Here is a 57055-nt window from a genome sequence, read left to right as displayed (position 1 = left end):
CCGGCGGACTGCAGGTGGGTGTGCAGGCGGATGAGGGTGTCGCGCAGCCGGGTCTTGACGGTGCCGAGCGGGATCGACAGCTCCTCCGCGATCTCGGAGTGGCTGTACCCGCGGACGTAGGCGAGGTAGAGGACGTCGTGGTGGATGGCGGCGAGCTGCCGGATCGCGCCGGCCGCGGGCGCCAGGGCGAGCCGGACGTCCGAGCGCTCCCACTCGTGATCGCGCGGCCGGTCGAGGACCGTGTACTGCAGCTCCCGGCGCCGCGCCGACCGGTCCGCACGGGCGCGGTCCACGGCCCGGCGGTGCGCGACCTGGGCCAGGAAGGCGAGGACGGGACGTCCCGGGTCGAGCGAGCGCGCGGTGCGCCAGAGCTCGAGGTAGACCTCCTGCGCGACCTCCTCGGCGGCGGCGCGGTCGTCGAGCACGGCGTCCGCGACGGAGACGACCCTGCCCGCGGTGAGCGAGTAGAGCTGCCGGAAGGCGGTCCGGTCGCCCGCGCAGACCCGCATCAGCAGGGCCGCTGACCGCGCAGGGCTGTCCCCGGGCTCACGCCGCTTGCCCGTCATCGTCGACACAGGGCTCAGCCTGGCACCGCGGACGCGCTCCTCCCGGGGTCGCCCCCTGTGAGGTGGCCCCCGTTAGAGGCTCACTTTCACAGGAGTCCGCCGATGCGCGCCGCACGCCCGCCGATGCGCGGCCCCGGTCGCGCGCGGGGCCCGTGCGGCGGCGTCGACGGACTGGGCCGCCCGTCAGGCGGCGACGCGCGCGTTCGACTGCGCGAGGAGCGCGACCGAGCGCAGGCGCGCCTCCGTCTGCAGCGACGCGTGGGCGACGATGACCTCGTCGGCGTCGGCGGAGCGGGCGAAGTCGGCGGTGTAGTCGGCCACCTGGTCGCCGGTGCCGACACCGGTGTAGGTGGTCATGCTCGCGACGTGGGCGCCGATCGGGGCGCTGAGCAGGGCGTCGAGCTCCTCGTCGTCGAAGGTCTGGCCGACGGGGATCTGCCCGCTCTGGCGCAGCAGCATCATCAGGCGGGCGCGCTTCATCTGCGCGAACTGCTCCTGTGCGTCCTCCTCGGTGTCGGCGGCGATGGCGTTCATCCCGGCGATCACGTAGGGCGCGTCGAGCTGCTCGGAGGGGCGGAAGCCGCGGCGGTACTCCGCGACAGCCTGGTGCAGCGCGTCCGGAGCGAAGTGCGAGGCGAACGCGTACGGCAGGCCCAGCGCGGCCGCGAGCTGCGCGCCGAAGAGCGAGGAGCCGAGGATGTAGAGGGGGACGCGGGTGCCGGCACCGGGCGTCGCGCTCACTCCGGGGATGCGGGACTCGCCGGCGAGGAACGCCTGCAGCTCCAGCACGTCCTGCGGGAAGCGCTCGGAGGAGTCGGGGTCGCGGCGGAGCGCGCGGAAGGTCGCCTGGTCGCTGCCGGGGGCGCGGCCGAGTCCGAGGTCGATCCGGCCCGGGTGCAGCGTCTCGAGGGTGCCGAACTGCTCGGCGATGGTGAGCGGGGAGTGGTTCGGCAGCATGACGCCGCCGGAGCCGAGGCGGATCGTGGAGGTCTGCGAGGCGACGTGCGCGATGAGCACCGAGGTCGCGCTGGAGGCGATGCTCGCCATGTTGTGGTGCTCGGCGTACCAGACGCGGCGGTAGCCGTTCCGCTCGGCCTCCTGGGCCAGGGCGACGGAGGCGGCGAAGCTGTCGCGAGCGGTCTCACCGGGGGCGATGGGGGCGAGGTCGAGGATGGAGAGGGGAACGCTCATGGTGAAGGCAACGCCCGCGACGGCTCCGGTGTTCCCGTCGCGGGCGCCGTCCTCACGCCTCGGGGATGTCGCGGCCGTACGCCTCCAGCGTCACGGCCTCGGGCTCCGGTCCGCCGCGCACGCCGGCCTCGAGGGCGTCGATCCGGGCGAGCTCCGAGCCGGAGAGCGCGAAGTCGAACACGTCGATGTTCTCGGCGATGCGCTCGGGGCGGGTCGACTTGGGGATGACCTGGCGGCCCTCCTGCAGGTGCCAGCGCAGCATCACCTGCGCGGCCGTCTTCCCGTACTTGGCGCCGAGCTCGAGGAGCACCGGGTCGTCGAAGCTGCGGCGCGGGGAGTCGCGGTAGGCGGTGATGCCGCCGATCGGCGACCAGGCCTGGGTGAGGATGTCGTTCTCGCAGCCGAAGCGCTCGACCCGCCGCTGCTGGAAGTACGGGTGAACCTCGAGCTGGTTCACCGCGGGGACGACGTCGGTCTCGGCGAGCAGGCGGGTGAGGTGCTCGACCATGAAGTTGCTCACGCCGATCGCCCGCACCCTCCCGTCGGCGAGCAGCCGCTCGAGCGCCCGGTAGGCGTCGAGGGTGCGGTCGAAGGCCTCGGGCAGGGCCTGGTGCAGGATCAGCAGGTCGATCCGCTCGACGCCGAGCTTGCCCGCGCTCTTGTCGAAGGCGTGCAGCGTCTCGTCGTAGCCGTAGTCGCTGATCCACACCTTCGTCTCGAGGAAGACGTCGTCGCGGCCGGCGATCGCCTCGCTCACCTCGCGCTCGTTGCCGTAGGCCGCCGCCGTGTCGATGTGCCGGTACCCCGCGTCGAGCGCGGCGGCGACGGCGGCGCGGGTCTCGTCGGGCGGAGTCTGGAAGACGCCGAGTCCGAGGGCGGGGATCTCGACACCGTTGTGGAGAGTGAACGTGTTCATGAGCCCACGCTACGTCCGCAGACGCCGAGTCGCCCGAGAAGCCGCGCGCGACTCCTCAGGCGACCCCGTCGCTCCGGCCCTGCTCAGCCGTCGATCGGCAGCAGGATCCCCTTCACCGTCTCGTCCGTGGCGAGGAACTCCTGCACGGCCGGGTCCTGGAAGGCCTGGACGAGCTTCCTCACGTTCTCGGTGTCGCGGTACTTCGAGCCGATGGTGAGCTGCCCGGCGAAGTCGTCGGGGGCCTGCGGGGCGAAGATCTGCTGCTCGATCGGGATGCCGGCGGCGAGGTAGTACTCGGTGTAGCCGACGGCCGCGTCGAGGTCCGGCAGCGCGCGCGACTGGGCGGCGAAGTCGAGCAGCGTGAACTGCAGGTTCTTCGGGTTCTCGGCGATGTCGTCCTGGGTCGCGGTGCCCGGCTCCGTGCCCGGCTTCAGCGTGATCAGGCCGGCGTTCTGCAGCAGCCAGAGGCCCTGCGCCTCGTTGGCGGGGTCGGAGTAGAGCGAGACCGTGCCGCCGTCGGGGATCTGGGAGACGTCGGAGTACTTGTCGCTCCAGAGCCCGAAGCCCCAGCGGAAGACGGGGGTGGCCGCCTCCTCCTCGAAGTCGGGGTTGGCCTCGAGCACCTGTCCCAGCCAGAGCTTGTGCTGGTACACCGTGGCCGCGACCTCGCCCTCGCTCACCGCGCGGTTGATGGTGTTGCTGTCCGAGAGCCCCTTGAAGGCGACGGTGATGCCGTAGCGCGGCGCCACCTCCTTCGCGACGAAGTCGACCAGGGCCTGCTCGGAGGCATTGCCCTCGGCGGTCGCGACGTAGAGCGTCGCTCCCTCCTGCTCGTTGGCCGAGACGGCGGGGGAGAGGAGCGGGACGGCGATCGCGGAGGCGACGCCGACCACGACGACGGCCGCTCCGGCGATCCAGGGCCAGCGGCGCTTCTTCTTGAGATTGAATCCGAGGTCGTCGGGAGTGGACATGGCGGTGCCTTTCGAAGAGGGGGTGCGCGGGCGCGCGGGAGGGGCGCCCGAGGGCGCAGGAGGAGGAGTGGTGGTTCTAGACGGCGGCCGCGACCCGGGGCGCTCGCCGCGAGCGGGAGGCGCCGGGCGTGGTCGCGCGGACGAGTGCGTCGCCGGTGAGCTGCACGGTCGCGACGGTGGCGACCAGGATCACGATGGTGGCGAGCATGACGGTGGTGTCGAAGCGCTGGTAGCCGTAGGTCACCGCGACGTAGCCGATGCCCCCGGCGCCGATCGTGCCGGCGATCGCCGAGTACTCGATCATCGCGATCGTGTTGATCGTCAGGCCGCCGATGATCTGCGGAACCGCCTCGCTCAGCTGGGCGGTCCGCACCACCTGCAGCCGCGACGCTCCGGAGGCGCGGGCGACGCGGGTGAGCGAGAGCGGCACGCTGCGCAGCGCGTTCTCGACGATCCGGGTGAAGAAGGCGATCCCCGCGATCGACATCGGCACGACGGCGGCCGCGATCCCGATGTTGGTGCCGGTGATCAGGCGCGTGAACGGCATGATCGACGCCATCAGGATGAGGAACGGCAGCGAGCGGCCGACGCTGATGACGGCGCTGAGCACCTGGTGGGCGGCCCGGTTCTCGGCCAGCCCGCCCGGAGCGAGGTTGTGCACGAGAGCGCCCAGCGGCACGCCGACCAGCACCACGATCGCCATGACGATGCCGACCATGATCAGCGTCTCGCCGAGCGCCGGCAGCACCAGCGCGGGGATCTGCTCGAGCGGGACCTTGTTGTCGAGGTGGAGGATCATGCCGCCACCTCCTCGGCGAGGACGCGCACGCCGGCGGGCCGGACCGACAGGCCGAGCTCGGCCGCCGCCCGGGTGAGCCGCGCCTCGTCGACCGGGCCGAGCCCGATCGTCGCGTGGCCGACCGCCTGCCCGTCCACCGTCTCGATCGCCGCGCCGAGCAGCGAGACGGGGCCGACCGCCTCCGCGAGCCGGGTGACCCAGTCGGTCGGCACTCCGGAGCGGGAGTAGCCCACCACCCATTCGCCCAGACCCGGGCCGGGCGCGACGAAGGGGCGCACCGGGTTGAGGGCGAGGCCGAGCGGGGACGCGGGGTCGCGCAGCAGGTCGACGAGGCGCCCCGACTCCACGATGCGGCCGTGGTCGAGGCGGGCGACGGAGTCGGCCACCTGGCGCACCGTCTCCATCTCGTGGGTGATGAAGAGGATCGAGAGGCCCAGGTCGTCGCGCAGCTCCTTCAGGAGCGTGGTGATCGCGGTGGTCGAGGCGGGGTCGAGGCCCGAGGTGGCCTCGTCCGAGAGCAGCACCGAGGGGCGGAGGGCGAGAGCGCGGGCGATGCCGACGCGCTGGCGCTGACCGCCGGAGAGCTGGTGCGGGTAGTAGCGGGCGCGGTCCGAGAGGCCGACGCGCTCGAGCAGCTCCGCGACGCGCCGCTTCGTCTCGGCGGCGGTGACGCCGAGGTACTCCAGCGGCAGGGCCACGTTCTGCTCGGCCGTGCGGCGGCTGAAGAGTCCGTCGGACTGGAAGACGGTGCCGATGCGGCGGCGGGCGACGCGCAGCCGCTCCTCCGAGAGCTGCGAGAGCGCCTCCCCGTTGACGACGACCGTGCCCGAGGTGGGCCGCTCCAGGAGGTTCACGCAGGCGGCGAGCGTGCTCTTGCCCGCGCCGCTCGGGCCGACGACGGCGAAGATCTCGCCGGTCGCGACCGAGAAGTCGAGGCGGTCGAGCACGGTCGCCGGACCGTACGACTTGCTGAGCTGCTCGAGCCGGATCATCGCGTTCCTTCGGACGGGTCGGGCGGCCGCGGCCTCTCCGCGTCGTCCCGGACACGATGATGGAGCACCGCGGGCCCGCCCGTCCCGGCCCGCGTCGCCCGGCGTAACCCTTCGTCGCCGGGCGTAACAGTGCGCGGGGCGGAGGGGGTCGCTCACGCCGGTCCCGCCGCTGCCGGGCGCGGCAGGGCGCTCCCGCTCAGCTCGCGGCGGCCGCCGCGCGGGGGCTCTCGGCGCTCGCCTCGCGGTCGAAGCGCTCGCGGCTGAAGACCTGATCGGCTGTCGTCAGAGCGAGGCCGATCACGCCCGCCAGCTCGCCCAGGTCCGACGTGTGGATGGTCAGGTGCCGCGTGGCGAGCGGGTGGGTGCGCAGGTAGACGCGCTCGCGCAGGCCCGACATCAGCACCTCGCCGCAGTCGCCGAGCTGGCCCGAGATCACGATGGTCCGCGGGTTGAGGATGTTGACGAGGTCGGCGACCGCCTCGCCGAGGACGCGGCCGGCCTGGCGCACGGCCTGGGTGGCGCGCATGTCGCCGCGGAGCACGCGGGCCGTGACGTCGGCGACGTGCTTGATCGAGGGGTCGTCGGCCGAGAGGTCGCGGACGAGGGCCCAGCCGCTCGCGTACGCCTCCACGCAGCCGGCGTTGCCGCAGCGGCAGGGCAGCGGATCCGCGTCGACCGTGCCCGTGACCGCGCGGGTGTGGCCGATGTCGCCGGCCGCGCCGACGGCTCCGCGGATCGTCGCTCCGTTGAAGACGAGGCCCGAGCCGATGCCGGTGCCGAGCTTCAGGCTGATCAGGTTGTCGGAGCCGTGGTGACGCGACTCGGCGAGGGCGCGGGCGTTCGCGTCGTTCTCGATGACGACCTGCACGCCCTCGTACGGCTCGGCGAAGTAGCCGGCGATGTCGAAGTCGTCCCAGCCGGTCATGATCGGCGGGTTGCGCACGCGCCCGGCGGCGAACTCGACCGGCCCCGGGACTCCGACGCCGATGCCGGCGACCGCGTCGCCCTGCTGCAGCCGCTCGAACGCGGCGAGCACCAGCGAGAGCACGGCGTCCGGCCCCTCCCAGACGTCGACGACGCCGCTCTCGTGCCGGAGGGGGGTGCCGCGGAGGTCGCAGGCGGCGGCGACGAATCCGCTCGCCCCGATGTCGGCGGTGAGGAACACCGTGCCGACCAGGTTCATCGCGAACATGCTCGAGGGGCGCCCGCCGGTCGACTCGCCGCCGGTGGTGGGGGCGATCAGGCCGAGCTCCACGAGGGTCGCGAGGCGCTGGTTGACGGTGGAGCGGGAGAGCCCCGTCTGCTCCATCACCGCGTTGCGCGAGACCTCGCCCTGCTCGCGGAACAGCGCGAGGACGTCGGCCACGTGCGAACCGGCCTCGCCGGTGGAGTACCCCGTCATCGCTCCCCCTCTTGTCACGGTCAGCGTACATGCCTGCCGACGGGAAACCTGAAGTTCCCCGACTTTCGTATTGCGGTAACGCGAAAGCCCCGATAGTTTTTACACACCGGCACGCAGTGGTGCCACTGATCCTCAAGGATGACGATGAACCGCACAGCACGCCGCCTCCTCCCGGTTCTCGCACCGGTCGGCGCCCTCGCACTCCTCCTCACCGGCTGCGCCTCGGGTGGCGACACGGCCGCCGGCGGCTCCGGATCGACCAAGGTCGCCGCGGTCATCAAGGGCCTCGACAACCCCTTCTTCCAGGCGATGGAGAACGGCATCGAGGACACCGCGAAGGACGACTCCGTGGACGTCTCGGTGCAGGCCGCCGCCGACATCGGCGACACCACCGGCCAGGCCGACAAGCTCACCACGGTCGCCGGCCAGGACTTTGGCTGCCTGATCGTCAACCCGATCAGCGGCACGAACCTGGTGCAGGCCCTCGCCTCCGCCACCGGCAAGACGATCGTCAACATCGACAGCCCGCTCGACCCCGACGCGGTCGAGGCCGCGAACCTCGACGTCACCACCTACATCGGCACCGACAACGAGGCCGCGGGCGGCAAGGCCGGCGACTTCCTCCTGCAGCAGCTGCCCGCCGGCTCCGAGGTCGCCGTCATCGGCGGAGTCTCGGGAGACGTCACCAGCGCCGCCCGCGTCGACGGCTTCACCGCCGCGATCGGCTCCGACCTCACCGTCGTCCAGGAGGCCGCGGCCGACTGGAAGCGCGAGGTCGCGCTGACCAAGGCGACCGACATCCTCGCCGCGAACCCCGACGTGAAGGCGTTCTTCGCCGCGAACGACGACATGGGCCTCGGCATCGTCAAGGCCGTCGAGAACGCGGGCCTCACCGGCTCCGTCCAGGTGGTCAGCGTCGACGGCAACGAGGACGCGCTGCAGTCGGTGAAGGACGGCGGCCTCACCGCCACCGTCGCCCAGTACCCCTACGCGATCGGCCAGCTCGGCGTGCAGGCGTGCGAGGCCGTCGGCGCCGGCGAGGAGATCCCCGCCGAGATCGAGTCGCCCACCGCACTCGTGACCTCCGAGACCGCGGAGCAGGCCCTCGGCGCCTTCCCCCAGCCGTTCGAGGAGTTCGACAACCCGCTCGCCGCGCTCGTCCCCAGCAAGTAGGACCTCCCGCCCATGGCAACCCAGGAAGCGACCATGACCTCAGTCACCGCCCGACCCCCGGCCAGCGCCTCCCCGCTGCTGGCGAACCTCCGTCAGCTCAGCTTCTGGGCCGAGAACGCCGCACCGATCGGGCTCGTCGCCCTGGTGATCGTGTTCTCGATCGCGACGCCGACGTTCCTCAGCCTCGGCAACATCAAGGCGATGCTCGTCGCCGCCGCGATCCTGGTCATCCTCTCGATCGGCCAGTCCTTCGTCATCACCACCGGCGGCATCGACCTCTCGATCTCGGCGACGATGACCGTCGGAGCGGTCGGCTTCGGCATCGGCTGGAGCGCCGGCTGGGGCTTCTGGCTCTCGGCGCTCGCGGCCCTGCTCTTCGCGGGGCTGATCGGAGTGATCAACGGCTTCCTGATCGCGAAGGGCAAGGTCACCGACTTCATCGCGACACTGGGCACGCTCTCGGTGGCGACCGGCCTCGCGCTGATCGTCTCCGACGGCAAGCCGATCACGGTCGGCAGCCCCGAGCTGCTCCGCCTCACCACCGGCTCGATCGGGATCATCGGCTACCCGATCATCCTGGCCGCGGTCATCGGAGTCGTCGCCTGGGTCGTCATGTTCCGAACCCGCTTCGGCCTGCACGTGCAGGCGGTCGGCGGCAACGAGGAGAGCGCGGTCGCCAACGGCATCAAGGCCGGACGCGTGCGCATCGCGGTGTACATCATCGCCGCCGTCCTCGCCGGAGTCGGCTCGCTCCTCCTCGTCGCCCGCGTCGGCGCCGCGGAGCCGGCCATCAACACGCAGTACCTGCTCAACTCCATCGCGGCCGTCGTGCTCGGCGGAGTGAGCCTCACCGGCGGCAAGGCCAAGATCGTCGGCCCGATCATCGGAGCGTTCCTCCTGACCGCGCTGACCAACGGCCTGACCCTGCTCGGCGTCTCGCAGTTCTACCAGCCCCTCGCCGTCGGCCTGGTGGTCGTGCTCGCCGCCCTCATCACCCGCTACCAGAAGAAGTGAGCCCAGCCATGACCAGCGACATCCTGCTCGAAGCGCGGGACATCAAGAAGTCCTTCGGCGGCGTCCACGCTCTCAAGGGAGCGTCGATGTCGATGCGCCGCGGCGAGATCACCGCCCTGATCGGCGACAACGGCGCGGGCAAGTCCACCCTCGTCCGCTGCCTCTCCGGGGTGCACCCCGCCGACTCCGGCACCATCACCCTCGACGGCGACGTGGTGCACTTCACCACTCCGCTCGGCGCCCGGGACGGCGGCATCGAGACGGTGCACCAGACCCTCGCCCTGGTCGAGGACCTGACCGTGTGGCAGAACTTCTTCCTCGGCCGGGAGCTCACCAAGGGCGTGCCCGGGGTGCGGTTCCTCGACCGGACGCAGATGAAGAAGACGGCCCAGGAGCTTCTCGGCGACCTCGCCGTGAACGTCCCGCCGGTCACCAGCAAGGTCCGCCGCCTCTCGGGCGGCCAGCGCCAGGCGGTCGCGATCGCCCGGGCCGCGGGCTGGGGCAGCAAGATCGTGATCATGGACGAGCCGACCGCGGCGCTCGGCGTCCAGGAGACGGCGCGCGTCGAGAAGATCATCCTCAAGCTGCGCGACGCCGGAGTGGCCGTGCTGCTGATCAGCCACAACTTCGACCAGGTGATGCGCCTGAGCGACCAGGTGTGGGTGATGCGCGCGGGCCTCGCCGTCGCCGGCCGTCGCACCGCCGAGACCAGCGGCGACGAGCTCGTCTCGCTGATCACGGGCGCGAAGGCCGCCTGATGCACCCCGAGTTCCTGCACCGCGGGAGCACGGAGCGCTCGTCGCCGATCGGGGTCCACGCGGGCCTGCTCGTCGGCGACTGGACGCCGGAGTCGGGGCGCCGCGCGATCGGCACCGCCGCCTCGATCGGCTTCGACCTGATCGAGATCCCGGCTCCCGCCGACCCCGACGCCTCCGCGTGGACCGCCGACCTGCTCGACGAGCACGGGATCGACGCGGTCGTCTCGCTCGCGCTGGACGCCGACTCCGACATCACCGACCAGGCCACGGCCGGCCGCGGCGAGGAGCGGCTGCTGGCGGCCGTGCGGTTCGCCGAGGCGATCGGCGCGCGGTACGTCGGCGGAGTCACCTACTCGGCCATGCGCAAGTACGAGCACGCGGCCGACGCGGCTGCCCGCTCGCGCTCGCTCGACGTGCTGCGGAGGGTCGCCGCGGCCGCCGCTCCCGCCGGCGTCGTCGTCGGAGCGGAGTACGTGAACCGCTACGAGAGCAACCTGCTGAACACGGCCGCCCAGACCGCCGCGTTCCTCCGCGAGCTCGACGCGCCGAACGTGCTCCTGCACCTCGACACGTTCCACGCCCACCTCGAGGAGATCGACCTCGCGAGCGCCGTCCGCGACGCCGGCGACCTGCTCGGCTACCTCCACGCCTCCGAGAACCACCGCGGAGAGCTGGGCACAGGGAGCACCGACTGGACCGGGCTCGCGGCGGCGCTCGCCGACTCCGGCTACCGCGGCCCGCTCACCCTCGAGAGCTTCTCGCCCGCCGTCCAGCCCCCGGCCTCGGCCGAGGGCATGGGCCTCTGGCGCGAGCTCTGGCACGACCCCGTCGCCCTCGCGACCTCCGGCCACGCGTTCCTCGCGGACCTGCTCGACACCGACCCCGCGGCCCGACGCCGCCCCTGAACCTCTCGAACCAAGGAGCACCACCATGACCACGAACCCTCTCGGAGTGCACGCCCTCGTCTTCGCCGGCGGCACCACCCCCGACGAAGTGACCGCGACGATCGAGCAGACCAAGGCGGCCGGATTCGACCTGCTGGAGCTCTCGCTGCACGACGTGCAGAACCTCGACACCGCCTCCGCCCGCACCGCCCTCGAGGCGAACGACCTCGGCATCGTCTGCTCGCGCGGCCTCGCCTTCTCGGCCGACGTCTCCAGCGACGACCCGGAGGTGGTGGCCCGCGGCGCGAAGCTGCTCGCCGACTCCCTCGAGACCACCCACGCGCTCGGCGGCACCCACTTCACCGGCGCCCTCTACAGCGCGCTCGGCAAGTACAGCGCGCCCCTCTCGGCCGCGGGCCGCGCGAACGTCGTCTCGGTGCTGACCGACCTCGCCGCCGAGGCCTCGACGAAGGGCATGAACCTCGGCCTCGAGATCTGCAACCGCTACGAGACCAACGTCATCAACACCGCCGCGGACGCCCTGCGCCTCGCCGACGACATCGGCGCCGACAACGTCCTGATCCACCTGGACACGTACCACATGAACATCGAGGAGGACGACTTCTTCCGCCCGGTGCTGCTCGTCGGGGATCGTCTCGGGTATGTCCACATCGGCGAGAACCACCGCGGCTACCTCGGCAGCGGCCACCTCGACTTCACGACGTTCTTCCACGCCCTCGCCGCGATCGACTACCGCGGACCCATCACCTTCGAGTCGTTCTCGTCGGCCGTCGTCTCGCCGACCCTCTCGAACGACCTCGCCGTGTGGCGGAACCTCTGGAACGACGGCCCCGCGCTCGCCCGCCACGCCCACGGCTTCCTGGTGAACGCGCTGGAGAGCAGCCGTGGCGAGGCCTGAGACCGAGGTCGCGCCCGACGCGGTGCGGCCCGGCCTCGACGAGCTGGCCGGGCGCGCGCTCGCGCTGACCTCGCCGGGCCGCCGCGCGATCGTCGCGATCGCCGGCAGCCCCGGGGCCGGCAAGACCACGCTCGCCCGGGCGGTGGTCGCCCGCGCGAACGAGCTCGCGGGGGAGGGGACCGCCGCCTTCGTGCCGATGGACGGCTTCCACCTCGCCAACGCCACGCTCGACGAGCTCGGCCGCCACGACCGCAAGGGCGCCCTCGACACGTTCGACGGCTGGGGCTTCCTCGCCCTGGTGCGGAGGCTGCGCGCCGAGACCGACCACGTCGTCTACGCGCCCACCTTCGAGCGCACCGTCGACGAGGGAGTGGCCGGCGCGCTGGCCGTGCACCCCTCCGCGTCGCTCGTCGTGCTGGAGGGCAACTACCTCCTCGTCGACGAGGGCCCGTGGGCGCTGCTGCGCGCCGAGTTCGACGAGGCCTGGTTCTGCGCGACTCCCGAGACCGAGCGCTTCGAGCGCCTGGTCGACCGCCACGTCTCCTTCGGCCGCGCCCCCGAGGCGGCCTCCGCCTGGGCCTCCGAGGTCGACGGGCGGAACGCGCTGCTGATCGAGGCCACTCGCGACCGCGCCGACCTGATCGTGTCGGGGACGGCGGCGGGGGTGGTCTGACGCCCGATGTGGCGGAGGAGCGGTCCGCTTCGGGGCGCGACGTGGGCTCTCGGGCGTGTCCGGCCGGTCGATCGGTGGGACGACGGAGGACCCGTCGCCCGGCGGATGCGGTCTCGACGGGTCGGGTGCCAGGCTCGAGGGATGGACGACTCGACACGGAACTCCACGGAACAGCCCTCTCCCACCACCCCGCCGGCCGTTGCGCCCCCCGGAGCCGGGCAGCCGCCCCTCCCCGTCGCTCTCCTCCTCCTGCTGCGGCGGAGCGACGGGCGGCCCGCGGCTTCGTCGGGCGCTCTCGACACCGTCCTGGCCGCCTCCGTCCTCGCGGAGCTCTCCCTCCAGCGGCGCGTCGAGGTGGACGCCGGAGCCGTCGCCCTCGGGCTGGAGCGGTCCGCGCTCGGGGACGCCGTGCTCGACGGGGCACTCGGGTGGATCGCAGCGGAGCGAGCACCGCGCAGCGTCTCCTGGTGGATCGCCCGCCTCACGCGGAGGGAGCTGCATGCCGCCCTCCTCGAGCGGGTCGCCGCCGTGGAGCCGGCGGAGGACGAGCGGCTGCGGATCCGGGTCGCCGAGGTCCTCGCGGCTCGGAGGGCGCCCCTTCCGTCGGACGCGGCGCTCATCGGCCTGCTCGACGCGGCCGGAGCGCTCTCGCCGAGGCCCGGCATCCCGGACCGGCAGGCGATCCGGTCGCTCGCGGCGCAGCACTGGGCAGGGCCGGCGGCCGCCGCCGTCCTCGCGGGAACCGCCGCGAGCGTCACGGGAGCCGCGGTGATCGCCGCGACGACGACGGTCACGATCACCGGCATGTGATCCGACGCGTGCGGCTCGCTGAAGCCGCGCGCCCCTATTCCGCCGGGTAGTCGGGCGCGACGAAGACGCAGAACGGGTGGCCGGCCGGATCGGCGAGGACGTGGAGCGCCTCCTCCGAGTCCTCGCTCCTGTCCTCGATCAGCTCGGCGCCGAGAGCGAGCGCCCGGGTCTTCTGCCGGTCGAGCTCGTCGGCGTCCGCGACCATGAAGTCGAGGTGCAGCTGCTGCGGGACGGGCCCCTCCGGCCAGGTCGCGCGCGGCAGGGCGGCCACCCGCTGGAACGTGAGCTTCGCGCCGTCGGCGGTGACGATCGCGACCCACTCCGCCTCGTCGTCCGAGCCGTCCGCGGGCGGCTCGTCGCCGGGGCGGTACTCGCCGCCGAGCAGGGCGAGGTAGAAGGCGGAGAGGGCGCGGGCGTCCTCCGTGTCGAGGACGACCTGGCGCAGGCGCATGCGGGCAGGGTACCGCCGGACGGCACCGGAGAGGGATGACGTGCTGTGCGGGACGGCTGCGGCGGGCCGGGCGTCGTGGGTCGCGGCCCGACGTCGGCTGAGAAGGGGGGTCCCTGCCCCGACACGGCAGGCCGCGTCTCAGCGGAGGTTGTCCAGCTCTCTCGCTCCCGACCGCGCCGCCCTGCCACTCCGCGCCCGCTTCCTCAACCCCTCCCGGCTCCCGGCCTCGCGCCAGGGCCCGGCGCGTACTGTGGCCGCTGACTCACGACGGCTACGAGGGAGACACCATGACGGAGCAGATCGGAATCCCCGAGGCCGCGGCACTGGGGAGCGAGCGGCGGAGCATCGCGATCCTCGGAGCGGGCGGCGACCTCACCGAGCGGCTGCTGCTGCCGGGCCTGGGCCGGGTGGCCGAGCTCGCGCGCGACCTCGAGCTCACGCTGATCGGCGCGGCGCGCACGCCCCAGACCGACGAGGAGTGGCAGGGCCTCGTCCGCCGCAGCCTCGAGGCGGCCGGAGTCGCCGCGCACACGGTCGAGGCCCTCGCGTCGCGCGCGCGCTTCGTCGCCACCGACGCCTCCGACCCGGAGCAGCTGAAGGCCCTCCTCGACGCCTGCCCGTCGACTCCGGTGCTCTACGTCGCGCTGCCGCCGGCGATGGGGCACAAGGTCGCCGCCTCGCTCGCCGAGCTCGACCTCCCCGAGGAGCTGGTCGTCGCCATCGAGAAGCCGTTCGGCGAGGACCTCGACGACGCGATCGCCCTCAATGCGGCGTTCGCGAAGGTCCTCCCCGAGAGCCGCCTCTGGCGCATCGACCACTTCCTCGGCAACGCGACCGTGCTCGGGATGCTGGGCCTGCGCTTCGGCAACAGCATGCTCGAGGCGAGCTGGAGCGCCGAGTGGATCGAGAAGGTCGAGATCGTCTACGACGAGACGCTCGGCATCGAGGGCCGCGCCGCCTTCTACGAGAAGACCGGCGCGCTGCGCGACATGCTGCAGAGCCACCTCCTGATGGTGCTCGCGCTGACCACGATGGAGCGCCCCGACGAGGTCGCGCCCGACGAGGTCCACGCGCGCATGGCCGAGGTGCTCGGCGCCGTGCGGCTCTGGCGCGACGACCCCTCCTCCGCCCGCCGCGCCCGCTACACCGAGGGCCGCGTCGACGGCCGCTTCTTCCCCTCCTACGTCGACGAGCCCGACGTCGACCCCGAGACCGGCACCGAGACCCTCGCGCAGCTGCTGCTCCAGGTCGACACCCCGCGCTGGGCGGGCGTCCCCTTCGTCCTCCGCTCCGGCAAGGCGATCGGCGACCCGCGCCGAGAGGTGGCGATCCACTTCCGCGCCGCCACGCCCCCGCGCGGCCTGCAGGCGGCCGAGGGCGACGCCGGGACGGTCCTCCGGATCGGCCTCAAGGGCGGCGACGTCAGCCTCGACCTGGTCGTGAACAGCGCCGACGAGCTGACCGACCTCGAGCGCACCACCCTGACGGCGCAGCCCGGCGCGGCCACGCTCGACCCCTACGCGCAGGTCCTCGCCGGGATCCTGCAGGGCGACACCCTGCTCTCGGTCCCGGGCGACGTGGCCGAGCAGTGCTGGCGCATCATCACTCCGGTGCTCTCCGCCTGGGCCGCGGGCGACGCTCCACTGGACGAGTACGAGGCGGGGAGCGCGGGGCCCGAGGGCTGGTGAGCGCGCGGTGAGGCGGGCGGGCTGAAGCGCGAGAGCTGAAGCGTCGGCGTGAGGCCGTGTCGGCTCCGCCGGCGCCGGACACGTTGCCGCCCGCCCGGCTCCGGTCGCTCCGCTGCTGCCCGCTCCGCTGCTGTCCGTCCCGCGTCGGCACCCCCGCCCGTTGACCCTCCCGCCTGTTGACCCTCCCGCCTGTTGACCCTCCCGCCGGGGGAGACGGGATGCTGGAGGCATGGTGGGCATCGGGGAGTACGCAGGCATCACGGGTCTGAGCGTGAAGGCGCTCCGGCACTACGACGAGAAGGGCGTGCTGGTCCCGGCGGAGGTCGACGAGCGGTCGTCGTACCGCCGGTACGCCGACGCCCAGGTCCGGGCCGGAGTCGTGATCAGCGCCCTCCGGAGCGCGGGGGTCCCGCTGCCCGAGGTCGCGGCGGCGACTCGAGCCAACACCGCGGCGGAGGCGCTGCAGGCGCATCGGGAGCGCGTGCTCGCGGAGCGGGAGCAGGAGGACCGGGCGTTCGAGGCCGCCGAGGTGGCGCTGCGGGCGCTCGCCGTGCCGGTAGAGGTCGCCGAGCGGACGATGCCGGCGCAGCCGTACGTCGGCCAGGTCCTCACGATCGCGCTGGACGAGGCCGACGGGCCGGGCGACGACGAGGCGAACGAGATCCTCGGCGCGCTCGCCATTCGAGTGCACGCGGCAGGGCTCGGGCCGACGGGACTTTTCTGGACGGCGCTCCGGGCGGGCGAGCGGGGTTCGGCGGAGCTCGTCTGCTGCTGGCCGACGTCGGCGGAGGCGGAGGGCGACTTCGCCGATCTCGCCGCGGTCCTCCCGGCGCGCACCGAGCTGGTCCCCACCTGGCGGCCTCGCGACGGGGAGGAACTGCCCGAGGGGACGCTGCATCCGGCGATCGTCGCGCTCTTCGACGCCGCCGGAGACCGCGGCCTCCGGCTCGACGGGGTCGAGGTGCGGCAGACGGTGCTGGGGGAGGGGCCCGGGGACGTGGCGGTCGAGGTGTCGCTGACAGTCGCGGGGTGAGCGGAGGGCGGGAGGCGCCTCAGGTGGGCCGAGTGTCAGCGCTCGAGGACCGGCTCGGCAGGACCGGCTCCTCAGCACCGAGCGGAGGAGGGAGTGGCGCCGTCCGGCTGATCCCGCGCCACTCCGTCGCATGGTGCCACCCGTCTCCGTAGGCTCCGATGCATGACGAGCGGAGTCGAGGCCGGAGTCCATCGCGGTGACGAGCGGACGGTCCTCCACCGTCGGTGGTTCGCGGTCGTGGCCTCCCTGGTCTTCGCCTTCGGCTGGCTGCTGATCCCCGGCGTCGGCTGGCTGATCGGCGCCGTCGCCGTTCTCTGCAGCTCGGCGTGGACGCGGTCGGAGAAGGGATCGGCGTTGGCGATCCCGCTGGTCGCGGCCGCTCTGGTCGGCAGCGGGGTCGGGCTCTTCTACGGTCTGCTCGGCGCGCCGAGCTCCAGCCTGACGACGTGGACGGTGGTGGGGGCCGGGATGCTGGCGGGAGGCGCGGCGACTGCGCTTCTGGGGGTCCGACTGTGCGCTCGGGCACTCCGCCGGCCGGAGGAGTCCGCTGGAGGCTCGCTCTCACCAGCTGCCCCGGCCTCGGGCGCGCACGACGTCAGCTGAGAGGAGGGGCGTGGGCTCCTGAGGGAGGCCGCCCTGTCTCAGCGGAGGTTGTGCGGCCGCTCGCCGGCCCCGCTCGCGTCGTAGCGGAGCCGCACCAGCTCCGAGTCCGGCAGAACCGTCGCGTCGAGGAGGCGCAGCCCGTGCTGCGGCGCTCCGGAGTAGAGCGGCGTCCCGCCGCCCGCGAGGCCTGCGCCGACGAGGACGATCAGCTCGTCCACCAGGCCCTGCTCGAGGAGCGGATTCCAGGTCGTGCCGCTGCCGAACATCAGCAGGTCGCCCCCGTCGCCCTGCTTGAGCCGTCCGATTTCGGCCGGACCCTGCTCCCGCGGCACGATCCGCGTGGTGGCGGCCCACGGCGCCGCCGGATCGGGAGCCAGGGAGTCGCTGATCACCAGCGCGTCGAGCGACGTGACCAGCCGCGCGGTCTCGTGCTCCCGCTCGCCCGCCGTCCCGTCCGCGGCGACGGCGCTCCAGCTGTCCCAGTTGTCGCGGAACCAGCGGCCGCCGTAGACGAGCGTGCCCGCGCGGCGCAGCAGCTCGAGGTTGTGGGCGTTGAACGCGTCCTCGAACGGCAGCGCCGAGAGGTCGTGCCCGGGCCCCTCGAAGCGGCCGTCGAGCGAGGTGAGGACGGAGACGACGAGCCTGCTCATGCGGGGGATGCTACTCAGGCGGGGGTGCCGGGTGGAGGGTCGCGGCCGCCCTCCTCACATCGCCGCTCCCAGCGCGTCCCGCAGCGTCGCCCGCGCCCGCGCGTGCCGACTCCGCACGGTCGCGGCGCGGAGGGACAGGATCTCGGCCGCCTCGGCGAGCGAGAAGCCGTCCCAGTAGACGAGGGTGATGATCTCCTGGTCGACGGGCTTCAGCTGCGCGATCGCGGCGCGGACGTCCTCGGCCGCGTCGTCGGCCGGCGCGGGCGGAGTGATGCGGAGCTCCTCCGCCAGCCGCTCGACCAGCGCGCTCCTCCGGGTCGCGGTGCGGCGCTGGCCCGAGAGCACCCGCCGGGCGACGCCGAACGCCCACATCCGCGCGCGCGTCTCGTCCTCGGGGATCGACCGCTCCTTCCGCCAGAGGATGAGGAGGGTGTCGCTGAGGAGGTCCGCGGCGTCCTCGGGGCTCGCCGTCCGCCGCGCGAAGTAGCGGAGCAGGTCCGGCGCCTCCCGCTCGACCAGGGCCGTGATCTCGGCCCCGCGATCGCGCACGGGGGAGCGGACGACGCTGCGCGCCATCGCAGGCGCCGCCTCGCCGGCGCTCATCACAGCTCTCCCGTGCAGTCGGTGCTGCCGCCCAGGCCGCCGTCGCCCTCGACGATCACGCCCTCGGGGATCGTGTCGAGGATGTGGTCGTCCGCCGCGGTGATCCAGGCCCGCCAGCGGATCGTCTCCTCCGAGAGGCCGGGGCCGTCGCTGTTCATGTCCGAGGCCAGCCAGGCGGGGTCGGTCGTGTAGGCGAGCGCGTCGTCGTGGATCCGCTGGCCGATGCCGTTCCAGTCCTGCGCACGCAGGTAGTCGGTCGCGGAGGTGGTGACCTCGCGGTAGTCGATCTCGCCGTTGAAGTAGTCGATCGAGCACGACACCGCTGCGCCGGAGTCGGTGGTGTAGCTGATCGGGATCGTGAAGTCGGGGACCGAGCGGACGTCGGTGCCGGCGCTGGTCGCCAGCACGAGACCCGGGACGAGGAGGACGGGAGCCGCCAGCCACCACGCCCTCGACCGCGCGGGACGGCGGGGCGCGCGTTCGCGGGTCTCGGCGATCACGCTGTGCAGGGCGGTGCGGACACCGGGCGCCCGGTCGTCGGTCGCGGGGTCGCTGCGGGAGAGCAGGTCGTCGAGTGTGCGTCGCGTCATCGGGTCCATCCTTCGTCGGTCGGGCGTCTACCGAGTACGTGGCCGGGTGGGGCCCGAGCGTTGCACGGGACCTGACGGGAGGAGTGAGCCGAGCCGGTCGCGCGCGCTCACTTCTTAGAACTCCTTCGCGAGGACCCGTCAAAAGGCGCCATATTCGGCTTCACCCCGGTCCTTTTCTCATCGGTTATGGCCCCGACAAGGGGGGCTCACTTCTCTATGGCGAGAGGGAGGCCGACCTATACGTTCATCTTCGGAAGCCCGCGGGGAATGCGTGCTCCCCTCCGGAGTCTGGGGCCTCCGCACTCGCTGCGACATCCGTGTCGTTCGTCGTGTCGACGTTTCGCTCATCTCCACGATCGACAACACGACTGAGAAGCAGAACCATGGCTTTCACGACCCGGCGGCGCCGCCACTCACGGCACCGATCGCCGTCGCGCCTCGGAATGCGGGCCGTCGTCTTCGCGACGATCGGCGCTCTCCTCGTCGGCTCGTGGGGGCTCGGCGACGTCTCCGCCTCGTCTCCCGCTCAGGCCGCGAACCAGGCGGATCCGGTCGCCGGCGACGCCCCCGCCCTTCTCCCGACGCCGGTCGCACCGACACCGCCGACAGCCCCCGAGGCCGATCCGGCACCCGCTCCGTCGGCACCCACTCCGTCAGCGTCCGCCCCGTCGACGTCCGCCCCGCCCGCACCCGCCGAGGCCGCGGAGTCGCCGAGTGCCACGGCGGAGGAGCCCGCTCAGGACGAGCCCGATCCCGCAGCGCCCCGCAGCGCCGCGCAGACGGAGCAGCCCGTCGAGCCGACGCCCGCCGAGTCGGCGCCCGCTCCCGCGGCGGCCTCGGACGACGATCAGGAGTCGGACCGCGGCCCGCCCGCGACGGCGCGAGCAGCGGGAGGCTTCTCCACGCTCGCGGCCGGCGTCGCCGAGGCCCCGCGACAGGTGTGGACGGAGACCTTCGAGCAGGGTCTGACCGCCACCCCGAGCGCGCTCACCGCCTACGCGAACGGCCGCTACACGGCAGCCACCGGCTGGTCGACCGCCACGAACTGCACCGGCGTCCTGGTCAACTACACGGCGCCCTACCCCAACTCCGCCTTCTGCCCGACCCGGCCCCTCCTCACCGTCGGCACGGGATCGTCGGCCGCACGCGAGACCCGTCGGATGGCGGACGTCCTCGGACAGGTGGCGGCCGGAGTGCCGGGGTCCACCTCCAGCACCGCACCGGCCAACGGCTCGAACACCGGCACGCAGGCGAACCACGCCCTGGTCGAGTACCCGTACGCCGCCATCACCGGCGGCACGACCGTCGCCCAGAGCGCCGCGGGGATCGGCGTCTCCGCGCCCGCCGCCCGCTACTACGCCGTCGGCATGAACGCCGCCGGCGGGCAGTGCGGGACGAACAACGCGTCCCTCTCCCTCAACCTGGTCTCGGGCGGGTCCACCGTCCTCACCGGATTCGCCGCACCGGTCGTGCCCTGCGCCGGGACCGGCAGCGTGTTCTACACGTCCCCGACCCTCCCGCTGGTCGGCGGGCTCGGCGCGCTCGTGGATCCCGCGCTCCCCGCCTCCGCCCGCGCCGTCGCCTACACCGGCACGAGCACCGCGCTCCTCACTCCGGCGCAGATCGCCGCAGCCCAGGTGCAGCTCGTGAACACGGTCACCGGCACGGGAAGCGCCTTCGCCGTCGACGACCTCCGCGTGCTCGACGTCACCCCCGCGCTCGACGCGGCCTTCACGCAGGCCGTGCCGACCGCGACGGTGCCGACCACGCTGACCTACACGGTCACCAACACCAGCGACCTCCTCGCGAAGGCGGACTGGCGCTTCTCGACCGCTCTCCCGGCCGGCCTCGTCGTGGCCCCGACGCCTGCTGTCGGCGGGTCCTGCACCGATGTCACCGGAACCGCGTTCGCGGTCACCGCGGCCGCCGGGTCCTCCACCGTCACGACGGTCGGCGGCGACCTCGCCGCGGGCGCGACCTCCTGCACGGTCTCCGTGGACGTGGTGGCCGCCGCCGCCGGGACGTACAGCACCGGGACCACGACTCCCACCGGCCTCATCGCCTCCGCCCCCACGTCGGTGACGATCCAGGCCGCGACGACCCTCACCGTCCGGAAGAACCTGCCGGTGCGCAGCGCCACGGGCGACCAGTTCACGCTCTCGGTGCGCAGCGGCACGACCGTCCTCGCGTCGGCGACCACCACGGGCACCGCCACCGGGATCCAGGCCGCGCAGATCAGCCGCCTCACCGTGCAGTCCGGAGCGACGTACACGATCGCCGAGGCGCAGACCGCGGGCGCGGGCCTGGGGTACTCCAACAGCTACGAGTGCTCGCGCGGCGGCACGGTCATCGCCTCCGGAGCCTCCGCCGCCGGGTCGATCACGATCCCCAGCGAGGCGGGAGCGGAGGTGCTCTGCACCTTCACGAACACGGTGCAGACGCCGCGCCTGTTCTGCGACACCGGCCGCTTCTACTCCCTCACGGCGGCCGGCGCCCTGCAGCAGGCCGACATCGTCACGGGATCCCTGACCTCGATCGGCAGCTGGTCGGGGACCGCCGAGGCCAACGCGCTCGGCGTCGGTGCGAACGGCGCCTTCGCCTACGCGCTGGACCGCTCGTCCGACGCGACGGACGTCGACGCCGTCCTCAAGTGGACGCCGGAGGCCGGCTTCCAGAGGATCGCGAACAGCGCCTACACGACCGTGGCCGGCGGAGCGCAGGTGACCGGCAGCATCGTCGCCGGCGCGGTCGACCTCCGGACGGGCCGGTACCTGTTCGGCAGCTTCGCGAGCGGCCAGTTCTACATCTGGAGCTTCACCGAGGCGAACCCCGTCGCCACCCGGTTCGCCCTCGTCGGCTCCTTCCCCACCTCCGGAACCCCCAATGGCAACGGCGACATGGCGTTCGACGCTCGCGGCAACCTCTACGTCGTCGGCGCGGGCTCGGTCAACAACGCCAGCAGCGCCGCGATCTTCACCGTGCCGGCCGACGCCCTGGCAGCGGCGACCGGCGGCACCCTCCCGGTGAACACCTCGATCGCGAAGGCCGTGACGGGGACCGACGCCGCCTTCGCCAACATCAACGGCATCGCCTTCTCGCCGCGTGGAACCGTCTACCTCGCCAACGGCGACGTCGCCGCCGCGAACGGTGTCCCGGCCATCCCCGGCAGCGCCTACGAGTTCGACGCCACCACGTGGACCCGCGTCAGCGGCACGCCGCGCGTGAGCGTGAACGCCGTCGACCTCTCCGGCTGCTCCTCGCCGGCCACGATCACCGTGCAGAAGAGCGTGGTGGGCCGCCTGGCCGCGGCGGACCAGTTCCAGCTCACGGCCGCCGCCGGCTCTCCGGCGTCGCCCTTCGCCACGGCCACCACCACCGGCGCCACCACCGGCCGCCAGACCGCGCAGATCGGCCCCTTCCCCACTCCGATCAACAGCACGGTGACGGTCTCGGAGGCGATGGCCGCGGGCTCCGCCTCCCCGATCACCGCCTACACGAGCATCTACGAGTGCTACGCGGACGGCGTGCGGGTGAGCACGGGCTCGAACCCGACCGGGACGGTCACCCTCCCGAACCGGCTCGGCGTCAACGTCACCTGCACCTTCTTCAACTCCCCGCGCCCCGCCTCCACCGTGCGGATCACCAAGACGATCCGGGACGCCTCCGGCACGACCCGCCCCGGCGTGGACTGGACCGTGGGCACGACCGCGACGGCCACCGCCGGCACCGTCGCCCTGCTGCCGGAGCAGTCGCCCCGCCAGCAGACGGACGCCGCGGGCCAGGCCGCCTGGACCGTCCTGTTCGGCACGGAGGCGTCGCGGGCGACGCTCACCGTCTCGGAGGTGCAGCAGACGGGCTTCGCGTTCGTCAGCGGCGCCTGCACGGTCAACGGCGCCGCGCGGGCGACCACGTTCTCGCAGTCGGGGACCGTCATCAGCGGGAGCCTCACCGGCATCGCCTCCGCGGCGGTCGTCGAGTGCTCGATCGTGAACCGGCCCACGGCCTCCCTCACGCTGGTGAAGACGGTGAGCTCCGGCAGCGCGCTGCCCAGCGACTTCACGCTCAGCGCCACCGGCCCGACCGGCGCCCTTCCCGGCCCGACCGGCCGCGCGGGCTCCGCGGGCGTGTCGGCGATCCCCGTCACCCCGGGTGCCGCCTACCGGCTCGCCGAGACCGGGGGCCCCGCCACCTCCGTGCAGACCGGGCCCTGGCAGTGCCGCACCGACACCGGCGCCGTCCTCACCGTGAGCGCGGCCGGAGACGTGACCCCGACGAACGGTGCCGCCGTCACCTGCACCGTGGACAACGCCAGCGCGACGATCACCCTGGTCAAGCAGGTCCTGCGCCCCCAGACCGGTTTCCAGGCGGCCGACTGGCGCGTCACCGCGACGCCCGCCGCACTGGCCGGAGCGACGCTCCCGACGGAGACCCGGGCCGGCGCGGAGTACGTCGCCGCGGGCAACCCGGCGAGCACCTTCGAGGTGCGACCGGGTCACGGCTACACGCTGTCCGAGGCGGCGACGGATCCGACCCGCCGCCTCGCGTACCAGGAACTGCGTCTCGAGCGCCTGACCGGGACGACGTGGTTCCCGGTCGCCTCGCGGACGATCACGGCCCCCACGGCCGGTCAGACGGCGGTCTACCGCTTCGTCAACGCCCCCGTGGACCCCACACGCCTGCCGCTGACCGGTGGCGCCAGCACCGACGCGTTCCTCCTGGGCGGGGGGTCGGTGCTCACTCTCGCACTCGGCCTCCTCCTCTGGGAGCGGCGCCGGAGGCTGCGAGGCCCCTCCCGGTGACGCCCCGACCGAGAGCCCCGGCGCTCTCCCGCATACCACTTCCCGCACACCTTCGACTCCACGACACCAGCACTCACGACCTCAGTAGGAGAGATCACATGTCCCGCTCACTCACCAGGCGGCTCGCCGCCGCAGCCGGCGTCCTCGCGCTGAGCGCTGCGGCGGTCTTCACCGCCGTCGCGCCGGCGTCAGCGGTCACGCTGCCCGGCAACATCGACCCGACCATCAGCCGCACCCTCACCGTGCACAAGCTCGCGCTGGGCTCCAACAACGGCCAGGCGATCGGCACCGGTCAGGAGATCACGGTCCCCGGCGATGCGCTGCCCGGCGCCGTGTTCACCGCCGCGCGCGTCCAGGGCGTCGACCTCACCACGCCCGACGGCTGGAACCAGGTCGCGAACCTGACCCCGGGCACCGCCGCGACCCGTGTCACCGCCGCCGACACCTTCACCGCCACCAGCGGCACGGACGGCGAGGCCGTGTTCAACAACGGCGCGAGCATGCCGCTCGGCCTCTACCTCGTGACCGAGACCCAGCTCCCCGCCGGAGCGACCAACGGCGCGGCGCCGTTCCTCGTGACCCTGCCGTTCCCGACGGGCCCGACCGGTGCGCCGGCGAACCAGTGGATCTACGACGTCCACGTCTACCCCAAGAACGCGGTCACGGAGCTCACCAAGACGCGCGTCCCCGCGGCGGCGAACTCGGTCGAGGCGCGCAACCCCGACCTCATCCGCTGGGCCATCGCCTCGGACGTCCCGGTGCTCGCCGCCGGTGACACGCTCGACGCGTTCACCCTCACCGACACGCTCCCCGCCGAGCTGACCTACCTGCCGACCGGCCCGGCCGGCGTCGCGCCCACCGGCATCACGGTGACCAGCGCCGCGGGCACCGCGCCCGCACCGGCGTTCATCGCGAACACGGACTACACGCTCGGCTACGACGCCGCGACCCGGAACGTGACGCTGAACTTCTTGCAGTCCGGCCTCACCAAGCTCCAGGGCCTGCAGGGCGGCGTCGTCACCCTCACGGTGCTCACCCGCGCCACCGCCATCCCGGCCAACGGCATCATCACCAACTCGGCGACGAGCGTCGTGAACGGGGCCACGGAGACGGTCACCGGCAGCACCCCGATCGGTCAGCTGACCGTGTACGCCTACCAGAACAACGGCGCCAACCGCGTGCCGCTCGCGGGTGCGGTCTACCAGGTGTTCCTCACCGAGAACGACGCCAACCTCGGCCAGAACCCGGTGTTCATCAACGGCAACCAGAACTGGACGACCGGAGCGAACGGCATCGTCGAGATCCCGATCATCACGCCGGGCAACTACTACGTCCGCGAGCTGACCCCGCCCGCCGGATTCCGTCTGCCCACCCCGGCCCAGGTGCTGACGCAGGTCGTCGCCGGACCGAGCTCGGCCACCGCGCCGATCCAGAACTACGTCGAGTTCCTCCACACCCAGGTGCCGGCGTTCGCCCTGCCCCTCACCGGTGGCGGCGCGCAGTGGTTCACCCTCGGTGGAGGCGCGCTCCTCGCCCTCGCGATCGGTTCGGGCCTGATCGCCTCGCGCCGCCGCACCGCGCTGGCTGCCCAGACCGCGGAGTAACGTCACACCATGACGAAGTCGAATGCGGGGCACCCGTCGGGTGCCCCGCATTCCTCTGTCTCCAGCCCTTTTCCTTCCCGGAGGCAGCTCCACCGTCGGCCGCGGTGGCGGCTCCCGATCGCCCCGCTGGTCATCGCGCTCATCAGCCTCTCGGGAGTGGCCCTGCTGCTGTACCCCGTCGCCGCCAGCTGGCTGAGCGCCGTCGAGCAGGCGCGCGAGATCGACTCCCTCACGCAGGACATCACCGACCTCGGCGCCGAGACCCTCCGGCAGAACCTCGTCGAGGCCCGCGCCTACAACCAGAGCTTGAGCGGTGGCGGCGCGGCCGTCGCCGCGAACGAGCGCCTCCCCCTCGCCGACGACGAGCAGGTCGCCGACCGCGAGCGCTACTCCTCCCTCCTGCGCGGCGACGCCGAGGGTCTGATGGCCCGCATCCGGATCCCCGCCATCGACGTGGACCTGCCGATCTTCCACGGCACGAGCGACGCCGTCCTCGAGCGAGGCGTCGGCCACCTCGAGGGCACCGCCCTGCCGGTCGGCGGCCCCTCCACCCACTCGGTGCTCACCGGCCACCGCGGCCTCGCCTCGGCCGAGCTCTTCACCCACCTCGACCGCGTCGACGTGGGCGACACCTTCACCATCGAGGTCTACGGCGAGGTGGTCACCTACCGCGTGCGCGAGACGCTCGTCGTCGAGCCGGAGGACACGCAGAGCCTCCTCGTACAGCCCGGCCAGGACCTCCTGACCCTCGTCACCTGCACCCCGCTCGGGATCAACACCCACCGCATCCTCGTCATGGGCGAACGAGTGATCCCGACGCCGCAGTCGGACGTGGACGCGGCGGGGGAGTCGCCCGACGTCGCCGGGTTCCCGTGGTGGGCGGTCGCGGCCGGAGGCGCGGTGGTGGCCGCCGGGGTGTACGTGTGGTGGGCGGGTCGGCCGGCGCGCGGCGCGTGGGTGCCGATGGTGGTCGCTGAGGAGCGTGACAGGGTTCCTGCGGATCTGTGAGGCGAGGGGGCGCGGATCTCCGCCCTCCTGCTCCGGTCGCCTCAGCGTCGTGCTGTCCCTGTCACCGGGATCGCGGCTGCGCGGGCCCGGTCAGGCGGGACGCCACTCCTCGAGGAACTCGGCGACCGTCTTCGTCTCGAGGTCGAGCTCGACCTGACCGAGGAGGTAGTGGGGATCGGTGAGGTCGGCCTTCACGCGGATGATCTCGGCGCCGGTGTCGAGGCGGACGACGACGAGGTCGTAGGGCGCGAGGAACCCGCTGCCCAGCGCCATGTCGATCGTGAGGCGGAGCCGCCCGAAGCGCCTCAGCTGCAGCTCCGCGCGGAGGTGCTCGGCGGCGACCTCGGGGGCGTCGGGAGTGGGGTCGGGCATGGGGGAGACGGTACCGAAGCGGGGGTGGTAGACCTCTGGCCGCGCCCGCGGTTGGCGGAGACATGACCGGAGTCGCTGTGACGCGGTCAGTCCCGCAGCCCGACCGTCACCGCCCGGCTCTCCGGCGCCTCGATCAGGTTCTTCGCCACCGCGGCGGAGAGGTACGACGTCGCGTCGTGCCGGCGGAGGGTGACGACCGAGGCGACGGCTCGCACCGCCAGGACGATCGGAGCGAAGCTCGGCCCAAAGGTCAACCAGTCTCCGACCGCGACGCCGACCTCGGTCATCGGGATCAGCAGAGTCATCGGATCGAGTCGCCCGCTGGCCTGGCCATTCAGGGGGCCGGATGCTCGATGCAGCTCGGAGACCCGCGCCTTGTAGGTGAGAAGCGCGTCCTCGAGCTCCCTGCCGTCGTCCGCCTCCGCGACAGCGAGCCGCACGTCTCGGAGGCCGTCGATGTACCGGGCGAGGAGCTTCTCCTTGCTCTGCCGGAAGGCCACGATATCGTCGAAGGTCGCATCCGGATGCGGCTCCGGGATGTCGTAGAGCGTGAGAGCGAGTGCGCGCTGATCGGAGGCGTCGTCGATCGCGAACAGCGCCTGCCGGGCCGTCGCGGTCGTGGCCACGCCGTACTGCCAGCCCTTCGCCTGGCAGAGGCGCCGGCCGCAGATCGCGAGGAGCGCGGGGACGAGGTTCTCCCGGGTTGCTCGGAGCTGGGATCCGTCGCCGGAAGCGGGCCGGAGGTAGTCGTTCTCGACGAGCCAGTGCTCCAGTTCGTAGGGGAGCTTGCGGGCGTACAGCCTGTCGGACTGCTTCCAGTCATCCGTCGTGAAGGTGTACCGTCCTGCGGCGTCGATGCACTCGTGGACGGCTCGGACTCGAGTCGATTCGTCGAGGTCGTCGAGATGGGCGGGGATCCACCAGCCTCGTTCCCTCATTTCGGCCATGGCCTCGGTAGGTGGAAATTTGCGCGGAGCGATCGTCGAGAACCGCTCGCTCAGCAGTAAGGCCTTCTTCATCTCGGCCTCGGGCGGGACGATGAGCGGCGACAGCAGGAGGGTGTTGTCGAGCGTCTGGTTCATCGGGGCTCCGATCGTTTGGCCGGGTGGGCACAAGGCAACTCGTGCCGACATCCGCATTCCGGCGTCACTTCTCTCCCGGATGAGTGGGACGGGGTGGCCGGGGGTACTCGCGCCCTGCTTCTGGCCGATGCCGTGCGCATCTGCGGCCCTCGCCCTTCTACTCGGGGCGGTGGTAGCCCTGAGAGTAGGCCCGACGCTCCGATCCGGATAGGGCCGGAATCGCTGCTCCTCAGGCGGGCCGCCACTCCTCGAGGTACTCGGCGACCGTCTTCGTCTTCAGGTCAAGCTCGACCGGCCCGAGGAGGAAGTGCGGGTCGGTGAGACCGGCCTTCACGCGGATGATCGCCCATCTCGGGTGGAGGCGTGGCCCGACGGGCGAGAGGCGGAGGCGCCACGTCCCTGGCGCCACCGCGATCACTTCGCTGCTGCGGTCGGCGAAGCGGCGGCCGGGTCGACCTGGTTGCTTGCCGAAGCGCTCGGGTTCGAGAGTCGGAGCCGCTGAAGACTTTCGATCGAGTCTTGCAAGAGGCATGCAAGACATGTTAGCTTCGTCTTGTTCGAATCCAACCCACCACGAAGAGGAAAAAATCATGTCTGACTATGTGATGGTCCCCGTCCCCGAGAGCCTCGTGATCCCCGTGATGCGCCTCATCGCCGAGCACGACTCCGCCGATGAGCGACTGCGCGGTCGAGGATCCGCAAGAGTCGTGGATCACGACGACACGGAGGCCGAGGATTCGCGAGAATGGACCCTCGAGGAGTTCGAGGTCCTGCGATCCGGCGAAGCGAAGTCCATCAAGCTCTTCTGCCAGGTCCTCGACGTCCTGGCCGCAGCGTCGCCGTCGGCGGTCGCCCTCGAGGACGTGGCGAAGGTGACCGGCGTCGAGCCGCTGACCATGCAGCGCGCGTTCGGCCGGGCAACGGTGTGGATGAAGAACCGCATGGGCGGCGACACCCGCTGGCCGATCTTCTGGCCCGGCGACGGCTGGGCGATGAGCGAGACCAACGCCTCGCTGTGGAAGTCGCTCGCTGAGTGAGCGGTGGAATGCGGTGATTCTCGTCCTCCGTGCCCGAGGCCTCCTGTCGGCTAGCGATTTTCGGGGCCGGAGCCGGCCGGCTGCCAATGGGCCGTGGGTGCGAGGTCAAGCCGGGCGGCCCGAACCGCTCACGATCGCTTCTCCTTTCGCTTCGGAGCCTGAGGTCAGCACCGCGGGGCGGTATCGAGGCGGCGGCGCGGACTCCTCCTCGATGCGGCGAGTGGCATCACTGGAAACGAGTTCTGAGACGCCAGAACGGATCCGCTCTTCGAGCCCGCGCGATGATCTGCTCCCAGATCATCCGCTGCTGCCGACAACCGCGTTGTCGTGCGCCGCCAGCTCGCCCACGAACCACTCGAGCACCTCGACGAGTTGCCGTCGAGCAGACCGGTCGGCGAGGACTTCGAGGTCGAAGGAAGGTCGCTTCTCCAACCGGTCGGCGGGCAGATCGACGCCGCTGACGGTATTGAGGCGACTGAGCAGCGCTTGTCGCAGAGGGAGCGAGTCGAATGGCGGGCGGCTCCGCATGTGCTGGAAGACGACCTCGACACTGCCGCTCGGGTAGAGCGTCAGCGGCCAGATGCTCTTCGACGCCGGAGCGGAGCCGCGTGCGACGAGGAAGCACGACTTCTCTTCCGCGGCACCGAAGTCCAAGATGCCTCCGAGACGTTCCCACTCGTCGAGGAGCTCGACGAGGCCGTGGACGGTCGCGGAGCCTGCCGGTCGGCCACGCCGGCGAGGAACTCGGCTCGCTCGATGTTCCCCTCGTTGAGCGCGGAGTCGACCGAAAGCCCCTCTTCCGAGGAGAATGCGCTCCTTGCAGTAAGGGATATCGTGGATTCGGTAGACCTCTCGCAGCGATTACTGCACTCAACGTACGCTCACGTATCATGCAAGTCGAAAATTTGATGGAGACACGCTTTGAAAGCTGTGGACGCGAACCTGCTGGAGCTGTTGAAGAAGGCTGATCGTTTCGTCGTACCGATTTACCAGCGCGTGTACTCCTGGGGCGAGGCAGAGTGCGGACAGCTCTGGACCGACATCACGCGCGCCGGCGCCCGGGACGGGCTCAGCAGTCACTTCACTGGCTCGATCGTCTACATCGAGCGAGGTCAGGGTACCCGAACATCGAGCGAGCCTGACCTCCTCATCGATGGGCAGCAGCGTGTGACGACGGTGACGTTGCTGCTCGCGGCCCTTGCTGCTCGTCTGGATGAGCTACCCGAGGAGGAGCGGGAGCCGGTGGCGGGGTTCGCTCCACAGAAGATCCGCGGACTCTACTTGACGAACCAGTTCGAGTCGGGGGACGGTTTCTTCAAGCTGATCCTGTCGCAGCGAGACAAGGAGGCGCTGAAGGCTGTCATCCGAGACGCGCCGCTACCGGCCTCGGATTCCCGGGTGATCAGCAACTACCTATATTTCGTGGACCTTCTGCGTGCAGCTACAACCGACGTCATCGTCGACGTGTGCCGTGGCCTGGCCAAGCTCGTCGTGGTCGACGTTAAGCTGACCCGGGGCACCGATGATCCGCAGCTCGTCTTCGAGTCGATGAACGCAACGGGCAAGAAGTTGTCCCAGGCTGATCTGATCCGGAACTTCGTGCTGATGGATCTGACGCCCTCTAGGCAGGAGCGTCTCTACGAGGACTACTGGTTCCCGATGGAGCGGCAGTTCCAGGGAGCCGACGAGGGCCGGTTCGACGAGTTCGTACGTCACTTCCTCACCGTGAAAACCCTCGCGATCCCGCGCATTGACGAGATCTACGACGCGTTCAAAAGCTACGCCTTCGACCAGGAGCGGAACGGGACCACCCGCGATCAGCTGGTAACTGACCTGAGCCACCATGCCGGCTGGTTCGCTGCCATGGCGCTCGGCGCGGAGACGAACCTGGCTCTGGCAAAGCGCTTTCGCGAGCTCGACCAGCTGGCCACGGTCGCCTACCCCTTCCAGCTGCGTCTGTACGCGGACTACGTTGCCGGCGTTCTCGACAGTCGAGCGTTCGTTGAGATCCTCGACGCGATCATCGCGTACCTGTTCCGCCGCGCCGTATGCCGGATCCCCACGAACAGCTTGAACAAGACCTTCGCGACCCTCGCCTCCGCCATCGACACGGAACACTACGTCGAGAGCGTCTGCAGCCGTCTCCTGACACTCCCGGACTATCGGCGATTCCCCACGAACGAGGAGTTCGAGGAGGCCCTGAAAACCTCGGACATGTATCACCTGAAGCGGCGCGGCTACTTCTTCCGCGAGATGGAGAACCACGGCCGGAAGGAAGAAGTCTCCACAGCGGAGTACACCATCGAGCACATCATGCCCCAGCACGTCACCCGCGCCTGGCAGCAGGAGCTCGGCGCCGACTGGGAAGCCGTACACGACCGCTACCTCCACACGCTCGGGAACCTGACGCTTACCGGCTACAACCCGGAGTACTCAGACCGCCCGTTCCACGAGAAGCGAGACATGCAAGGCGGTTTCCGCGACAGCCCCCTCCGCCTCAACAAGGGACTCGGCCAGATCGAAGAATGGGGGGCAGCCCACATCGAGCAACGCGCCGCCTCCCTCGCCGCGCAAGCAGCCACAATCTGGGCGACTCCTGCGCTAGAGGAGCCGGTACTCGCCCAGTACCGAGAGCGGTTCAGCGACTCGCGCCGATTTGATTGGTCTCAAGCTCATTCCATCCTCGATGCTCTCCCCGCCGGGCGCTGGACGAGCTACAACAACCTCGCCGAAGCGGTTGGGACCGGTGCGCAAGCCATGGCAGGGCACCTTGCTGCATGCAGCAGGTGCGTGAACGCCTATCGAGTGCTGACCTGGGACGGCACCATTGCTGAAGAATTCCGCTGGCCCGACGCCGGAGACAAGCGCGACCCCGCAGACGTGCTCACCAACGAGGGGCTCGCCCTCATGAGAGGACGGGCTGACCCTGAGCAACAAATCTCCGCCGAGGAGCTACTCGCACTCATCGGAGAGGACGAGCGGTAGCACCTTCGCTGGCTCCTGAATCAGCGCTGCATGCGCCGTCTCGCGGGCAACGCCATGCCGGCGAGACAGCTCCCGGATCGAGAGCTCCTCCACGCGAGCATCACGTCGGATTCATGCATACAGATCCACCTTGGACTCCATACCTGCCTTCCATCGCTGACGCCACAGGGTCAGATGATCAACGGTGCCGGTGGTCGTGAATTAGACCGTCACGACTCCCCGGCAAGGCCCAAGGTAGTAGTCGATCAAGCCGTCCTAGTGGACTCCGCTCAAGCTGTCAAAGACACAGATGATGGTGCTTGGGCTCGTGGAGGTGCTGATTGATCCGCCGAGGAAGGCGCCGAGGGACATCGCTGTGTAGGACACGATCTTGACGGCGGCGTTCGTGCGACCGAGTGTCTCGGGTGGTGTGACCGTTTGCCGGACCGAGATGTTCTTGATGTTGAATAGGCCCGGCCCGACGACGACGAGAAAGCTCCCCGCTGCGAGGAGGAGGGCTGAAGTGATCGGTACTCCGACCAGCCACATTCCTGCGACGACCGCTGGAAACCGCCCTGTCATGACCACCAGGCTCGGAAGCGGTCGCGATCAGGCCTTCGAGCCCGAGGGCTTGTTGTCGGCGCGCGCGTCGATGACGACGATCGACTTCTCGCCGCGGAGATCCAACTCTTTCAGGACGGCATCGACCCTCGCGACGTCCGCCTCCGTGTAACAGACGATCATCTTGACCGAGGTGCGCGTGCTGTTCGCCTTCTCGTAGACCTCGACCTGGTTCTGGAGATTCCGCTTCAGTTGGCTGTTGCTGGCGAGCTTGATCTCGATCAGCGATTTGTTGACGGCCCCTTTGCTCACTTTGAAGTCCACGGGACCCCGGCCATTGTTGACCTCGCGGTTCACGTCGAACTCGCTGCCGAAGAAGATGAGGCCGAAGAAGAGCTGGACTTCCTTCTCCGTGGCGAGAGGGCGTTCCCGGCCGGGCTTGTTGAGGAGCCGGTAGCCGTCTTGGTTCTCGACGTACTGCTTGAAGCCGTTGGCGCGGATCAGCGCCTCGTCGTAGCTATTGACCGGCGTCAAGTATAGCGAAGTATTGGCGCGGATGTCTTCGACGACCTTCTGCACCATCTGCACGAGGATCTCGAAGACCTCCTGCCGCCGTCGCGCGCTGAGGCCGACTGCCTGCTCCCCGGTGTTCTCCTTCTGGCGGATGTAGTAGTCGATGACCTCGGGGAACTGGAGGATCGCCGCTGCCGCCAGGTCCGAGTACTCTTTCTTCGTAGGGTTGTCACTCAGCTTCTTGAAGAGGTAGTTGTTGACCTGCGCGCGAAGCTGGTCGTCTTCGATGGCGTCGGGGATGCTGCTGAACTCGCGCACAAGGTCAGAGCGACTGATCCATGTGTCGTCCTTGGTGAGCATGTCGGCCGGGGTGAGCAGGACGTAGTCCCCGCCGAGCGCGGGCAGTTCGTACTGGCGCGACTCCCAGTTCTCGGTCTCGTAGTTGAAGACCGCTCGGGCGACCGAGAACGTGCCACGCCGGTCCTCCGACAGATGCGCCTGCGCGAACGCCTGGGTGTACTCCAGTAGATAGCGCTTGATGAGGTTCGTGGTGAAGTCGCTGATGTTGTCGCGTCCGACGCCCTCTTTGATGAGCGCGAGCTTCTCCAGGTGGGCACCTTTAGTGATCGACTCCGAACCGAACCCCTTCAGGATCGAGCCAAGGGAGCTGTGGAGCGCGCGGGCGAAGTCCTTGCCGAGTCCGCTCCCCGAGTTGCCGAGGACGGTGAACCCGAGCCAGTTCTGCTTCACCTCCTGGAACATGTACCAGGACTTGATCAGCCCCGGATCGAGATCGGGGGCGGCCCGGTCGCGGAGGAATATGAGGTAGCGGATCATTCCGTCGTGTAGATCGCGGTACTCCTGCTTCTTGCTGTTGAAGAGCAGGAAGGGGTCGACGAAGAGAGGCAAATCGGAGGCGAGGCTCACGTCGAACGCGCCGTAGTCCTCCAGCACCTTCGGCGATACCCCGAAGTGCTGAGAGAAATACAGCTCGATGACCATCCGGCCTACGCTCCTACAAGCTGCAGCAGGTCATCGTAACTGCGGACGACGTCGTATTTGATGCCGGGGGTGCCCGCGACCTCGTTGAGCCTCTTGAAGAGCTTCTTGGCGCAATCGATCTTCGCCTTCTCTGCGGGGCGGAGCTCGAGCGAGGAGAGCGAGCCCTTCGTCTCGGCGACGAAATAGACGTGCTTGACCGTGCCTTGTTTCAAGGCAATCGCCCAGTCTGGGTTGTAGTCATTGAGCGGAGTCGGGATCTTGAAGCCGCGCGGGAGCTTCGTATAGACGACGACCTCCTCGCTTACGTCGAGGGCCGCACCGAATGCGCGCTCGACCTCGGAGTCATCGATGACGTACTCGTAGACGTTCCGGTTCGGCGTGTGCACGGCCTTCGCGAGATCTTGCCCTGTCTGCGCCTCCGTGAAGAGCGATAGGTCATAACGGTCGTCGAGGATATCGTACTCGATGTCGGCCACGACCGTCGCGATCTTCTGCTCGTTGATCAGGCGAGATGCCTCCGTGATGAACTGCTCCGGGTTCTGGCGGAACATTTCGAAGGTCGACGGCATGATGCCAGAAAGGATCATGGAGCAGCTTCGCCGTGTGAGGTGCGTCTTCTCCGAGATCTCGCCGAGCAGGTCATACGAGACGGTCGAGTTCGCGCTCAGCGACGACTCCTCGGTCTTCGTCCGCGAGACCTTGAAGCTCTCCCCGGTCGTCAAATGCTCGACCTCGATCACGTCACGCTGGACGCCCTGGACGACGACGTACTGCAAGCGCGCGACATGCAGTGAGGAATCCAGGACCCAGACACAGTTGTCAATCAGCTGCTGCGAGTCGAAGTTGACCTGGTAGATGGCGCGCCGGTTGATCCGGTCCCATAGGTCTAGGAACTCGCGCTTGGAGAAGTTCGTCTCGTTCCTCGGGATCGTCTTCGTCTTTCGACCGTCGTCGACCTTAGGTGCCTGCACGTTGAGTGAGTCGATCAGCTCGGCGACCTGGTAGAGATACGGCTGGAGCGCGTCGGGTAGGGGCGGGATCTCCGGGGGGCCTGCCCTCCCGACCCACTTCTCCGCGAGCTGGTCGTCGAGGTCGACGAAGTCATGCTTCTGCAGCCAACGCTGGAGCTGCTTCGACTCCTCTTCGGAGATCTTGTGCTCAGTTCCAGCTGCGCCATCGCGGAGCACCGCGCCGACGAAGAATTCCGGCTCCGCCTTTCGCGGCCTCGCACTGAGCAGACCGAGGGTCTCCTTCTGGAATCCTGCGACGAAATCGACGTATGACTCCTCGGTCACGACAGTCAGGACGTTGATCTCGTGAACAGTCATGGGATTGTCGGCGCGGTCGCCGTGCTGGTCGACGGCGAGGCGAAGCCCTCGTCCAACTTCCTGCCTACGGGAATCGCTGGCCGTCGCTTTCTTGAGGAAACCGAGGGTGAATACATTCGGGTTGTCCCAGCCCTCGCGGAGCGCGGAGTGGCTGAAGATGAACCGTAGTGGGAAGTCCGGATCAAGCAGCTTCTCCTTGTCGCGAAGGATCGCGTCGTATGCTTCCGCATCCTTCGAGACGCCCTGCCGCTCGTCTGACGCATCCGAGCTGTCGCTGTCGATCCAGCGCCCGCTCTTGTCCTTGGAAAAATAGCCGTTGTGGATGTCCCCGACGGTGTCGCGCTCGAGGAACGCGCGGTATAGGCCGGACGATTCGTCGAGGTCGAGTTCGCCAAGTTTCTCCCCCTTGAGTGCCTCGTACTCTTCCTCGAACATTCGGGCGTAGTCGCCCATTCGGTCCGGTCGCTCGTAATCGCGGTACTTCGCGACCTCGTCGATGAAGAAGAGGGAGAGCGCCTTGATCCCGAGCCTGAAGAGCTGGCGTTCCTTGTCGAAGTGGGCGCGGATGACTTCCCGGATCTGCAGTCGGCGCTTCTGCTCAACGGTCACGTCGTTGGTGACCTGGCCTACCTGAAGTGCCTGGCCGTCGATCAAGGTCACGGTGTTCGCGATCGCGTCGACGTCGTCGACCACGAGACCGTTGTATGCCTCGATACCGCCGGAAATGTCGTGCAGCCGGTCGCCCTTCTTGAGCTTGACCGTCTTGCGCGTGATGCCGCCACCGCGGGCCTGGACTTCCAGCTCGACGCGCGCCTTTGGGAAGTCGGCGCCCTTACCGAGCTCCATGCCATCGACGTAGAGGTACGCGCTGCTGCCGACGAGACCTTTGACGCTGATGCCGCGCGCGGCGATCTTCTTGACGAGCTTCTTGTTGTAGGCGTCGAGAGCATCGAGACGATGCACCTTATTGTGCTCGATGGCGTGGGTCGCTGAATAGCGAAGCGCGAAGAGTGCGTTGAAATGCCCGAGAGCCTTCAGCGTCTCGCTCGGCCGGTTCGGGTTGCTGCCGAGGCGCTGCGGCTCGTCGATGATGAGGATCGGCCGGTTCGCTGCGATGACGTCTATTGGACGGCGAGACTTGAAGCCGTCGAGGACCTTGAACATCCTGAGGCCCGACGCCTTGCCCTTCTGGTCGGTGTCGCCGGTGGCCTTCTTCGCATCCCGGTTGAAGTTCTGCGCGTTGATGATCATGACCTGGATGCCCGCATCGGAGGCGAAAGTCTCGACGTCTTCCAGGTGGTCAGAGTCATAGACGAAGGCGCGGGCCTGCGTCCGATACTCGGCGAGGAAGTGGTCAGCGGTGATCTCGAAAGACTTCTTGACGCCTTCGCGGATGGCGACGCTCGGGACGACGACGATGAACTTCGACCAGCCAAACTGCCGGTGCAACTCCATGATCGTCTTGGTGTAGACGTAGGTTTTGCCGGTGCCGGTCTCCATCTCGACGTCGAGGTTGAGACCCGCGGCAGGGCTCGTCATGACGCTAGGTGAGAGGGGCAGCCCCCGCGTGCGACGCTGCACTGCGTGAATGTTCTCAAGTACCTCCGCCTGACTCAGTACGACTTCGGTGTTGCGAAGACCGGGTCCGAGTTCCTTCGGCGGCTCGGGCGGCGCGGACGTGAGTCCGGCGAGCATCGACGCCGCGTTCGGGTCCGACGCTGGCGTACTGTCGATCTTGCCGGGGTCGATCTTGTACTTCACGCCATCGGCATACGGCTGCCGGCGCACCGCACGGAAGCAGTCGATCACGGCATCGACCGCGGCCGTCTGATACTCCTGGACCTTGAACTGGAGCTTCATCGGCTCACAGGACCTTGAAGTCGGTGTCGCGCGAAAGCTCCTGAAAGATCTGCTTCGCGTTGATGCGCGCAGAGTCCGATGCGAACGCGGAGTCCTTGAAGATAGCCTTCAAAGGCTGCCGCTTCGCGACCTCCCGCACGAGCGCATCATCGACTGCGTCATCCAGGCACGCGATGAGTGCAGTGACCTCCGGGTCCACTACCAGGGCCTCATGACCGTTGACCTGTTCGACGGTGACCGGCGCTGACAGTTCGAGCCCGTAGCTCATGAGCACCTCAAAGAGGATGTCCTCGCTCGTGCGATCGGCCCTGAAGGTCTCGACGAGCCCCGCAAGCTGAGTCTGATCGGTCCTGTCCGGAGTCGCCGACACCGGCACGTAGTTGCTCGTGGCGATCGTGAAGGCTCGGAAACCGACGTCGCCGTTCCAGCTGGAGGGCTTCCGGTCGCGAAGGATAGCCGTGCCAGCATTGGCGATTCGGATCTTGGTCAGCTCAGCGATCGTCAGCGGTTTGCCGAGCTTCTCCAGTAGCCGGATGGCGTTCTGGATCGTGGTCTTCGCTGCCCCAGTCGCAGTCTTTAGATTGTCTTCGAGTGACTCCGGGAGCTGCACAAGCACGACCGGACAGTTCAGACCCGTTCGAGCGCAAAGCTCGAAGACGGCCTCGGCGGTCGTGCCGGAGCCGGCGAAGAAGTCGAGGACGATCCCGTCGTGACCATTGAGCACGTACTCGAACAGCCGTGACAGCGCCTCATGATCCTTGGGGTTGTTGAAGACCTTCGCACCCATGAGGGCCCGAAGGTGCTTCACCGACACCTGCGACTGCTTGTAGAAGTACGTTCCTCTGACCTGTGTCGCGAGCTCCGCCTCGTCTTCGGTCTCTTCGGCCTCGTCGTCCTCGACATCAACCGTCTCATCCGCGACGGGACGCAAATGTGCCTTTCGGAACGGCGATGCGGTCGGGTCGTCCTCGCGAAATGCGACCAGCCCGAGCTTGATCTGACGCTTCATTTCGTCAGGACTGCTGTAGCGCCAGCCAGCCTCGGGTACTTTCACCGCCTGACCTGTGGCCGGGTTAACGACGTCGTAGGTCGGCCCGTTCCCACCCGGCCAAGAGATGTCTCGGTCACGCCACGGACCGTTCGCATCGACCCGCTTGTAGCGCGCCCACTTCTTCGACGGGTCGGTGCGCGGCAACGCCGTGAACCAGGCAGAGAGGTCCTTCTCGATGGCGGAATCGTCCGCACCGTGCATCTCGCGGAGACGGAGGTACTCGTCCCAGATCTCCCGCGCGCCCGGCTTCTCCTCTCGCCACTTCGTCTTCTGCTCGCGCAGGTATAACTGCGACTTTGCGTAGACCATGACGTACTCGTGCCCGGTAGAAAAGAATTTCGCGTCGTTTTTGCGCCCCTTCTCCCATACGAGCTGCGCGATGAAGTTCTGCTCGCCGAAGACCTCGTCCATGAGCCGGCGCAACGACGCCTGCTCGGCGTCGCCGATGCTGACGAGGATGACGCCGTCCTGCGCGAGGAACCGCTTTGCGAGCCGGAGGCGCGGATAGACCATGCTGAGCCAGTCGGAGTGGAAGCGACCGTTCGCGCTCGTGTTCGCGACGAGCTTTTCGCCCGTGTCGTTCACCTGCCCGGACTTCCAGAGGTATTCCTGCTTCGAGGACGCGAAGTCATCATGGTAAACGAGGTCGCTCCCGGTGTTGTAGGGCGGATCGATGTAGATCAGCCGCACCTTGCCGAGATACGACTCCTGGACGAGCTTCAGCGCCTCGAGGTTATCCCCTTCGATGAAGAGGTTCCTCGTGGTGTCGAAGTCGACCGAGTCCGAACGATTCGGCCGGAGCGTCTTCGCCGTGGGGGTGTTCGAGAGGAACTCCGCCTCGAGCTTGCCCGGCCAGTCGATCTGATACACCTCCTTGCCCTCCACCACGTAGTCGTCCAGCTCCTGGCGGAGCGCCTCGAAGTCGACGCGGTGGATCAGTTCACCGTCCGCGTCGCGCGCCTCCTTCACGACGTTCGGGAAGAGGGCCGCAATCGCCTCGACGTTCTTCCTTGTGGCGTCGACCGACTGCAGTTCCAGCTTCTCCGGCATTTCCATCGGGTTCCTCTTGGTGCGCTCATACCAGTGCCGCGAGTGCGGCCTGACTGTCCTTCAGTGCTCGCCGCAGCTCTACCTTGCGGTTGAGCTGCGGCTCGGTGCGGAGCTTACGCTCCAGTGCAGCGATCTCGCGCTGGAACTTCTTGGCCCGTTGCATTCTCTCGGTGGCAGCCGACACGGACTCGCCGCGGCGTGACGCGACGGGGAGCAGCGGGGCCAGCAGCGCCTCGTAGAGGGTAGCCAAGTCGATGGCGGTCGGCAGCGGAGTGCGGGCGGTATCGAGCGGAAGCCACGCGGTCGTGAAAAAGGAACCGACCTTCGGGGTCGCGCCGCCAAGCGTCTTGTGCGCTGCGACCATGCGCACGACATCGCCTCTCAACACCTCGAAGAGGATCGGGAAGTGGACCGCCTTGTCGATGGCGGTCAACACGTCGTCGCCGACATCGCCGCCCTTCGTCTCGACGGTGAAGACCTGGATCTCCGGCACCGCTTTGGTGCCTTTCAGCGGGATTGTTGATTCGGCGAGTTTGTAGGCCCAGGTGACGCGCTGGATGTCCTCGATAAATCTCTCGCGCAGCGCGGTGCGCACGTTGCCGTGCTCGAAGAACTTCGTCTTAGGCACGACGCGGCCGAACTTTGCGGCCTGGGGCCAGCGGTACAGGACGGGTTCAGTCATCGGCCGGCTCCTCGACGATAGCGAGGAAGGCAATCAGCTCGAAGTCGTCGAGCCCGGCGATGGTCTGCACGAGCGCGGTGGTGTGGCCGGGGCTAAAGAGGCTGTCGACATCGCGTTCCTCTGTCACGTCGATCATGGAGCGGATCGCCTCGGTGAGCAGAGCGCTGTACTTGCCCATCTCCGCGCCGTCGCGGGTGGCCGCGTTGAAGACCCGGCACACCTCCCAGGCGGGCTCGTCGTGGTTGCGGGATCCGGCTCGGATGAGGTCAAGGAGGTACTTCACCTCAGTGTGATCGGCGATAACGTTGCCCTCGTCGTCGAGGTAGACGAGGTAATACGGGTGCAGGCGGTTGCCGCGGTGCAGCAAGTCGTCGGCGTTGATGTTCCGGAGTGCGAACAGTGCACCTGGCTTGAGCCCCTTCTCGCGATTGGCCGGCACGACGGCGTGCAGGCCCTTGGGCGTGCCTGCCAGGTCACCATACTCCTTGGTGTACCCGAGCAGGTCCATGCGGAAATCGTTGAGCCCGAGGTCGGTGATGGAGATACCGGTACGTACGTCCTCCAGCTCGATGACCTCGTCCTGGAGCTTGCGGAGCTGCTCCTTGCGGAATGCGGCATCGCTCGACTCGTGAGTGAGCACGTTGTCATCGGCGGTCGCGGCGAGGTCGGCGATGATCATGCGGTTTTCGACGCGCTCTTTGAGGTTGATGTAGTCGTCGAGGGAGATGTCGGGCCAGAAGTTCACGAGCTGGATGCGCTCGTTCGTTGATCCGATCCGGTCGATGCGGCCGAAGCGCTGAATGATCCTGACCGGGTTCCAGTGGATGTCGTAGTTGACGACGTAGTCGCAGTCCTGGAGGTTCTGGCCCTCAGAAATACAGTCCGTGCCGATGAGCACGTCGACTTCGTTCGACTCCTTGGGCATCACGAGATGGCGCTGCTTCGAGCGCGGGGAAAACAGGGTAAGAGCCTGCTGGTAACCGAAGCCTTTGCCGAGTGTCGTGCTCGGGTTGCCCTGGCCAGTGACCAGCGCCGACTCGTAGCCGCGATGCTTCAGCGCTGGACTGAGCTCCCGGTAGAGGTAGGAGGCTGTGTCAGCGAAGGCCGAGAAGATCAGCACCTTGCGGTTGCCGGGGTTGATCGGCTCGGCGAACTTCGCCTCGATCAGTTCCTTAAGGATGCGCAGCTTCAGGTCGTGCTCGGGGGTGATCGCTTCGACCGAGGCGAGGAGTCGAGAGATGACGAGCCCGTCGTGGGAGAGATCCCGGTTCCAGGACTCGACATCCATGTCTGCGAGGTCGATCTGCACCTTCTTGCCGACGGTACCGCTCGTGGGGAACTCGAAACCGTCGTCGTCGGCATCCAGGTCGGCCAGGCTCGATGCGACGTCTGTGACCGCGCTGGCGTGGTTATCGATCGCCTCCAGCGCCTCCGCGACGGTCATCTCCAGACGGTTGAGCGTGAGGCGGAATGCCTCCACGCTGCTCTCCAACCGTTTCAGGAGGTTGACGGTCATCAGCTTCTGGATGCCTTTTTCGCGGTTCACTGCACCGAGGTTCGCGACCGAGCCGCCCGCGACGTTGTGGCCCCCGCCGATGTTGCCATAGAGCAGCTCGTACTTGTCGGTCCGGCTTGGGAAGACGTAGGCGAGCGGCGCGTAGACCGCGAGCGTGAGCGACTGGAGCTGGTCGAAGATCTCATTGAACGTCGGAGCCTCCGGCAGATCGGTCAGCGGCGCGTGCACCGACTTCGGCGGCTGCCGTTCCGGGAATGCACCGATGTCGGAGGTATCATAGAACGCCTGGATGTGCTTGCGCGAGCGCGCGATTGTCACCGAGTCGAGCAGCTCGAAGAAGTCGAAATCTAGGCGCGACAGGATCGCTTCTGCTGTGCGATCCTCGCGCGGCAAGTCCGACCACTCGTTGAAGGCGCGCTGCGCCTGACGGAAAACCTCTTCCACCGTCGTGGAGATATTGAGCTTCGCGGCAAGCTGTGCGGAGTCTCCCTCGTAGGCCAGCGCGAGCTGGTTACGTAGGTCGTTAAAACGATTGTTCACGGGTGTCGCCGACAGCATCAGTACCTTCGTCTTCACGCCCTCGCGGATCACCTTGCGCATCAGGCGCTGATACCGCGTCTCCTTTTCGGTCGTGAAGTCCGCGTTGCGGAAGTTGTGGGACTCGTCGATGACCACGAGGTCGTAGTTGCCCCAGTTTACCCGGTCGAGCGGGATGCCAAGTGACTCCCCCGACTCGCGCGAGAGGTCAGTGTGGGCCAGCACGTCGTAGTTGAAGCGATCCTGCGAGAAGATGTTCGTCGTCAGATTTGCGTTGTAGTTTGTCCAGTTCTCGGTAAGCTTCTTCGGCGCAAGCACAAGCACTGACTTGTTGCGTAGCTCGTAGTACTTGATGACGGCGAGCGCGGTGAATGTCTTCCCCAGACCGACCGAGTCGGCGAGGATGCAGCCGTTGTAGGTCTCCAGCTTATTGATGACGCCCGTCGCGGCGTCCTTCTGGAAGTTGTAGAGCGCGTTCCAGATCTCGGTGCCCTGGTAGCCGGTCAGGTCGTTCGGCAGCACGTCCTCGCAGATGTCGTCGAGGAACTCGGAGAAGAGGTTGTAAAGAATCAGAAAGTACACCCGCTGCGGCGAGTTTTCCGCGTAGACGCTCGCAATGTGGTCATGGACCGTATGCGTCACGTCGTCGAGCTGCTCCGAGTTGTGCCAGATCTGGTCGAAGAGCTGCACGAACTGGCGAGTCTCGCTCGGGCCCTCGAACTTGGTGACGTAGTTCGACGTCGCCGGCCCGCGCTCGTAGCCGAGGTCCGCGGTTGTGAAGCCCTGGATTGGGAAGTATGCCGCCGCACCATCCACAGCAGCGAGCGGCTGCATTGGGGAACCCGTCCGGTTCGAGCGGAAGGTGACCTTTTCGCGCACCCACTCGGCGCACTCGCGGGCGATGGCCCGCTGCAGGAGCTTGTTCCGTAGGCGGATCTCGAACTCAGAACCGTACAGGGTCGACTCCGAGCCACGACCGTGCCGTACCTCGAACTGACGACGCTCCGGCAAGGGCCTGTCGGTCGCCTTCACGGTGTTGAATGACGGAGCGGTGAAGATGAACTCCAGCTCCTTGATCTGCGACAGCTCGCGCTTGAGCGCCTCGAACGCGAAGATCGAGAACGTCGAGGCGGCGATGCGCAGCTTGGAACCGGGTCTGACCTCTGCCCTCATGTCGTCGCCGAGCAGCTCGTTGACATTGTCGATGATGCGCACTTAGTCCCTCCGCGTCGAGCCCAGGATGTCAGAGTCCGAAGCGCTCTCGCGCCGTACCCACTCATCGACTTCGGAGACCTGGAACTTCCAGAGCCGCCCGAATTTGTGGGCGGGCATCCCCTTGCCGGCGATCCAGGCGTATACGGTGTCTTTGGTGATGCCGAGATGGCCAGCGATGTCGTCGGCCGACAGCCAGGGCCCTGCCATCGACTTCCCCTTCCGCTTATCCAGCATTTCCATCCAGACTACAGAGGATGGAAGCCGTTCGAGTCGCTTTTGATCGGGTATGGCTGGGGGAACTTGCTCACACCGGCACCTGCTGGCGGCGTGAGCCTGGCGGCGCGCCTCGGCAACTCGAAGCTCGTTGACCCTCGGCTCCGGGTTGCTGATTGTCTGCTCCGTGGCGCGGAGCTGGCCGTTGGTCTGCCTCTGGATGGTGTCGAGCACTCATCCAGCTCGAGCTGGTTCAAATCGGCAGGAGATCTGCGCGACCGTGCGCCGACACATCCGGGAGGGACGCAAACTGACCTTGATTCACCTTGGGCGAGTAGCCTGATCGTGACGAGCCTCGAATGAAAGGTGCAACGGTTGAGCGATCGAGTGGATCCGGCGGCGTTGTTCCTTGCCATTCCGACGGTCAGCGTTGGATTTATCGTGACGGAAGGCGCGTGGGAGCCTCTCGACGGCCTCCTGGGACTCATCGTCGCCGTGGTCTTGTGGAGCTTCACCTGGCCGCGCGGGAACGAGGTCAGATTTACAAGACGCGAGGCGCTCCCGCACGCGTTGGCATACGGGCTCATTGCGGTGACCGTCTTCTCCTGGCCGCTGCAGATATGGGTGTTGAGTGACGGCAGCCCTCGGTGCAACCACATCGTGCCCAGCATGGATAAGGGCTGCGTTAGATACGCGAACTAATTCGAGGTGGCCGCTAGCCAGGCCACGTTGTGGTCCTTTATCGTCGGCACGATCGTGACGCTCCTCGTTTGTTGCTCCTGCCGGCACGCACCCGGAACGCTTGTGTCGAGAGCCGGCGCGGACGTCGCCGATTAGCGGGACGACCAGATTAGTACTCACTTCGCTGCTGATGCCTCGGCTTCGATAGGGGGCTGGTCACCGCGAATGATCAGCTTCGGGCTACTAAGGCCGTCAGCGTGGAGACTGACACCAAAACTTGCCGCGATGGGGTCTAACATCCCTCAGGTTGCTGAGACACGCGGCCGCCTCGCCTGCAACTCGCTGGGGCTCAACGGATCTCGCGTGCGCGCCCGTCTCAGGAAGACGTCTCGCAGCGGACGTCTCGCTCCGCGCATCTAAGGGAGTTTCCGAGGCGGAGCCGTGCCACGGCGAGTTGGTCTGCTAACGCACGAACGGTAGTTCGTGGCGTTCGGGTGCACCTCGACGCGCTCACCACCGGAGGGATGCACCGTCGGCACGTCTCCGGCGAGACCACCTCGGGGAGCAAGACCGCAGTCGAACGATTCGGGAAGAAAGCGCTCCTCGAAGGAGCCGAGGACGGACACGCCGCCCTCCTGGCACTTCCACGGGCGAGGCCGATTCTCGACCGCTCTACCTGCTTCCGAGACCAGGCTGAGGGAGCGCGGCTTCAGCCGGGTCTCCTCCGAGGTGGGTGGAGAGCGTCTACGTCCCCTCGTCCGAAGGGACGCGCCTATGCCGGCACGCCCCCTCAACCCCTTACTTCCGCCGGTTCAGTACCTTCGTCCCGACCCCCGCGATCGCCGCACCTACGATCGGCGCCACCATGAACACCCACACCTGGCCCAGCGCATCCGGCCCTGCGAACACCGCCGCAGCGATCGACCGCGCCGGATTCACCGACGTGTTGCTCACGGGGATGCTGATCAGGTGCACGAGCGTCAGCGTGAAGCCGATGGCCAGCGGCGCGACGGCCTTGTACTCGCTCTTGGCGGTGACGGAGAGGATGACGGCGACGAAGACGGCGGTCAGGACGATCTCGGTCAGCATCACCGCGCCGAGGCCGAAGCCGCCGGGCGATCCAGCGCCGTAGCCGTTGGAGGCGAAGCCGGAGTCGCGTGCGGCGGCCAGGTAACCGGCGGGGCCGTCGGCGGCGACGAGGAAGACCACTGCGGCTCCGACGAGTCCGCCGAGGATCTGGCTGACGATGTAGCCGGGGATGTGCTTCCACTCGGTGCGGCCGGCGATGGCGAGACCGATGCTGACGGCGGGGTTGAAGTGGCCGCCGGAGATGTGGCCGACGGCGTAGATGCCGGCCATCACGGTGAGGCCGAAGGCGAGGGCGACGCCGAGGAAGCCGACTCCGAGGGCATTGCCGGAGTCGGGGAAGGCGGAGGCGAAGACCGCGGTGCCGACGCCGCCGGCGACCAGAAGGAAGGTGCCGAACGCCTCCGACGCGTAGCGGGCTCCGGCCGAGTACTGCTCGGCGTGCTCGGTGCGCTGCTCGCTCGTGGTGCGGCTGGCGGTGTGGGGGCGGGCCATGATCGTTCTCTCTCTCGGGTCGGGGGAGTGCTTGCGGGGTCACCGGGCTCCGGGACACTCCAGCACCAGGCGGACGCGCCGGAGTCGGGACGCGGAGGGCTCTCAGATTCCGCCGTACGACGGTTCCGTGAGCGGCCTGGAGCCACTCGCTCGGCGGCCATCCCGGGCGCCCCTGCACAGGCGTCCGACACCGTAGCGATCGGCCGCCGCGTCCACGTCCCAGCACCGGGGACAGGCGGGAATCACGCCCCAGGTGGCACGAGCACCGCCTCATCCACCTCCCTCTTCTCCTCCGCGCACCACCCTGCTACGGTGCTCTGAACCGGTTTACAAAACCGGTTCAGACGCGGCGACGAGCGAAGGAGCTCCCATGGCGGGCAGACCGACGATCCTCGACGTCGCGCGCGAGGCCGGCGTGAGCAAGGCGCTCGTCTCGTTCGCGCTCAACGACCGGCCGGGCGTCTCGCCCGACTCCCGCGAGCGGATCCTCCGGGTCGCCGCCGAGCTCGGCTACCGGCCCAGCCTCACGGCCCGCTCCCTCTCCACCAGCGTCTCCTTCGCGGTGGGCCTCGTCGTGGCGCGCGACCCGGCGGTCATCGCGGCCGACCCGTTCTTCCCCTCCTTCATCTCGGGAGTGGAGCGGGTGCTCGCCGAGCGCGGCCGCGTGCTGGTGCTCAGCGTCGTCGACCCGGGCGCCTCCGAGGAGGCCGTCTACCGCACGCTCGCGGCCGACCGCCGCGTCGACGGCGTGTTCCTCACCGACCTCCGGCAGGACGACTCCCGGCCGGCGCTGCTCGCCGAGCTGCAGATCCCGGCCGTCACGCTCGGGCGCCTCGAGGGCTCCTCCTCACCCGCCGTCGTGATGGACGACTCGGCCGGGATCGCCGACGCCGTCCGGCACCTGGCGGAGCTCGGCCACCGCCGCATCGCCCACGTCGCGGGGCCGGACCACCTGCTCCACTCCTCCCGCCGCCGCGAAGCCTTCACGCGGGCCTGCACCGACGCGGGGCTCAAGCCCACCGCGCTCGTCGCCACCGACTTCAGCGCGGAGCAGGGTGCGGCGGCCACGGAGCGGCTCCTCGACAGCCCGACCCCGCCCACCGCGATCGTCTTCGGCAACGACCCCATGGCCATCGCCGGCCTCGGGGTCGCTCACGCCCGCGGGCTCCGGCTCCCCGACGACCTCTCGATCACGGGCTTCGACGACTCCGAGATCGCCGCCCACGTCTACCCGTCGCTGACCTCGGCCCGCACGCGCCCCGCGCGCTGGGGCGAGGAGGCCGCCCGCACGCTGCTCGACCTCATCGAGTCCGGCAGCGCCCCCGACGTCGACCTCGAGCCCGCCGGGCTCGTGGTGCGCCACTCGACCGCTCCTCCGCGGCCGTCGACCCACTGAAGACGCGTGCGCACCGTCGCGCACGCCGGACAAGGAGAACACCATGGCCCCCTCGACGACGAGACGCTGGCTGACCGGGATCGCCACCGCCTCCCTCGCGACCCTCGCCCTCACCGCCTGCAGCGGCGGTGGCGGAGCGTCGACCGACCTCACCGCCACCGGCCCGATCACCATCTGGTACTCGAACAACGAGCAGGAGGTGCAGTGGGGCAAGGCGATGGTCGACGCGTGGAACGCGGACCACCCGGACGAGGAGATCACCGGGCAGGAGATCCCCGCGGGCAAGAGCAGCGAGGAGGTCATCGGAGCGGCGATCACGGCCGGCAACGCGCCGTGCCTCGTCTTCAACACGGCCCCCAGCGCGGTCGGCCAGTTCGAGCGCCAGGGCGGACTCGTCGACCTGTCGAAGTTCGACGGCGGCGCCGACTACATCGAGACCCGCAGCGGCGACCTCGCCGAGCAGTACCAGAACGCCGACGGCGAGTACTTCCAGATGCCGTGGAAGAGCAACCCGGTCGTCATCTTCTACAACAAGGACCTCTTCGCGAAGGCGGGACTCGACCCCGAGAACCCGTCGCTGTCGACCTACGACGACTTCCTCGCCACGTCGAAGACGCTGGTTGAGTCGGGAGCCGCGCCCGCCGCGATCCAGCCCGCGCCCACCAGCGAGTTCTTCCAGACCCAGTTCGACTTCATGCCGCTCTACGCCGCGGCCACCGGAGGGACGAGCCTCGTCGAGGACGGCAAGGCTACCTTCGCCGACGACGAGGGCTACGAGGTCGCCGACTTCTGGAAGAGCCTCTACGACCGGGGCCTCGCCGGCCGCGAGCAGTACCAGGGCGACGCCTTCGCCGACGGCCAGGCCGCGATGTCGATCGTCGGCCCGTGGGCGGTCTCGGTCTACGACGACCTGAACTGGGGCTCCGTCTCGGTGCCCACCCCCGACGGCACGCCCGCTGAGGACACCTGGACCTTCAGCGACGCGAAGAACGTCGGCCTCTACTCCGCCTGCGCCAACAAGGGCACCGCCTGGGAGGTGCTGAAGTTCGCGACCAGCGAGGAGCAGGACCGCTCGCTGCTCGAGACCACCGGCCAGATGCCGCTGCGCACCGACCTGCAGACCACCTACGCCGACTACTTCGAGGCGAACCCCGCCTACCAGCGCTTCGGCGACCAGGCGAGCCGCACCATCGAGGTGCCGTCGGGGCCGAACACGGTGCAGATGCTGCAGGCGATCCGCGACGCGTGGGGCAAGACGGTCATCTTCGGCGAGGGCGACGTGAAGTCGGCGCTCGACGGAGCGGCCGAGACCGTCACCGGGCTCGCCGGCCAGCAGTGACCCGGCCGTGACCACCCTCACCCGCCGGCCCGCGCCGGCCGGGGCGCCGGGGAAGCGGAGCCTCCTGCACCGCGTCCTCGGGCCCCAGCCCCTCGGGCTGCTGTTCGGCAGCCCCTACCTCCTCTTTGTGCTCGCGGTCTTCGCGTTCCCGGTCGTCTACTCGGTCTGGATCGCGTTCCACGACTTCTTCTTCGCAGCTCCCGGCGTGCAGGTGGAGCGGCCGTTCGTCGGGCTCGACAACTTCGTCACGGCGTTCTCGAGCCCGCAGGTCATCCGCTCGTTCGGCAACATCGGGATCTTCCTGGTCATCAACGTGCCGCTGACGGTGGTGCTCTCGCTCCTGCTCGCCGCGGCGCTCGACAAGGTCGTGCACCTGCGGACGTTCCTCCGCGTCAGCTTCTACGTGCCCTACGTCACGGCGAGCGTCGCGGTCGTCGGCGTGTGGCTGTTCCTCTTCAACGGGAACGGGCTGGTCAACAGCCTCCTCGGGCCGCTCGCGCCGAACCCGTCGTGGCTGATCAACGAGCAGCTCGCGATGCCGATCATCGCGCTCTACGTCACCTGGAAGCAGCTCGGGTTCTACATCCTGCTGTACCTGGCGGCGCTGCAGAACGTGCCGAAGGAGCTCTACGAGTCGGCCTCGACCGACGGCGCCGGACGCATCCGCCAGTTCTGGTCGGTGACCGTGCCGAGCGTGCGGCCGGCGACCCTCCTGGTGCTGCTGGTGTCGACCGTCACCGGGGCGAACCTCTTCACCGAGCCCTACCTCCTCACCGGCGGAGGCGGCCCGAACGGCGCGTCCGCCTCGCCCGTGCTGCTGATGTACCAGCTCGGGATCCAGCAGGGGCAGCCCGACGTGGCCTCGGCCATCGGCGTGGTCCTGGTGCTGCTGGTGCTGGTCATCGCCTATCTGCAGAACCGCTTCGCGGGGGAGAGGAACTCATGAGCACCCTGTCCAGTGCCGGAGGCGCCGCCTCGGCCGTGCCCGCCGCCACAGCCCCGGAGACGTCGCCGCGGAGGCGCCCCGTCGGCTCGAGCCGCGGAGCCGTGATCCTGCGGGGAGTGGTGCTCGCGATCGGCGCGATCGTCTTCCTCTTCCCCTTCTACTACATGATCGTCGGCTCCCTGCAGACGGATCCGGACCCGACGCTGGCGGGAGCGATCCCGGAGCCGGGCAACCTCACGCTCGACAACTACGTCAACGTGAACGAGCGGATCAGCCTGCTCACCGGCCTGGTCAACTCCGGGATCTTCACCGGCGGAGTGCTGCTGTGCACGGTGTTCTTCGGCGTCCTCGCCGGCTACGCGCTGGCGATGCTGCAGTGGCGGGGGCGCAACGCGGTGTTCGCGCTCGCCCTGCTGGTGCAGGTCATCCCGTTCCAGCTGCTGCAGATCCCGCTCTACGTGCTGATCGCGCGCGACTACGGCCTCGCGGACAGCCACCTCGGGATGATCCTGCCGTTCGCCATCAACTCGACGGCGGTGATCATCTTCCGGCAGTACTTCCTGCAGCTCCCCAAGGAGCTGTTCGAGGCGGCCCGGATCGACGGCGCCGGCGAGCTGAAGCTGCTGTGGACCATCGCGCTCCCGCTGGTGCGGCCCGCGCTGGTGACCGCCGTGCTGCTGACCTTCATCGGCCCCTGGAACGAGTTCCTCTGGCCGTTCCTCATCACCAAGGACGCGTCGCTGCAGCCGCTCGCCGTGTCCCTGGCCAACTACATCTCGAACGTGGCGTCGTCGACCGACAACCCGTTCGGGGCGATCCTCGCGGGAGCCGTCGTGCTCGCCGCGCCCGTCGTGGTGCTGTTCATCGTGTTCCAGCGCTACTTCGTCTCGACCGATCTCGGATCCGGAGTGAAAGGCTGACCATGTCTCCCACCCTCACCACTGTCCCCTACCGTCTCGAGCGCGTCGGCGTCGTGATGGAGCCCGCCCCGGGCGACGAGCTCGAAGCCGAGGGGGTGCTCAACCCCGGCAGCGGCCGCGGACCCGACGGCGAGCTCTACCTCCTGCCCCGGATGGTCGCCGCCGGCAACGTCTCCCGCGTGGGGCTCGCCCGCGTGATCGTCGAGGGCGGCGTGCCCGTCGGAGTCGAGCGCGAGGGCGTCGTGCTCGCGCCCGACCGCGGCTTCGAGCGCGGCGCGCACAACGCAGGCGTGGAGGATCCGCGGATCACCTTCATCGAGGCGCTCGGCCTGCACGTGATGACCTACGTCGCCTACGGGCCGCTCGGGCCCCGGACGGCGCTCGCCGTGTCCGAGGATCTCCGCGCCTGGCGGCGCCTGGGCCCGGTGACCTTCGCCTACGACGACGCGCTCGACATCGACCTGGGCCTGTTCCACAACAAGGACTGCGTGTTCTTCCCCGAGATCGTCGAAGCACCGGACGGCACGCGCTCGTTCGCCGTGCTGCACCGGCCGATGTGGGACCTCGGCGAGACGCGGCCGGGCGAGGGCGTGCGCCTCCCGGCCGGGATCGAGGACCCGCGGCAGAGCATCTGGATCAGCTACGTGCCGGTGGACGAGGTGGACCGGGATCTGGCGAACCTCACGCGTTGGACCCGGCACCGGTTCCTCGCCGGCCCGGAGTTCCCGTTCGAGGAGCTGAAGGTCGGCGGCGGCCCCGCGCCGCTGCGCGTGCCCGAGGGGTGGCTGCTCATCCACCACGGGGTGACCGGAGTGATCGACAGCGCCTTCGCGCAGCAGCAGCACGTGAACTACTCGGCCGGAGCGATCCTCCTCGACGGCGACGACCCGTCGCGGGTGATCGCGCGCACCGCCGAGCCGCTGCTCGAGGCCGAGACGGAGGAGGAGCGCAGCGGGATCGTCCCGAACGTCGTCTTCCCGACGGCGATCGAGGAGATCGACGGGCAGCACTACGTCTTCTACGGCATGGCCGACTCGAAGATCGGCGCGGCCCGCCTCGTCCGCACGGACGGCTGACGCCGCTGATCGAGTCCGCCGGCGCCTCCCGCTGATCGAGCAGCCCGTATCGCGGGCCTATCGAGATCCGCCCCTCACACCCCACCCAAGGAGAGTTCGATGACGAACACGCTCACCAGATCGGCGGCCGTCCTGGCCGCCGCCGCCCTCACCGTCGGGGGCCTCGCCCTCGGCGCGACCCCCGCACAGGCGGCCGAGCCGCTGACGAACACGGCGCACCTCGACTTCCTCCTCGACACCGCCACTCCGGTGCCCGAGCCCGGCCACACCACCTACCGGCTCGACGAGGAGCCGACCCTGGTGATGCCGTGGACCTACGCCGACGCCCGCGACGGCGGCACCTTCGAGCGCGTGGGCGGCGGCCGCCTCGATCCGGCGACCGGCGACTACGAGCAGGGCGCGTTCAACACCGACGACATCTCGCGCGCCGCGGTCGTCTACCTCCGCCACTGGCAGCAGACCGGGTCGACCGAGAGCCGCGAGAAGGCCTTCGAGACGCTCCGCGCCCTCGCCTACTTCCAGACCACTGAGGGCGACGACGCCGGGAACGTGGTGCTCTGGATGCAGACCGACGGGGAGCTCAACGCGAGCGCCGAGCCGGTCGAGCTGCCGGACCCGAGCGACTCCGAGGACAGCTACTGGCTCGCCCGCACGCTCTGGGCGCTCGGCGAGGGCTACGCGGCGTTCCGCGACACGGACCCGGAGTTCGCCGCCTTCCTGCAGGAGCGGCTGCGCCTCGGCGTCGCGGCGGTCGACCGCGAGGTGCTCACGCGCTACGGCGAGTACGCGCAGGCCGACGGCGTGCAGGTGCCGGCCTGGCTGATCGTCGACGGCGCCGACGCCACCTCGGAGGCGCTGCTCGGCCTCTCCGCCTACCTCGAGGCCGCCCCCGACGACTCCGCGGTGCGCACGAGCACGGCCGAGCTCGCCGAGGGCGTCGCCGCCTACGCCCGCACCACGACCACGGAGGCGGACACCACCGCCTGGCCGTACGGCGCGATCCTCCCGTGGACGAAGTCGCGCACGCTCTGGCACTCCTGGTCGTCGCAGATGGCCGGCGGCCTGGCCGCGTCGTCCGCGGCGCTCGACGACTCCTCGCTCCTCGAGCCCGCGCTCGTCGACGGAGCCCGCTTCGCTCCGGAGCTGCTCACCGCCGGCGGCCCGGACAACGGCTGGAACCCTACTCCGACCGACCGCGTGCAGATCGCGTACGGAGCCGACTCCCGCCTGCAGAACTCGCTCGCCCTGGCCGACGCCACCGGCTCCAGCGCCTTCACCGACCTCGCGGCCGTGCAGGGCGCCTGGTTCTTCGGCCTGAACCGCAGCCTCGGCCCGGTCTACGACCCGGCCACCGGAGTCGTCTTCGACGGCGTCCAGGCCGACGGGTCCGTCAACAGCAACAGCGGCGCCGAGAGCACCATCCACGGCCTGCTGGCGATGCTGGCGCTCGACGCGCACCCGGAGGTCGCCGACCGCGCCCGCTCCGTCGCCACCGAGCGCTCGCGCGACGGGCTGACGCTGGTCGAGGCCGAGAGCGCGCGCGGTGGCACCGTCGTCACGCCCGAGTCGTCCTGGACCGGGGAGGCCGGCTGGAGCGGCTCGTACCTCTCGCTGACCGACCCGCGCCGCGCGATCTCGATCCCGATCGGCCCGTCCACGCAGGACCGCGTGGTGGAGGCCGTCATCGACCAGCCGCAGCGAGGCACGGAGCGCACGCCGCTGAGCGTCTGGACGTCGGGGAAGCGGCCGCTCGACCTGCTCCGCTCGACCGTCGGGTCGCAGGGGGTGACGGAGGCGTCGGGCGCGCTGCTCCCGGAGAAGCTCCGCCGCACCGTGCCGACCGGATCGACGAGTGTCCAGGTCCGCCCGCTGAGTGGGCAGACGCGCCTCGACGCGCTGCTGGTGCGCCCGCTGGTGACGCGCCTCGTGGTCGGAGGAGAGGGCGGCCGCACCGAGCTGATCCGCAACTCCACCGACGGAGTGCGCACCACGGCGATCGGCGTCTCGGGCGGCTCCGGCACGCTGCGCGTCTACTCGCAGGACGGCGCGCTCGTGAGCGAGACGTCGCCGTCCGGAGCCGTCTCCGTGCAGCTGCCCGCGCAGGGCTTCGCGGTGCTGGTGGGCTGAGGTCGGCCTGCTGGTCGAGTAGCCGCTACTCGATCGGCAGAGGGCGGTGAGTCCACGGAAGTCGCGGTACTCGCGTTCGAGTACCGCGACTTCTGCGTTCTCGCGGGGCGAGGGCGGCGGGGAGGCGCGCGGCTGGGCGGGGACCAACAAGTGGATGAGAGCGCTCTCTCGAAAACGCTTGACCTCTCCGCGGGGGCGTGCGTAAGCTCGCCGCACACCTCGTGAGAGCGCTCTCACATACGCGGAACAGCACGCGTGAGAGCGCTCGCAGGGGTGCCCCACCACCATCACGAAGGAGTGACCGTGCCCTATTCACGACGCACCAGGATCGCCGCGGCGATCGCCGGCGCCTCGGCCCTCGCCCTGATCGTCACCGGATGCTCGTCGGGATCCGACGCCTCCGAGGGCGGCGAGATCGAGCTGACCGTCACCACGTTCAACGCCATGGGCTTCGACGAGCTCTACGGCGAGTACGAGGACGCCAACCCGGGGATCACCATCGTCCCGAACAACATCGACACCGGCGGCAACGCGCGGACCGACGCGTTCACCAAGCTCGCCGCCGGCTCCGGACTCGCCGACGTCGTCGCCATCGAGGAGGGCTGGCTCGGCTCCGTCATGGAGGTCTCGGACCAGTTCGTCGACCTGCGCGACCACGGCATCGAGGACCGCAAGGCCGACTGGGTCGACTGGAAGTACGAGCAGGCGACCGACCCCGAGGGGCGCGTCATCGGCTACGGCACCGACATCGGACCCGAGGGCCTCTGCTACAACACCGCCGCCTTCGAGGCAGCGGGCATGCCCACCGACCGCGCCGCCGTCGCCGAGATGCTCGGCGGACCGGACGCGACCTGGGACGACTACTTCGCCGCCGGTCAGAAGTACCACGACGCCACCGGCAAGGCCTGGTTCGACCACTCCGGATTCGTCTGGAACGCCATGGTCAACCAGCTGCCCGAGGGGTACTACACCTCCGACGGCGAGCTGAACGTCGAGGGCAACCCGGAGCTCGAGGAGCGCTGGGGCCAGCTGACCGACGCCACCGCCTCCGGCCTCTCGGCCGCGCAGAAGGCGTGGGACTGGAACAAGGGCAAGTCGTTCACCGACCAGACCTTCGCCACCTTCGTCTGCCCGGGCTGGATGTTCGGCACGCTGAAGAGCAACGTCGAGGCCGGCGGCGGGAACGCCGAGGCCACCGGCTGGGACTTCGCCGACGTCTTCCCCGGCGGCCCCGCCAACTGGGGCGGCTCGTTCCTCTCCGTCCCGACCCAGTCGAAGCACCCCGCCGAGGCCGCCGCGCTGGCGTCGTGGCTCAGCGAGCCGGAGCAGCAGCTGAAGGCGTTCGAGGCGGCCGGACCGTTCCCGAGCACCCTCGACGCGCAGAAGGAGCTCGCCTCCGCGGCCGCTCCCGACCCCGGCATGAACGACTCCCCGACCGGCGCGATCCTCGCGCAGCGCGCCGAGGGCGTCGTCGCCCAGTACAAGGGCCCGGACGACTCGCTGATCCAGGAGAACGTCTTCGGACCGGTCCTGCAGAAGGTCGACCGCGGCGAGATCGACGGCAAGGAGGGCTGGAACGAGGCGCTCCAGCTCCTCGGTGAGCTCGTCGACTGATCCGGTCGGGCCGACACCCGGGGGCTGACCCCTCCGGGACGAGGCCCCACCATCACGGGAGGTCCGGCCGCCACCGGACCTCCCGGTCCCCGTGCGGCCGGGCCGCCCGCATCCCGGGCCACCTCGCCGCACGGGAGAAACGCTGCCGCCCGCCGGCCGAGGCCTCTCCGGCCCCGCTGCCCGCGACTCCTCCCGGCCGGCCCCGCCGCACGAGAGACTCCGGCCCCGCCGCCCGAGACCCTCCCGGCCGGCCCCGCCGCACCCCTCCGACTCCGACTCGACCTCGAAGAGAGCGCCATGACGAGCACACTCACCCCGCCGACCACGGCGACGCCCCCCGCGGGGAAGCGGCGCCCGGCGCCCCGACTCCCGCTGACCTTCCGCCAGCGCGCGAGCCGCTTCGACGTGAAGGCCTCGCCCTACCTCTACATCTCGCCGTTCTTCCTGCTCTTCGCGCTCACCGGAGCGTTCCCGCTGGTCTATACGCTCGTCGTGTCGCTCTACGACTGGCAGCTGCTGCAGGGCCAGGGCGACTTCGTCGGGTTCGCGAACTTCGCGGCCGTGCTCGGCGACCGCTTCTTCTGGAACTCGATCGTCAACACGCTGAGCATCTTCCTGCTCTCCACGATCCCGCAGCTCGCCGTCGCGCTGCTGCTCGCAGCCGCCCTCGACCAGGCGCTGCGGGCCAGCACCTTCTGGCGGATGAGCGTCCTGCTGCCGTACATCGTCTCGCCGGTCGCGGTCGCGCTGATCTTCTCGAGCGTGTTCAGCGACCAGGAGGGCCTGATCAACAACCTGATCGGCCTGGTGGGCATCAGCCCGATCGAGTGGACCAACGACCGCCTCGCCAGCCACGTCGCGATCGCGACGATGGTCAACTGGCGCTGGACCGGCTACAACGCCCTCATCCTCCTCGCCGGCATGCAGGCCGTGCCGCGCGAGCTGCACGAGTCGGCCGCGATCGACGGGGCGAACGCGTTCCGCCGCTTCCGCTCGATCACGATCCCCAGCATCCGGCCGACCCTGATCTTCGTGATCATCACCGCCACCATCGGCGGCCTGCAGATCTTCGCCGAGCCGCGCCTGTTCGACGTGTCGAACGCGGGCGGCATCGGCGGGTCGGACCGGCAGTTCCAGACCACCGTCCTCTACCTCTGGGAGATGGCGTTCTTCCGCCAGAACTTCGGCGAGGCGGCCGCGATCGCGTGGCTGCTGTTCCTCCTGATCGTGCTGATCGGCCTGCTGAACTTCGCGATCTCGCGGCGGATCGCCTCCGTCGAGAACCGGATCTCGCAGCGCTCGAAGCGCCGCTCCGCCCGCCCCGCGACCGCCGACGAGATCGCCGCCGCGGACCCCCTGCTCACCACCACCGGCCTCGGCCAGAACGAGAGCGAGCGATGACCGCCCCCGCCACCTCCGCCGCCTTCCCGGTGCGCCGCGTCCGCGCCTCCCGCGCCGGTCGCGTCGACCGGCCCGGCTTCCTCACGTACGGGTTGCTGAGCGCCTTCATCCTCGGCTCGACCTACCCGCTGTGGTGGTCGTTCGTCGTGGCGAGCGGCTCGAACGCGACCCGCAGCGAGACCCTGCCGCTCGTCCCGGGCGGCAACTTCCTCGCCAACGCCTCGCAGGTGCTGACGGCGATCCCGTTCTGGACGGCGCTGCTGAACAGCGTCATCGTCTCGGGGATCATCACGCTGTCGGTCGTGTCGTTCTCGACGCTCGCCGGCTACGCCTTCGCGAAGCTGCGGTTCCGCGGGCGCGACGGCCTGATGATCGGAGTCGTCGCGACCATGGCGATCCCGACGCAGCTGGGCATCATCCCGCTGTTCATCCTGATGCGGCAGCTCGGCTGGACCGGCTCGCTCGGCGCCGTGATCGTGCCGACGCTGGTCACCGCGTTCGGCGTCTTCTTCATGCGGCAGTACCTGGTCGACGTGATCCCGGACGAGCTGATCGAGGCGGCGCGCGTGGACGGAGCGAACCAGTTCCGGACGTTCCTCACCGTCGCCGTCCCGGCGGCACGACCGGCGATGGCGATCCTCGGGCTCTTCACGTTCATGATGGCGTGGACCGACTTCCTCTGGCCGCTGATCGTCCTCAGCCCCACGAATCCGACGCTGCAGACGGCGCTCGCGCAGCTGCAGTCGGGCTACTACGTCGACTACTCGATCGTGCTGGCCGGCGCCGTGCTCTCGGTGATCCCGCTGCTGGTGCTGTTCCTGCTCGCCGGACGCCAGCTCATCGCGGGCATCATGAGCGGAGCGGTGAAGGGCTGACGCCCGGAGACTCCCGCGG

The 57055-nt window shown here is 69.4% G+C and carries 48 protein-coding genes (1 of these 48 cut by a window edge); 25 read left to right on the top strand and 23 right to left on the bottom strand.

Translation table 11 applies throughout. From position 1 onward, the window contains the following. The 7 genes from C5C71_RS02360 to C5C71_RS02330 form a co-directional block, all read right to left on the bottom strand. On the bottom strand, positions 1 to 566 hold the 5' portion of the coding sequence (locus C5C71_RS02360) for a sigma-70 family RNA polymerase sigma factor (RefSeq protein WP_258068622.1). 46 nt of this gene lie to the left of the window's left edge; only the first 566 of its 612 coding nucleotides appear in the window; its start codon is at positions 564 to 566; its stop codon lies off the left edge, out of view. Between the two features lie 183 nt (positions 567 to 749). Further along, positions 750 to 1757, bottom strand: coding sequence for an LLM class flavin-dependent oxidoreductase (locus C5C71_RS02355; RefSeq protein WP_104260887.1), 1008 nt, complete (start codon positions 1755 to 1757; stop codon positions 750 to 752). A 52-nt stretch (positions 1758 to 1809) separates the two neighbouring features. Continuing rightward, the gene (locus C5C71_RS02350; RefSeq protein WP_104337092.1) at positions 1810 to 2673 is read right to left on the bottom strand and encodes an aldo/keto reductase; all 864 of its coding nucleotides are present in this window, start codon (positions 2671 to 2673) and stop codon (positions 1810 to 1812) included. An 83-nt stretch (positions 2674 to 2756) separates the two neighbouring features. After that, on the bottom strand, positions 2757 to 3644 hold the full coding sequence (locus C5C71_RS02345; protein ID WP_104337091.1) for a MetQ/NlpA family ABC transporter substrate-binding protein: 888 nt from the start codon (positions 3642 to 3644) through the stop codon (positions 2757 to 2759). Positions 3645 to 3720: 76 nt separating this feature from the next. Further along, the gene (locus C5C71_RS02340; protein WP_104222708.1) at positions 3721 to 4443 is read right to left on the bottom strand and encodes a methionine ABC transporter permease; all 723 of its coding nucleotides are present in this window, start codon (positions 4441 to 4443) and stop codon (positions 3721 to 3723) included. Beyond that, positions 4440 to 5435 (bottom strand): methionine ABC transporter ATP-binding protein, encoded by a 996-nt coding sequence (locus tag C5C71_RS02335; RefSeq protein ID WP_104337090.1) that lies wholly within the window; start codon positions 5433 to 5435, stop codon positions 4440 to 4442. The genes C5C71_RS02340 and C5C71_RS02335 overlap by 4 nt, the downstream gene beginning before the upstream one ends. A gap of 196 nt (positions 5436 to 5631) precedes the next feature. Further along, positions 5632 to 6837, bottom strand: coding sequence for an ROK family transcriptional regulator (locus tag C5C71_RS02330; protein ID WP_104232969.1), 1206 nt, complete (start codon positions 6835 to 6837; stop codon positions 5632 to 5634). Positions 6838 to 6981: 144 nt separating this feature from the next. Between C5C71_RS02330 and C5C71_RS02325 the strand changes: the two genes are divergently transcribed. From C5C71_RS02325 to C5C71_RS02295, 7 genes are all read left to right on the top strand, one after another. Further along, positions 6982 to 8010, top strand: coding sequence for a substrate-binding domain-containing protein (locus C5C71_RS02325; protein WP_104222713.1), 1029 nt, complete (start codon positions 6982 to 6984; stop codon positions 8008 to 8010). A gap of 33 nt (positions 8011 to 8043) precedes the next feature. Further along, positions 8044 to 9024, top strand: a complete 981-nt coding sequence (locus C5C71_RS02320; RefSeq protein WP_104222714.1) for an ABC transporter permease — start codon at positions 8044 to 8046, stop codon at positions 9022 to 9024. A gap of 8 nt (positions 9025 to 9032) precedes the next feature. Then, a complete protein-coding gene (locus tag C5C71_RS02315) occupies positions 9033 to 9782 on the top strand; it encodes an ATP-binding cassette domain-containing protein (protein ID WP_104222715.1) in 750 nt (249 codons plus the stop codon). Then, the gene (locus tag C5C71_RS02310) at positions 9782 to 10687 is read left to right on the top strand and encodes a sugar phosphate isomerase/epimerase (RefSeq protein ID WP_104337089.1); all 906 of its coding nucleotides are present in this window, start codon (positions 9782 to 9784) and stop codon (positions 10685 to 10687) included. Before C5C71_RS02315 ends, C5C71_RS02310 begins: the two co-directional genes overlap by 1 nt. 25 nt (positions 10688 to 10712) lie before the next feature. Further along, entirely contained in the window at positions 10713 to 11585 is an 873-nt protein-coding gene (locus tag C5C71_RS02305) for a sugar phosphate isomerase/epimerase (protein WP_104337088.1), read from the top strand. Further along, entirely contained in the window at positions 11572 to 12258 is a 687-nt protein-coding gene (locus C5C71_RS02300) for a nucleoside/nucleotide kinase family protein (protein ID WP_208543338.1), read from the top strand. Before C5C71_RS02305 ends, C5C71_RS02300 begins: the two co-directional genes overlap by 14 nt. Positions 12259 to 12399: 141 nt before the next feature. After that, positions 12400 to 13068 (top strand): GPP34 family phosphoprotein, encoded by a 669-nt coding sequence (locus C5C71_RS02295; protein ID WP_181065631.1) that lies wholly within the window; start codon positions 12400 to 12402, stop codon positions 13066 to 13068. A 34-nt stretch (positions 13069 to 13102) separates the two neighbouring features. On the opposite strand, the gene C5C71_RS02290 is transcribed toward C5C71_RS02295, so the two are convergent. Further along, a complete protein-coding gene (locus C5C71_RS02290) occupies positions 13103 to 13519 on the bottom strand; it encodes a VOC family protein (protein ID WP_104337086.1) in 417 nt (138 codons plus the stop codon). A 287-nt stretch (positions 13520 to 13806) separates the two neighbouring features. Here C5C71_RS02290 and C5C71_RS02285 point away from each other — a divergent pair, with 287 nt between their 5' ends. The 3 genes from C5C71_RS02285 (at position 13807) to C5C71_RS02275 (ending at position 16843) form a co-directional block, all read left to right on the top strand. Then, positions 13807 to 15207: a glucose-6-phosphate dehydrogenase gene (locus tag C5C71_RS02285; protein ID WP_104308176.1), complete on the top strand. Its 1401-nt coding sequence runs from the start codon at positions 13807 to 13809 to the stop codon at positions 15205 to 15207. A gap of 229 nt (positions 15208 to 15436) precedes the next feature. Then, on the top strand, positions 15437 to 16240 hold the full coding sequence (locus tag C5C71_RS02280; RefSeq protein ID WP_104337085.1) for a MerR family transcriptional regulator: 804 nt from the start codon (positions 15437 to 15439) through the stop codon (positions 16238 to 16240). Positions 16241 to 16402: 162 nt separating this feature from the next. After that, entirely contained in the window at positions 16403 to 16843 is a 441-nt protein-coding gene (locus C5C71_RS02275) for a hypothetical protein (RefSeq protein WP_104232963.1), read from the top strand. A gap of 38 nt (positions 16844 to 16881) precedes the next feature. Here C5C71_RS02275 and C5C71_RS02270 read toward each other — a convergent pair whose 3' ends face one another. The 3 genes from C5C71_RS02270 to C5C71_RS02260 are packed head-to-tail and all read right to left on the bottom strand — an operon-like array spanning position 16882 to position 18686. Next, positions 16882 to 17493: a dihydrofolate reductase family protein gene (locus C5C71_RS02270; RefSeq protein ID WP_104337084.1), complete on the bottom strand. Its 612-nt coding sequence runs from the start codon at positions 17491 to 17493 to the stop codon at positions 16882 to 16884. Positions 17494 to 17547: 54 nt separating this feature from the next. Further along, positions 17548 to 18096: an RNA polymerase sigma factor gene (locus C5C71_RS02265; RefSeq protein ID WP_219814143.1), complete on the bottom strand. Its 549-nt coding sequence runs from the start codon at positions 18094 to 18096 to the stop codon at positions 17548 to 17550. Continuing rightward, on the bottom strand, positions 18096 to 18686 hold the full coding sequence (locus tag C5C71_RS02260; RefSeq protein WP_104262552.1) for a hypothetical protein: 591 nt from the start codon (positions 18684 to 18686) through the stop codon (positions 18096 to 18098). The genes C5C71_RS02265 and C5C71_RS02260 overlap by 1 nt, the downstream gene beginning before the upstream one ends. Before the next feature lie 383 nt (positions 18687 to 19069). On the opposite strand from C5C71_RS02260, the gene C5C71_RS02255 reads away from it, so the two are divergent. From C5C71_RS02255 to C5C71_RS02245, 3 genes are all read left to right on the top strand, one after another. Continuing rightward, on the top strand, positions 19070 to 23485 hold the full coding sequence (locus C5C71_RS02255) for an LPXTG cell wall anchor domain-containing protein (RefSeq protein WP_146084413.1): 4416 nt from the start codon (positions 19070 to 19072) through the stop codon (positions 23483 to 23485). Between the two features lie 98 nt (positions 23486 to 23583). Next, positions 23584 to 25089 (top strand): SpaH/EbpB family LPXTG-anchored major pilin, encoded by a 1506-nt coding sequence (locus C5C71_RS02250; protein ID WP_104263422.1) that lies wholly within the window; start codon positions 23584 to 23586, stop codon positions 25087 to 25089. Between the two features lie 9 nt (positions 25090 to 25098). Beyond that, entirely contained in the window at positions 25099 to 26097 is a 999-nt protein-coding gene (locus C5C71_RS02245) for a class C sortase (protein WP_104337082.1), read from the top strand. 90 nt (positions 26098 to 26187) lie between these two features. Here C5C71_RS02245 and C5C71_RS02240 read toward each other — a convergent pair whose 3' ends face one another. The 3 genes from C5C71_RS02240 to C5C71_RS17215 form a co-directional block, all read right to left on the bottom strand. Next, positions 26188 to 26469 carry a hypothetical protein gene (locus C5C71_RS02240; protein WP_104274018.1) on the bottom strand — a complete coding sequence of 94 codons (282 nt, stop codon included), beginning with the start codon at positions 26467 to 26469 and terminating at the stop codon, positions 26188 to 26190. Between the two features lie 86 nt (positions 26470 to 26555). Then, complete coding sequence (locus C5C71_RS02235) at positions 26556 to 27551, bottom strand: hypothetical protein (protein ID WP_104337081.1); 996 nt, start codon at positions 27549 to 27551, stop codon at positions 26556 to 26558. Positions 27552 to 27780: 229 nt separating this feature from the next. After that, positions 27781 to 28083 (bottom strand): hypothetical protein, encoded by a 303-nt coding sequence (locus C5C71_RS17215; protein ID WP_146084412.1) that lies wholly within the window; start codon positions 28081 to 28083, stop codon positions 27781 to 27783. Between the two features lie 58 nt (positions 28084 to 28141). Here C5C71_RS17215 and C5C71_RS02230 point away from each other — a divergent pair, with 58 nt between their 5' ends. Beyond that, on the top strand, positions 28142 to 28588 hold the full coding sequence (locus C5C71_RS02230; protein ID WP_146084411.1) for a hypothetical protein: 447 nt from the start codon (positions 28142 to 28144) through the stop codon (positions 28586 to 28588). A 297-nt stretch (positions 28589 to 28885) separates the two neighbouring features. On the opposite strand, the gene C5C71_RS02225 is transcribed toward C5C71_RS02230, so the two are convergent. After that, complete coding sequence (locus tag C5C71_RS02225; protein WP_104337079.1) at positions 28886 to 29242, bottom strand: hypothetical protein; 357 nt, start codon at positions 29240 to 29242, stop codon at positions 28886 to 28888. A gap of 276 nt (positions 29243 to 29518) precedes the next feature. Between C5C71_RS02225 and C5C71_RS02220 the strand changes: the two genes are divergently transcribed. Continuing rightward, complete coding sequence (locus C5C71_RS02220) at positions 29519 to 31573, top strand: DUF262 domain-containing protein (protein WP_181065630.1); 2055 nt, start codon at positions 29519 to 29521, stop codon at positions 31571 to 31573. Positions 31574 to 31828: 255 nt separating this feature from the next. On the opposite strand, the gene C5C71_RS02215 is transcribed toward C5C71_RS02220, so the two are convergent. Genes C5C71_RS02215 through C5C71_RS18105 form a run of 7 tightly spaced genes read right to left on the bottom strand, consistent with a single transcriptional unit; the run spans position 31829 to position 43074 of the window. Next, a complete protein-coding gene (locus C5C71_RS02215; RefSeq protein ID WP_146084410.1) occupies positions 31829 to 32134 on the bottom strand; it encodes an MFS transporter in 306 nt (101 codons plus the stop codon). 27 nt (positions 32135 to 32161) lie between these two features. Then, the gene (locus C5C71_RS02210; RefSeq protein WP_219814141.1) at positions 32162 to 33628 is read right to left on the bottom strand and encodes a hypothetical protein; all 1467 of its coding nucleotides are present in this window, start codon (positions 33626 to 33628) and stop codon (positions 32162 to 32164) included. Positions 33629 to 33633: 5 nt separating this feature from the next. After that, positions 33634 to 36816: a DEAD/DEAH box helicase family protein gene (locus C5C71_RS02205; protein WP_104337076.1), complete on the bottom strand. Its 3183-nt coding sequence runs from the start codon at positions 36814 to 36816 to the stop codon at positions 33634 to 33636. Positions 36817 to 36820: 4 nt separating this feature from the next. Continuing rightward, the gene (locus C5C71_RS02200) at positions 36821 to 38917 is read right to left on the bottom strand and encodes a site-specific DNA-methyltransferase (protein ID WP_104337118.1); all 2097 of its coding nucleotides are present in this window, start codon (positions 38915 to 38917) and stop codon (positions 36821 to 36823) included. A 25-nt stretch (positions 38918 to 38942) separates the two neighbouring features. Continuing rightward, entirely contained in the window at positions 38943 to 39599 is a 657-nt protein-coding gene (locus C5C71_RS02195) for a DUF4391 domain-containing protein (protein WP_104337075.1), read from the bottom strand. Then, positions 39592 to 42867: a helicase-related protein gene (locus C5C71_RS02190; protein ID WP_104337074.1), complete on the bottom strand. Its 3276-nt coding sequence runs from the start codon at positions 42865 to 42867 to the stop codon at positions 39592 to 39594. The genes C5C71_RS02195 and C5C71_RS02190 overlap by 8 nt, the downstream gene beginning before the upstream one ends. After that, on the bottom strand, positions 42868 to 43074 hold the full coding sequence (locus C5C71_RS18105; protein WP_104337117.1) for a helix-turn-helix domain-containing protein: 207 nt from the start codon (positions 43072 to 43074) through the stop codon (positions 42868 to 42870). It abuts the gene before it with no gap. A gap of 381 nt (positions 43075 to 43455) precedes the next feature. Here C5C71_RS18105 and C5C71_RS02180 point away from each other — a divergent pair, with 381 nt between their 5' ends. Then, entirely contained in the window at positions 43456 to 43782 is a 327-nt protein-coding gene (locus tag C5C71_RS02180) for a hypothetical protein (protein ID WP_146084409.1), read from the top strand. A gap of 777 nt (positions 43783 to 44559) precedes the next feature. Here the strand turns inward: C5C71_RS02180 and aqpZ are convergent. Further along, complete coding sequence (aqpZ, locus tag C5C71_RS02175) at positions 44560 to 45342, bottom strand: aquaporin Z (RefSeq protein ID WP_104337072.1); 783 nt, start codon at positions 45340 to 45342, stop codon at positions 44560 to 44562. Between the two features lie 370 nt (positions 45343 to 45712). On the opposite strand from aqpZ, the gene C5C71_RS02170 reads away from it, so the two are divergent. From C5C71_RS02170 to C5C71_RS02130, 9 genes are all read left to right on the top strand, one after another. After that, complete coding sequence (locus tag C5C71_RS02170) at positions 45713 to 46738, top strand: LacI family DNA-binding transcriptional regulator (protein ID WP_104337071.1); 1026 nt, start codon at positions 45713 to 45715, stop codon at positions 46736 to 46738. A gap of 43 nt (positions 46739 to 46781) precedes the next feature. Then, positions 46782 to 48077, top strand: a complete 1296-nt coding sequence (locus C5C71_RS02165; RefSeq protein WP_104337070.1) for an extracellular solute-binding protein — start codon at positions 46782 to 46784, stop codon at positions 48075 to 48077. A gap of 7 nt (positions 48078 to 48084) precedes the next feature. Next, on the top strand, positions 48085 to 49023 hold the full coding sequence (locus C5C71_RS02160; protein ID WP_104223956.1) for a carbohydrate ABC transporter permease: 939 nt from the start codon (positions 48085 to 48087) through the stop codon (positions 49021 to 49023). After that, on the top strand, positions 49020 to 49943 hold the full coding sequence (locus tag C5C71_RS02155) for a carbohydrate ABC transporter permease (RefSeq protein WP_104337069.1): 924 nt from the start codon (positions 49020 to 49022) through the stop codon (positions 49941 to 49943). Before C5C71_RS02160 ends, C5C71_RS02155 begins: the two co-directional genes overlap by 4 nt. A gap of 2 nt (positions 49944 to 49945) precedes the next feature. Further along, the gene (locus C5C71_RS02150) at positions 49946 to 51019 is read left to right on the top strand and encodes a glycosidase (RefSeq protein WP_104337068.1); all 1074 of its coding nucleotides are present in this window, start codon (positions 49946 to 49948) and stop codon (positions 51017 to 51019) included. A 99-nt stretch (positions 51020 to 51118) separates the two neighbouring features. Then, positions 51119 to 53146 (top strand): hypothetical protein, encoded by a 2028-nt coding sequence (locus C5C71_RS02145; protein WP_104337067.1) that lies wholly within the window; start codon positions 51119 to 51121, stop codon positions 53144 to 53146. Positions 53147 to 53449: 303 nt separating this feature from the next. Beyond that, entirely contained in the window at positions 53450 to 54760 is a 1311-nt protein-coding gene (locus C5C71_RS02140) for an ABC transporter substrate-binding protein (protein WP_104224001.1), read from the top strand. Positions 54761 to 55057: 297 nt separating this feature from the next. After that, complete coding sequence (locus tag C5C71_RS02135; protein WP_104337066.1) at positions 55058 to 56161, top strand: carbohydrate ABC transporter permease; 1104 nt, start codon at positions 55058 to 55060, stop codon at positions 56159 to 56161. Then, positions 56158 to 57036: a carbohydrate ABC transporter permease gene (locus tag C5C71_RS02130; protein WP_104223961.1), complete on the top strand. Its 879-nt coding sequence runs from the start codon at positions 56158 to 56160 to the stop codon at positions 57034 to 57036. Before C5C71_RS02135 ends, C5C71_RS02130 begins: the two co-directional genes overlap by 4 nt. Positions 57037 to 57055: the final 19 nt, after the last annotated feature.

The organism is Rathayibacter sp. AY1C1 (genome assembly GCF_002932105.1).
Taxonomy (GTDB): Bacteria; Actinomycetota; Actinomycetes; order Actinomycetales; family Microbacteriaceae; genus Rathayibacter.
Note: the sequence above shows the minus strand (reverse complement) of the source record. Positions and strands in the feature narration are given on the sequence as shown.

Excerpts from the sequence above, each read along its gene's own strand:
- C5C71_RS02355 (WP_104260887.1), bottom strand. The coding sequence starts at position 1,757 with ATGAGCGTTCCCCTCTCCATCCTCGACCTCGCCCCCATCGCCCCCGGT.
- C5C71_RS02350 (WP_104337092.1), bottom strand. The coding sequence starts at position 2,673 with ATGAACACGTTCACTCTCCACAACGGTGTCGAGATCCCCGCCCTCGGA.
- C5C71_RS02345 (WP_104337091.1), bottom strand. The coding sequence starts at position 3,644 with ATGTCCACTCCCGACGACCTCGGATTCAATCTCAAGAAGAAGCGCCGC.
- C5C71_RS02340 (WP_104222708.1), bottom strand. The coding sequence starts at position 4,443 with ATGATCCTCCACCTCGACAACAAGGTCCCGCTCGAGCAGATCCCCGCG.
- C5C71_RS02335 (WP_104337090.1), bottom strand. The coding sequence starts at position 5,435 with ATGATCCGGCTCGAGCAGCTCAGCAAGTCGTACGGTCCGGCGACCGTG.
- C5C71_RS02330 (WP_104232969.1), bottom strand. The coding sequence starts at position 6,837 with ATGACGGGGTACTCCACCGGCGAGGCCGGTTCGCACGTGGCCGACGTC.
- C5C71_RS02325 (WP_104222713.1), top strand. The coding sequence starts at position 6,982 with ATGAACCGCACAGCACGCCGCCTCCTCCCGGTTCTCGCACCGGTCGGC.
- C5C71_RS02320 (WP_104222714.1), top strand. The coding sequence starts at position 8,044 with ATGACCTCAGTCACCGCCCGACCCCCGGCCAGCGCCTCCCCGCTGCTG.
- C5C71_RS02315 (WP_104222715.1), top strand. The coding sequence starts at position 9,033 with ATGACCAGCGACATCCTGCTCGAAGCGCGGGACATCAAGAAGTCCTTC.
- C5C71_RS02310 (WP_104337089.1), top strand. The coding sequence starts at position 9,782 with ATGCACCCCGAGTTCCTGCACCGCGGGAGCACGGAGCGCTCGTCGCCG.
- C5C71_RS02305 (WP_104337088.1), top strand. The coding sequence starts at position 10,713 with ATGACCACGAACCCTCTCGGAGTGCACGCCCTCGTCTTCGCCGGCGGC.
- C5C71_RS02295 (WP_181065631.1), top strand. The coding sequence starts at position 12,400 with ATGGACGACTCGACACGGAACTCCACGGAACAGCCCTCTCCCACCACC.
- C5C71_RS02290 (WP_104337086.1), bottom strand. The coding sequence starts at position 13,519 with ATGCGCCTGCGCCAGGTCGTCCTCGACACGGAGGACGCCCGCGCCCTC.
- C5C71_RS02285 (WP_104308176.1), top strand. The coding sequence starts at position 13,807 with ATGACGGAGCAGATCGGAATCCCCGAGGCCGCGGCACTGGGGAGCGAG.
- C5C71_RS02280 (WP_104337085.1), top strand. The coding sequence starts at position 15,437 with ATGGTGGGCATCGGGGAGTACGCAGGCATCACGGGTCTGAGCGTGAAG.
- C5C71_RS02275 (WP_104232963.1), top strand. The coding sequence starts at position 16,403 with ATGACGAGCGGAGTCGAGGCCGGAGTCCATCGCGGTGACGAGCGGACG.
- C5C71_RS02270 (WP_104337084.1), bottom strand. The coding sequence starts at position 17,493 with ATGAGCAGGCTCGTCGTCTCCGTCCTCACCTCGCTCGACGGCCGCTTC.
- C5C71_RS02265 (WP_219814143.1), bottom strand. The coding sequence starts at position 18,096 with ATGAGCGCCGGCGAGGCGGCGCCTGCGATGGCGCGCAGCGTCGTCCGC.
- C5C71_RS02260 (WP_104262552.1), bottom strand. The coding sequence starts at position 18,686 with ATGACGCGACGCACACTCGACGACCTGCTCTCCCGCAGCGACCCCGCG.
- C5C71_RS02255 (WP_146084413.1), top strand. The coding sequence starts at position 19,070 with ATGGCTTTCACGACCCGGCGGCGCCGCCACTCACGGCACCGATCGCCG.
- C5C71_RS02250 (WP_104263422.1), top strand. The coding sequence starts at position 23,584 with ATGTCCCGCTCACTCACCAGGCGGCTCGCCGCCGCAGCCGGCGTCCTC.
- C5C71_RS02245 (WP_104337082.1), top strand. The coding sequence starts at position 25,099 with ATGACGAAGTCGAATGCGGGGCACCCGTCGGGTGCCCCGCATTCCTCT.
- C5C71_RS02240 (WP_104274018.1), bottom strand. The coding sequence starts at position 26,469 with ATGCCCGACCCCACTCCCGACGCCCCCGAGGTCGCCGCCGAGCACCTC.
- C5C71_RS02235 (WP_104337081.1), bottom strand. The coding sequence starts at position 27,551 with ATGAACCAGACGCTCGACAACACCCTCCTGCTGTCGCCGCTCATCGTC.
- C5C71_RS17215 (WP_146084412.1), bottom strand. The coding sequence starts at position 28,083 with ATGCCTCTTGCAAGACTCGATCGAAAGTCTTCAGCGGCTCCGACTCTC.
- C5C71_RS02230 (WP_146084411.1), top strand. The coding sequence starts at position 28,142 with ATGTCTGACTATGTGATGGTCCCCGTCCCCGAGAGCCTCGTGATCCCC.
- C5C71_RS02215 (WP_146084410.1), bottom strand. The coding sequence starts at position 32,134 with ATGACAGGGCGGTTTCCAGCGGTCGTCGCAGGAATGTGGCTGGTCGGA.
- C5C71_RS02210 (WP_219814141.1), bottom strand. The coding sequence starts at position 33,628 with ATGGTCATCGAGCTGTATTTCTCTCAGCACTTCGGGGTATCGCCGAAG.
- C5C71_RS02205 (WP_104337076.1), bottom strand. The coding sequence starts at position 36,816 with ATGAAGCTCCAGTTCAAGGTCCAGGAGTATCAGACGGCCGCGGTCGAT.
- C5C71_RS02200 (WP_104337118.1), bottom strand. The coding sequence starts at position 38,917 with ATGCCGGAGAAGCTGGAACTGCAGTCGGTCGACGCCACAAGGAAGAAC.
- C5C71_RS02195 (WP_104337075.1), bottom strand. The coding sequence starts at position 39,599 with ATGACTGAACCCGTCCTGTACCGCTGGCCCCAGGCCGCAAAGTTCGGC.
- C5C71_RS18105 (WP_104337117.1), bottom strand. The coding sequence starts at position 43,074 with ATGGCAGGGCCCTGGCTGTCGGCCGACGACATCGCTGGCCATCTCGGC.
- aqpZ (WP_104337072.1), bottom strand. The coding sequence starts at position 45,342 with ATGGCCCGCCCCCACACCGCCAGCCGCACCACGAGCGAGCAGCGCACC.
- C5C71_RS02170 (WP_104337071.1), top strand. The coding sequence starts at position 45,713 with ATGGCGGGCAGACCGACGATCCTCGACGTCGCGCGCGAGGCCGGCGTG.
- C5C71_RS02165 (WP_104337070.1), top strand. The coding sequence starts at position 46,782 with ATGGCCCCCTCGACGACGAGACGCTGGCTGACCGGGATCGCCACCGCC.
- C5C71_RS02155 (WP_104337069.1), top strand. The coding sequence starts at position 49,020 with ATGAGCACCCTGTCCAGTGCCGGAGGCGCCGCCTCGGCCGTGCCCGCC.
- C5C71_RS02150 (WP_104337068.1), top strand. The coding sequence starts at position 49,946 with ATGTCTCCCACCCTCACCACTGTCCCCTACCGTCTCGAGCGCGTCGGC.
- C5C71_RS02145 (WP_104337067.1), top strand. The coding sequence starts at position 51,119 with ATGACGAACACGCTCACCAGATCGGCGGCCGTCCTGGCCGCCGCCGCC.
- C5C71_RS02135 (WP_104337066.1), top strand. The coding sequence starts at position 55,058 with ATGACGAGCACACTCACCCCGCCGACCACGGCGACGCCCCCCGCGGGG.
- C5C71_RS02130 (WP_104223961.1), top strand. The coding sequence starts at position 56,158 with ATGACCGCCCCCGCCACCTCCGCCGCCTTCCCGGTGCGCCGCGTCCGC.